Consider the following 57,671-nt stretch of genomic DNA (forward strand, 5'->3'; position numbering starts at 1 on the left):
CGCCTGACGGGTAATTTCATCGTCAAAACGGATGCTGTTATAACCTACCCCGCAGGTTCCCGGACGTGCCAGCTGTTCATGCACCTGTTGCATAAACTCTGCTTCACAATAACCTTCCCGCAGCGCCTGCTGAGGCGTAATACCGGTAATCAGGCAGGCCTCCGGATGCGGCAGCACATCTTCCGCCGGGCTGCAGTAAATCATCAGTGGCTCTTCAATGATATTCAGATCCATATCCGTACGGATACCGGCAAACTGTAATGGCCGGTCACGGCGGGTATCGGCACCACTGGTTTCGTAGTCATGCCAGTAAAAAGTTTGCTTAGCCATTGCTAGCCTCTAATGCTATCGGTCTATATGATTCACGCCACAGCGATCTATAATAAACGCCGACGAACTAAACCGTTTGAATTAAAACAGGAATTCCCATGCTGCATGATGCCAAAGATACCACAAAGCAATGCCCGTGCGGCTCCGGAAAACCGTTCAGCTTCTGCTGTGAACCGGCCATCAACGGCAACAAACCGGCAACCACCGCAGAAGCGCTTATGCGCTCCCGTTATACGGCCTTTGCGCTTGGCAGTGTGGACTACCTGATAGCCACCACTGCAGCAGAAAACCGGCAACCGGAAGACGCGCTCCTTATCGCCGAACAAATGCGTATGACAACCTGGACAGGATTAAAAATAATCAGCACCCATAACGGCGGGCGCGAGGATACCACAGGCACAGTTGAATTTATCGCCTATTTCGACAGTGAAGGACAGTCAGCGGCCTTACAGGAACGCTCCCGCTTCAGGCAGGAAGATCATCGCTGGTATTACATCGACGGTGATGTTGAAGTACGAAGAAGCTGACCTGCAGATTTTTAAAAAGTACATTTTACACTGGATTTCCCCGTATCAGGCATTACTGCTGGGTCCGGGGCATATCCGACAGTGCAGCTGCAACAAAACCCTGACTAAAAGGCGATTTTTCTAAGCTGTCAAGCCTTCCCCTGCCACCTTAAAGCCCGGTAGAATAGCCGCCCTTAGCCACAGTATCGTGTTTTTAGCTGGCTCATTCAGGATCGGGTTGTAAATGTTTGCGAAGTTCTTCAAGCCTAAATGGCAACATAGTAAAGCTGATGTACGTATCCGTGCGATCACTAAACTAAAAGCGAGTAATTCAGAACAGCATCAGATCCTTTCACAGCTAGCCCTGCAGGATCAGAACCCGGCTGTGCGCAGTGCCGCCGTGATTAAACTTGAAGAACCTGAACTGCTGTGCCGTATCTCAAATATAGACAGCGACCATCAGGTCCGACACCTGGCCGCTGACCGCGCCTGCCGCGTCATCATCAAAACAGAAAGCTGTGACCAGCAGCAAAGTATCAATAGTATCAGGCAGTTACAGGATAACGATATCCTGACGCATATTGCACTGCACATAGATGACAGCACTGTTCAGCAAGTTGCAATTGAGAAAATCAGCGACCAGACCTGCCTGAGCACCATCATACTTCAGGCCGGCCACTCACAAACCCGGCAAGCTGCAGCTGAAAAACTGCACGAAGCTGAAATCATTGAACAACTGTGTAAAAAAATCCGCAGCAAAGACAAAACCGTACACCGCATTATCCGTAACAAATTACGGGATATCCGCGAACAGCAGAAAGCCCGGGAACAGCTTCTGCAACAACAAACTGAACTGACATCCGCCCTGCAGCAATTATTCAATACGGGCATCTATCCTCAGTTTGAAGCCCGGCTGAATGCCTATCAGCAAAACGCTGAAAAACTGTTACAGAACAGCCTCTGCGACGATGCAGCCAATGCGTCACTGACAGAAGCCCTGAGTACCTGCCGGCAACTGCTCCAGCAGGAACAGCAAAAACAGGCTGAACAACAACAGCTCGAAGCTGAAGCTCAGCAGCGCCAACAACAACGCAACGCTCTGCTTAGCGCATTTGATGCATTACTGGAACAGATCCGGGCTTCCATTACAGAACCTCTGCCTGGCACATCAGAATTCGTCGCACAGCTGAATAACCTGCAAATGTCTCAGCAAACTCAATCGGCCGGCGATCCGGACTTTGCTCAGATAAGAGGGCAGCTGGACAACAGACATACTCAAATCCAGACCTTACTGGAAGCAGTTAACCGGGTTCAGGAAAACGGCGAACAGCTCGCTGAAATCCTTCAAAATGAAAGCGCTGACATCAATGCTCTTAAACAGGCTATACAGCTCATTAACTGGCCTGAAGACGAACAGCGACCAGAAATACTGCAAACGTTACAGAAACGTCTTGATCAACTGAATCAAATCAGACAGCAACATAAAGCTGAGCGTCAGCAGGCACAGCAACAGGACCAGCAGCAGATCGATAACTGCCTGGAACAGCTTGAGCAGGCCCTTAGCGAAGGCAATACTAAGAATGCTTACCGCCTCGATAAACAAGTATCAGAACTGCTTAGCCAACAGTCGAAAAACAGCGTTAAAAGCTGCCGGAACCGGTATGCCGGATTACAGAAACAGTTACAGCAACTGAAAGACTGGCAGGGCTTTGCCGTCACACCGAAAAAAGAATCACTGTGCGAAAAAATGGAAGCACTGATTGGCAGCGATATTGAAGCACCGGTACTGGCTGATCATATCCGTACCCTGCAGCAGGAATGGAAAGACCTGGATGCCACTGATCCATACCACAGCCATGATTTGTGGAAACGCTTTAAACACGCTTCAGATCAGGCATACGAGCCTTGCAGCCAGCATTATGCGGAACTGAAACAACAACGCGTTAACAACCTCCAGCAGCGCCTTTTACTTTGTGAGCAACTGGAAACCCTGATGGCCAATACTGACTGGGAACAGCCAGACTGGCAGGAAGTTGAGCAAATCAGCCGTACGGCAAAACAGGAATGGCGCCAGTACACACCGGTTGACCGCACTCCCGGCCGGGAAGCACAAAGCCGCTTTAACAGCACTCTGAAACAACTGGACGGTAAAATTAAGGCTTACCGTGAAGCCAATACCGAAGCCAAACAGGCCCTGGCAGATCAGGCTGAAGCCCTGAGCGTACAGGCAGAACAAGCAGTTGCCGACGGTCAGCAGGAATTGCTGAATGGCCTGTTACGTCAGGTTAAACAACTGCAGCAGCAATGGCGCCAAACCGGCAACAGCTTTCACAGTGTAGAACGTAAGTTATGGCCGGCATTCCGCCTGACCTGCAATAAAGTTTACGATCTGGAAAAGAGTAACCGTAAAGCGGTTAAGACGCAGCAAACAGAGCAGGAAAAAACCGAACAGCTATGTGAACAGCTGGAAGCATTACAGACCTCACCGGCATCGCCATCACAAATCAGCACCCTTCTGGAACAGGCAGATATTCTGTGCCAGAAAAACGATACCCCGGAACCGCTTCAGCAGCGACTGCATGCTGCCAAAAGCAACCTGCAGCGCCAACAGGCTGATCTGGACCGTCTGCTTGAAAGTGAAACCTACCAGGCCTGGCAACGTAAAGTTAACCTCTGTGAACAGCTGGAAGAAAAACTGCTGGCAGAAGAGCTGGACGACAATACGCTGGAACAGCTTAATCAGGCATGGGAGCAGGGCCTGAGTCCGGATGCACCCTTTGCAGAATTACTGCACAAGCGCTTTGTAACCGGCTGCAATATTCATCAGGGGCTACAAGAATTCGATCCGGTCATCTATGCATCAGATACCGCCCTTCGACAGCTATGCATCCAGCTGGAAATTGCTTTTAACCTCAGCTCTCCGGAAGAAGATCAGGCATTACGGCTTGAATATCAGATGCAGCGTTTACAACAGGCCCTGGAAGAAAAACACAGCGCCACCAGCCTGAAAGACCTGAAACACCTGGAAATGGAATGGCTCTGTCAGCCCTTCGCCAGACATCAGGAAGCCCTTTATCAGCGCTTTTACGGAATCCTGCAACAGGTACTGTAACAGACACAAAAAAACCCGCAGCTGCGGGTTTTTTTTAAGGCTATACAGCCTCTTCGGAAACAGACTCCTCAAGACATGTGCTGACCGCCGTTTATGGAGAAATCAGAGCCTGTCACGTAACCACAGTCATCGCTGGCCAGGTAGGACACTGCCTTGCCGATTTCTTCCGGCTGCCCCAGACGTCCAACCGGAATCTGCTTCACAATTTTGCCCAATACTTCCTCAGGAATTTTGGCAACCATGGGTGTCAGTACATACCCTGGGGAAACGGTGTTGACCGTCACACCTTTTGCCGCCACTTCCTGCGCCAGCGCTTTGGTGAAGCCATGAATACCGGCTTTTGCTGCAGAGTAGTTACACTGACCGAACTGGCCTTTCTGAGCGTTAACCGATGAAATGTTAATGACCCGGCCCCAGCCGTTCTCCAGCATAGGGTTAATGACCAGACGGGTCATATGGAACATACTGTCGAGGTTTGCAGACAGTACCTGATTCCACTGTTCCCAGCTCATTTTACGGAAAGTACCGTCACGGGTGATACCGGCATTATTTACCAGAATATCCACAGTGCCGCCGGCCACTTCTTCTACCGTTCGGATACATGCTGCACAGGATTCTTCATCTGTTACATCGCCGTATGCGACCAGAATATCGTAACCGTCCTGCTTTTGTTCTTCCTGCCAAGCCCTGGCCTTCTCGTGATTTCCGCCGGAATTGTAACCTGCAACCACCTTCACACCTGCATCCGCAAGCGCACGACAAATAGCTGTACCAATACCGCCCGTACCACCTGTAACCAGCGCAATCTTTTGTGTCATGCCCACATCCCCTTTGCATCTATATCAAGTACATTTGATCTACCGGGCCCAGTTAAGCCCCATATGATCATATTGCTTAATCAGCAAGCTGATAATATGACTTTGGTGGACATTCCCAGCAGTGGAATATATCTCGCAAAGTCACGAATAATCTAACTGCTGTGTGTTAAGCACGTATGACAACATACCCCCATTCCCTGAGAGTTAAAACCCCTTATAGCCTTTAGGGTGAATCCGGTACCGGCTGTTTTTGTAAGCCGGCAAGGTGATTGCGCACCCAGAAAAATGCCAGACCGGCGGTGAGCATATTGGCTAAAACAAAGCCGTAGAACATCCCTTCAAGGCCCAGCAAATAATTACCGGCACAACCTAAAGGCACATAGAGAATAAAGAGCCGGAAGACACTGATTCGCATCGCTTTAAACGGCTGGTGAAGCGCATTAAAACTGGACGCACTGAGAAAGGTAACTGCCTGAAAACCAAAGCCAATCGGAACGATCATGATCCACAGACCTATCAGTTCAACAACCTGTTCTTTATCGCTGAACAACTCGCCAATCCCACTGCCAAATTGCCACAAAAACAGGTACACAATGCCCTGCCAAACCAGCGCAAATTTCATAGCAGCAAGATAGGCCTGCGACACACGTTTAATGTTCCCACGACCAAAATTCTGACTTAAAAAAGGCGGCAGCGTCATGGACAAAGCCAGGTTAACAATCAGCGCCAGAGATTCCAGCCTGCTGCCCACACCGAAGGCAGCAACCGCTTCCGCCCCATGTTCAGCGACAACGGCTGTCATGATCGCAGCGGCTAACGGTGTCATCATATTGGAAAGCGCTGCAGGAAAACCGATACGCATCACCATCAGCCAGTGCGATACACAATTCGACCAGGAAACAATAGTCAGCAATAACAGGCGCTTACGCAGCAACAGGTTCAGCACGGCCAGCGTTGCAGTGATCCCCCAGGCCAGCAAGCTGGCAATGGCTGCTCCCTCAATACCATAAGCAGGCACCGGCCCCCAGCCAAAGATAAATAACGGATCAAGTAAACCGTTCAGAATGGCCGAGAACGCCATAATAACGCCCGGCGTAGTGGTATCACCGTAGGCTCGCAAAGAGCTGTTAGACACCATGATGATGACGTAGAAAACTGCACCGATGAACCACACCGACATATAAGCATCAATGAAGGGTAACAGCGAAGAATCGGCCCCTAACAGACGAAAAAGAGGCTCAATAAACTGAGTAACAATGCTGCTGACCAGCACCATTAAGAGGGTTGTCAGTAACAGATTGTCCGTCGTTAACTGCTTGGCCTGCTGATGTTCACCGGCACCAATCAGCTTACCAAGTGTTGCTGAGGTACCAACACTCAGCCCGATGGACAAACTGATAACGGCAAAAGAAACAGGAAACGTAAAACCAAGCGCAGCAAGCTGACCGGTACCTAACTGACTGACAAAATAACTGTCTACCAGATTGAACAGCATCAGGCTGACAATGCCGAACACCATTGGAACAGTCATTCTGACCAGTGTGCCGGTAATATTGCCTGTCAAAAGATTCGCGCGCACAAAATGGCCTTAACAAGAAAATTTTCGCTATTCTACAGAATCCACCGATGATATGTGGCTTTTCTCTGTGATTTATTGATACAGCTGCGGTGATACTGATTTACCGCAAGTACACTACACAAATGCGTAGCTTTGCCGCATACTCTGCGCCGCCTGACAAATCTCATCACACAGACCCCTGCACCATGAACCTGATACTGTTAACCTCCACAGACTTCAAAACAGAAAACACCGTCGTTCTTACAGACCGGCGCTTTCAGCACATCCTCAGTGTGCACCAGGCTCAGGAAGGCGACACACTTAAGGTGGGTAAACTAAACGGTGATCTGGGGACTGCAGTTGTAACAGCACTGACAGAAAACTCAGTCACACTGGAAGTCAGCTGCACTCAACCTCCACCACCGGCACTGCCCCTGACCCTCATCATGGCGTTACCACGGCCGAAAATGCTCAAACGCACATTACAAAGCGTTACCAGCATGGGGGTTAAGCAGATCTATCTGATAAACGCATACAGGGTGGACAAGAGTTACTGGTCATCTCCGGTGCTTGAAGCAGACAGCCTTAACGAACAACTGTTACTCGGACTTGAACAGTGCGTTGATACACAACTTCCGGAAATTCACCTGCGTAAGCGCTTCAAGCCTTTTGTCGAAGATGAACTTCCGGCCATCGCTGCCAACACCCGCGCTCTGGTTGCTCATCCTTATGATGCAGCCCCTTGCCCGACGGCTGATGAAACGCCAACGACTCTTGCGGTTGGTCCTGAAGGTGGATTCATTAAGTATGAGGTTGAAAAGTTGTGTGAAGCTGGGCTGCAGGCTATGCACATCGGCCCCAGAATACTGCGGGTTGAAAACGCCGTTCCTGTATTGCTCGCCCGACTGTTTCCCATCTGAACATGACATTCGTCAACCCCGCCAGCTCTCTTTCAGGATAAGCTGCTTATTCCTAATATGCATGACCCTCATCAAACACAATCTAAATGATAATAACTATTAATTGCCCCATGAATACTATTATGCTAACTTCCTGCCATCTCAAATAGGCGTGCCTGAAGTCTGACACGGACCTCATGCACTGGATACTCGCACCTGTTCAGTTAAAAGGTCTTATTACCGTGAAACTTAAATCTCTCGCATTAGCAGTTACTTTCGCTACCTCTGGCATGCTTGCCTCCCAGGCAACTCTGGCTGACAGCCACAAAGTTTATGCGGACTTCCCTGTAACCGTTAAAGATTATAACGGCGACAAAAAAAGCTCTGTTTCCTACGGCGGTCAGATTGCACGTCACGCACTGCATAACTCTCTGAAAAAACTGACAGGTAAAGGTAACGGTTCTGCCAACCCTGAGCTGGAAGCTCAGATGCTGGCTTACTTTGCAGGTAAAGATGCTGGCCGTGCCATCATTGATCCAGCTTCAAAAGAAGGCTTTAAAGTTAAGCAGTCTCAGATCGATGAGCTTTCTAAAAAGAAAAACCTGGCGGGTAAAACCTACAAGGGCGCTGTAAACGGCTGGCCTGGCAACATGACTGGTCCTGAAGTTATTGAGTTCATGATCAAGAAAGCTGCAGCGACCAATAAAGGCTTTGATCCGCTAACCGGTCTGGATTACACCCAGCTGATTTCTAAATTTGCCATGGGTGCAGTTTTCTATAACCAGGCAGTTGATAACTATCTGGATGAGAAGCTGGAAGCAGGTAACAAACCTAACGGTAAAGCCTACAAAGAAGGCACCGCTTACACCGGTAAAGAACACGTTTGGGATGAAGCTTTTGGCTACTTCGGTGTACCGGCACATGCCCTGACGATGGACGCTAAAACCGCTTACGCCATTGCTAAAGGTAAGAAAGACGCATTCAAAGCCGCTGATGCCAACAACGACGGCATGATCGACCTGAAAACAGAAATGACTTTTGCGCACGGTTACTATGCAGCTAATGCAGATAAAGGCGGCAAGTCTGACTACATGCATACCATCACCAAAGCATTCATTGATGGCCGTGAACTGATCACGTCTGCAAACGGCGAAGACCTGACTGCAGAACAGCGTGAAGCTCTTATGGGTTACGCTACCGTTATCAAGACTAACTGGGAAAAAGTCATCGCTGAAGCAGCGTTTAAATATGCTGGTTCTGTTTACAAAGACGCTATCGCCCTGCAGGCAGCTGTTGAAAGCAATGCGGATATCGAAAAACTGTACCGCAAGTACGCCAAGCACTGGGGTGAGCTGAAAGGCTTCGCTATGTCACTGCAAACTGGCGGTAAAGATCTGGGCGAAACAGCTGTACAGCTGAACCGTCTGATCGGCTTCAGTCCTGTCCTGCTGGGTAACACTCAGATTACAGGTATCGACGCTGAAGGTAACTATCAGCAGTCTAACTCCGTATCCCTGAACGAGTACGCCCTGAACATGCTGAAAGTACAGCAACTGCTGAAAGATAAGTTCAGCCTGGTAGCCAACAACAATGATCAGTTGGCTAACCTGTCTGATCTGGCTGATAAGCTGGGTTCTGCTGACAGCGCCGAAAACGACTGATTTAGTCGTTTTCTCTGAAACTGAAAAAAACCGCAGATATTCTCTGCGGTTTTTTTTCAGCGGTTATTCGTCACAGGCTGACATGGATCAAACAGACCTCAGCCGCTCAGAGCTGAAGCTACTGACAACATCAGAGCTTCAAAATATACTCTCTAAACCTAAACCGGTTGTTCGCAACCAGCCATTCGACCCCAGGCAGTAACGTGTTCGAAACTTTTATTTCTGAATTCAGCAGCGACATTTACGCAAACTTTTTCGATCCGCGTAAGCGTCTGTTTATCGGATATCTGGGCTGCGCGCTTCTCATCGCCCTTGCCTGGCTGACTTTGCTTAAGAAGCAACAGATTAAACATGCCTGGCGCACCTGCTTTGATAAACAGGTATGGTTTTCCAAATCCAGCCAGGCCGACGGTCTGATTTTTATCATTAACAGATTGTTATTTACCGTACTTGCACCCGCTTTACTGGCTAAGTTAACCATTGCCACTTTTATGTTCCAGTGGTTGCAAAGCACTGTGGGCTATCGCCCGCTTATTCTTCTTGAAGACTGGCAGATAGCTGCCTGTTTTACTCTCTGGCTGTTTATTCTGGATGACTTTGCACGCTTCTATCTTCATTATCTGATGCACCGATGGCCGGTACTCTGGGCATTTCATAAAGTACACCACAGCGCCCGCACAATGACACCTCTGACTGTCCTGAGAACGCACCCCGTTGAAGGCGTTTTATTTTCTCTGCGCAGCAGTCTTGTTCAGGGCATCAGCATCGCGTTATTTGTATTTCTGTTTGCCAATCAGGTAGATCTGATTACCGTACTGGGTGCAAACGTATTGGTATTTGCGTTTAACGTAACCGGCTCTAATCTGCGCCATAGCCATATCGCGATTCATTACTGGCAACCGTTAGAACGCTGGCTGATCTCTCCGGCACAGCATCAGATTCATCATTCCACAGCCACACGACATTTCGATAAAAACTTCGGAGCCACGCTGGCTGTCTGGGATCGCCTCTTCGGCTGCCTGCACTTATCGGAGCCTGATACCCAGCTTAGTTTTGGCATCAGCAAAACAGAAGAACCCGACGAACATACTTTGAAACAACTCTATCTGCAGCCATTTGCTGAAGCTGTACTCCTTGTCAAAAACGCCCTGCGAAAGCCCCGGATTTTTAAGATATTGATCCAGCGCAGATAAATCGTTCAGCACCCGTAACGATGCTATAAATACAAACCGTTATCATTTATAATCGATTTAACTATCCGTTGGTCTCCAAACAGATCAACCGCTAACCACCCACAGTAAGGTATCTTCGATGGCAAATCGTTTTGGTATTTTCGCCCTGGCAGCCGGCACTCTTTTTAGCTCATTCACCCTTCCGGTACTGGCAGATTCAGATCTGGTCAATGTTTATTCAGCCCGCAAAGAAGCACTGATTAAGCCCCTTCTGGATAAATTCGAAGCAGAAACCAACATTGTGGTAAATCTGGTCACCGGTAATGCGGATGCCCTGCTGAAACGTCTACAGATTGAAGGTTCAGCCAGCCCGGCAGATGTCTTTATCACTGTTGATGCCGGCCGTTTACAGCGGGCGAAAGACGCCAGCGTTTTACAGCCAATTACAAGTAAAACACTGGATGCAGCTATTCCGGCCCACCTGCGGGATACTGACCGCCAATGGTACGGTCTGTCTCAGCGCGCCCGGACTATCTTCTACGCTAAAGATAAAGTTGATCCGGCCCAGCTAAGCACTTACGAAGACCTGGCAGATCCTAAATGGAAAGGTAAAATCTGCTCCCGTTCTTCTAATAATGTTTATAACCAGTCGCTGGTAGCGGCCATGCTGGAAGCCAACGGCACTGAGCAAACTGAAAACTGGGCCAAAGGTTTTGTGAAAAACTTTGCCAAGCCACCTGCTGGCGGAGATACCGATCAACTGCGTGCAGTAAATGCAGGTGTTTGTGAGCTAACACTGGCCAATACCTATTACTTTGGCCGCTTGGCAAACAGCAGCAAAGATGCAGACAAGCAGCTGGTTAACAACGTTGGCGTTTTCTGGGCAAACCAGGATGACCGCGGCACCCACGTTAACGTGAGTGGTGCAGGCGTAACAAAGGCATCTAAAAATAAAGAAAACGCAATTAAGCTGATCGAGTTCCTGACCTCACCTGAATCACAGAAGTGGTACGCAGAGGTCAACAGTGAATACCCTGTTGTTGCAGGCAGTGATGTTTCCAGTGTACTCAGAGACTTTGGGGACTTTAAAGCGGATACTGTTGAACTCAGCAAACTGGGGGAAAACAACCGTGCAGCCGTTGAACTGATGGACCGCGCCGGCTGGAAATAAAGCCGCCGTCCCTTAAAAACGGCATATGCCTCCAAGCGTTGCCACTCATTTTCTGTTAAATGAGTGGCTGACGCTTTTTGTATTTTTGTAAGATTGATTTTTATGACGACGCAGACATTCAGCTCAACCGCCAGAAGCATTAACTGGTTATCCGGCTCAGCCGTACTGATTGCAAGCATACTTGCTCTGCCGGTACTGGTAATCTGCGCATTCCTGTTTGCCGGTTCAGTCGATGTCTGGAGTCACCTATTCAGCACCGTACTGGGAGACTATGTAGGCAACTCGCTGGCATTGCTGGTTGGCGTCAGCGTCGGAGTATTATTGCTTGGCGTTCCTCCCGCCTGGTTAACCAGTGTCTGCGAATTTCCCGGCCGTAAAATCTTTACCTGGGCGCTACTGCTACCACTGGCAGTGCCCGCTTATATTATTGCTTATACCTATACGGGCCTGCTCGATTTTGCCGGCCCCGTGCAGAGCCTGATTCGGGACATCACAGGGCTGGGCTACGGTGAATATTACTTTTTTGAAATCCGCTCCCTTGGCGGCGCCACCGTTATGCTCTCTCTGGTGTTGTATCCTTACGTCTATCTGCTCAGCAGAGCAGCCTTTCTGGAACAGTCCAGCAGTGCCCTTGAAGTCAGCAGAACTCTGGGATACAGCCGTCACAAGGCCTTCTTCAAACTGGCACTGCCACTTGCCCGCCCGGCCATTATTGCCGGCCTGACACTTGCTTTAATGGAGACTCTCGCCGATTACGGGACTGTACAGTATTTCGGTGTAGCCACCTTTACCACTGGTATTTTCCGCACATTCTATGGCCTGGGTGATTCCGCAGCGGCTGCACAGCTGGCCGCAATGCTACTGGGTTTTGTAGTGCTGCTCATTCTGCTGGAAAAATATTCCCGGCGGCAGATTAAGTACCATGCGAATAACGAACAGAGAAAACAGCCAAAACTGGTTAAGCTCTCAGGCATGCAGGCAACAGCTGCTTTCTTTACGTGCCTGCTTCCGGTTTTATTTGGCTTCCTGTTACCCGGTGGCGTACTGCTGAACTGGGCCATTACTCAGGCAAAATTTAATCCACAGGACTTTATCGAACTGGCCTGGAATTCATTCACGCTGGCATCAGCGGCAGCCGTTCTTGCGGTATGTCTGGCACTCATTCTGGCATACGCCAGACGCATGAATGATCATAAGCGCGTCCAGACATCAGTTATGGTCGCTGGCATGGGTTACGCACTGCCCGGTACCATTATCGCTATCGGTATCCTTATTCCTATGGCGTGGCTGGATCACCAACTGATCAACCTCTCTTCAGAATGGTTTGGCTTTAACCCCGGGCTGATATTTTCAGGCACTTTATTTGCCCTGCTGTTTGCATATATGGTTCGCTTTCTGGCAGTCTCTCTGGGCTCTATTCAGACCGGACTGGAAAAGATAAAACCCAGTGTTGACAGCGCAGGCCGCTCACTGGGCTGCACTCCTGTTCAGGTATTGAAGCGCATTCACGTACCGCTGATGCGCAGCTCGGTCTTAACTGCGTTGCTGATTGTGTTTGTTGATGTACTAAAAGAACTGCCAGCAACACTAATACTGCGGCCATTCAACTTTAATACACTGGCGGTCAGGGCTTTTGAACTGGCTTCTGATGAGCGCCTTATTGATGCCGCCCCGGCCTCACTGATGATTGTCGCCGTCGGACTGTTACCGGTAATATTACTGAGCCGCTCGATTGCCCGGGGAAAAGAATAATGCCTGCACTGAAAACCTCATCTGCTGTCATGCAGTCTGTTGTAAAGAGATGACTATGAACGCCCAGGGAACTTCGCTGACATATCAGCTTGAACTGAAAGATCTTGACCTTGCCTATGGCAACAAGACCGTAGTGCATAACGCCTGTTTACAGTTACCTGCCGGGCAGATTGGCTGTTTACTCGGCCCCAGTGGCTGTGGCAAGTCTACTCTTTTACGGGCGATAGCCGGCTTTGAAAAACCTGTTAAAGGCAGCATCAGTACTGTCAGTAATACTATTTCTGATGCGAATACTGTGTTGCCACCGGAACTTCGCAATATCGGCATGGTTTTTCAGGATGTTGCACTTTTCCCGCATCTGAGCGTTGCAGATAATATCCGTTTTGGTATTCGGGATCTGGACACCGTTCAACAACAGCAGCGAATCAGTGAACTGCTCGAACTCATTGGTTTGCCTGAGTATGCCACCCGCTATCCCCATGAATTATCCGGCGGTCAACAGCAACGCATCGCACTGGCACGGGCACTGGCTCCAAAACCAGATCTTCTGCTAATGGATGAGCCCTTTTCAGGGCTGGACGCAAAGCTTCGTGAAACCCTTGTCCCAGAGGTTCGGCGCATTCTCAAACAGGAAGGCATCAGCGCGCTGGTTGTCAGCCATGATCAGTCAGAAGCCTTTTCTATCGCCGACTTAATCGGCGTGATGAATGAAGGAGAAATTCACCAGTGGGACCTTGCTAAGAAAGTCTATCAGAGACCAGCAACGCCATTTGTCGCGCAGTTCGTTGGCCAGGGTAATCTGATTAATGCCACCGTTTCATGCGAACACTGTGTTGACACCGTACTAGGAAAAGTCCGTAGCCCTGCCCCCCATTCGCTGACTCCCGGAGAACAGGTGAAGTTGCTGGTGCGCCAGTATAACGTCCAGCAAAACCATGAAAGCCCATATACCGCCCAACTACTGAAAAAAACCTTCCGGGGCGCCTATCACCAGTATCAGCTAGAACTTGAATCAGGCGAGCATCTTATCTGCGCAGTACCCGCCAATGTTGAACACCAGCCTGGAGATAACGTCCACCTACAGCTGGATATCCATAATCCGGTTCTGTTCAAAACAGACTGAACCGCTGAGCTGGCTTATAACCCCTTAAAGTACTGCCAGTTAAATGCCGGACCGGGGTCTGTTTTTCGCCCCGGCGCAATATCCGAATGACCGGTAATCGCCTGCGCAGACAGGTTGGGATAATACACCTGTAGAGCCTTATGCACCTCCGACAGCATCTGATACTGCATCAGGGTATAAGGCACATCATCACAACCTTCCAGTTCAATCCCCACTGAAAAGTCATTACAGGCCTCACGCCCCTGATATGCAGAAATACCGGCATGCCAGGCGCGCTTATCGAATGAAACAAACTGCACCATTCTGCCCGAACGCTCAATCAGCATATGCGCCGATACCTTCAGGTGACAGATCTCAGCAAAGTAAGGATGATCTCCGGCATTCAGTTCATTACGAAAAAATGCTTCCACATTACCGCCACCAAACTGACCGGGAGGTAAACTGATGTTATGCACAACCAGTAAGTCCGGGGAAACATTTACAGGCCGGTCATTCTGATTCGGTGATTCACAGATATCAGCACCCACTAACCAGCCATCAACAATTTTCATAAACTACCGCCCTTCTTAACAAATCAAACGCCTTTGCATCGCACAAATGAAAACTCAGGGTGCATATATTAGCCGACTGAATTAGAATATCGCGCCATAAATTGCAGCCATTCTACCCTGCCAACGGCTTCTGAAGCTATCAGATAGAGAATGGCCGCACTGTTAAAAAACAGCTTAAAATGAGAGACGCATGACTCAATCGCCATTATTCGCAGACCTGCATTCAACTGTCGCAAATGCTCTGGCAGAGGATATTGGTGACGGAGATATTACCGCTCGCCTTATTCCTGAAAATCAGACAGCTAAAGCTCGTGTTATTTGCCGGGAAGAGGCTATTATCTGCGGTACGGCTTGGGTTACTGAAGTATACCGACAGGTTGATGACCGTATGCAACTGAACTGGAAAGTCGAAGATAGTGATCGTGTCAGTGCGGATCAGACACTATTTGAAATTGAAGGGCCTGCCCGCTCGATGCTAACAGCTGAACGAGCCGCACTTAACTTCCTTCAGACCCTTTCCGGTACAGCAACGATTAGTGCCAATTATGCCTCTCTGGTTGCCGAAACTGGCGTCAAACTGCTTGATACCCGCAAGACTATTCCCGGTCTGCGTAACGCCCAGAAGTACGCAGTAGCCTGTGGCGGCGGCTTCAACCACCGTATCGGTCTTTATGATGCTTTCCTGATTAAAGAAAACCACATCATGGCCTGTGGCTCTATCGCTAACGCCGTAGCTACCGCAAAAACCATTGAGCCGGAAAAACCGGTTGAAGTAGAAGTGGAAAATCTGGATGAATTTCAGCAAGCACTGGATGCCGGTGCTGATACTGTCATGCTGGACAACTTCAGCCTGGAAGACATGCGTACAGCGGTCGCAAAGAACACAGAACTGGGTAAACCTTTAAAGCTGGAAGCCTCCGGTGGCATTAACGATCAGACCTTACTGCCAATCGCTGAAACAGGTGTTGATTACATCTCTATCGGCTTACTGACAAAAGACTGCCGGGCAATTGATCTGTCTATGCGGTTTATTTCGAAATAAAGAAGAAATTTACGTGTTATCCAAGACTGGATAACACGTATTTTAAGCTCGGATTTCAGCCCCGAAGACAATCTCAGCGGCGACAATCAGCCCCACCGATCAGCTTCCAGTCATCACTCTGCTGAATTTTCTCAATATCGTAGACTTCAACTGCGGTGCGGTTTACATCAAACTTCCACAGTATTTTACAGATATCTTTCGCTCCTGCGGTAATAACAGCTTCATCAGCAGCCCGCATGCCCACAGCCAGAATATCCCCATCAGACCACCAGACAGGTGTTGCTGGATATCTTTCAGGCTCTAATGCTAACGCAGCTTCCACTGAAGCACGCTGCTGAGTAGTTACCTGAACCTTTTTAGTTTCAAGAAAGTAGCCCACACCAGCGGCTACAGCGATGACGATAATCAGAAGTGTTTTTTTCATAAGGTAACTAAAACAAAAACAGGTAGCAATTGCTACCTGTTTTAAAAAACTCGTGACTTATACTTTAGTTAGAACAAACTCCGTTGTTATCGCAATCACTAACTCCCTCGTCAAAAGTCCAAATAACCTGCCCGGTATTTAATCGATTACCATTTAGAACATAGGTAGAAGCCGCTGGTCCTGCACCACTGCCAGTTGCAGTAATTCTTACATCATTATTACCCTGATCTGAAGCAATAACTGATGCAACTACCCCAGACGCTCCTGTACTAGTTACTCCACCATTACCAGAAGAACAGCTCCCACCAAAATCAGCCCCGGCACCAGAGTCAGTTTGCGCACAAACTTCAACCTGTGACTTAAGGCTAGTTGCAGCCAATACAACCTCAGAAAACTCTGCCCGTTGCGTGTATTGCTGATATGCTGGTAATGCTACTGCTGCCAAAATACCAATGATCGCCACAACGATCATCAACTCGATAAGGGTAAAGCCCTGTTGTTTTTTCATGCTTTTCTCTCCACAGAGATTATTTTTAAAATCATCCTTGCTCCAGCAAACTTTCCCTTGCCGATAAGCCCTTCTTCCTTGCTCCCTACAAGCCTGTGGCTAATATTAACCCAACCTGCATGACAGTCCAGTAAAGGATATCGCAAAATGACAAGTCTTCTGAAACTAATATGTCTCTCTATACACCGGCAGGTCCTTTAATTTTTCAAACCGGCGTATAAATGTTACTTTAGAACCCAAGACGAATACAAGGCAGCAATACTGCTAAATTCAGCAGAGGAATCAATGAGTTTACAGCCTTTTCAACCCTTAAGCGGACTCGCCAGACGCCTGGTTAACGACGGTGTTTTTTCTTCAGATGTTGCCATGGAGGCACTAAAAACATCCCGTGAAGAACAAACCCCGTTTATCTCCCATATTATTGCTAACCGTCTGGTCAGTGCTTACCGGGCTGCCGCTGCAGCCGCGGATGAGTTTGGCATGCCGATTCTGGATCTGGATATGCTGGATCCGGAAAGCATGCCTAAAAGCCTGGTTGATGAAAAGCTCATCAGTAAACATCACGCCCTGCCGCTGATACAACGGGAGAATCGCTTATTTGTCGGCATCTCAGACCCGACCAATATACAGGCCCTAGATGAATTCAAGTTTAATACCGGCATCACAACGGAAGCAGTGATCGTTGAGGAAGATAAACTTAACCGCCTCATAGACAGTTTCCTTGATGAGCAAAACTCCGCTCTGGAAGGCCTTGATGATGCAGACCTAGATAATCTGGATGTTGAAGACCCAACAGAAAATCAACAGACAGAGCAAGACGACGATTCTACCAGCGATGCGCCAATTGTTCGTTTTGTAAACAAAATTCTTCTGGACGCAATTAAAAACGGTGCGTCTGATATTCACTTTGAACCCTATGAAAAGAGCTACCGAATTCGTAGTCGTGTCGACGGAATCTTACAGGAAGTAGCTAAACCACCAACAAATCTGGCCTTGCAACTATCAGCCCGTTTAAAAGTTATGTCTCAAATGGACATCTCAGAACGGCGTATGCCTCAGGATGGCCGCATTAAAATGCGCTTATCCAAAAAACGATCTATCGATTTCCGGGTAAATACTTTGCCCACTCTCTGGGGGGAAAAAATTGTATTACGTATCCTTGACCCTACCAGTGCTCAAATGGGAGTTGAAGCCCTTGGTTTTGAACCGGATCAAAAAAAATTATATCTGGATACTCTGGAAAAACCTCAAGGCATGATTCTGGTTACAGGTCCCACCGGTAGCGGTAAAACCGTTTCACTTTATACAGGCTTAAACATTCTAAACACAACAGAGCGGAATATCTCTACTGCGGAAGACCCTGTGGAAATTAACCTGGAAGGCATTAACCAGGTACACGTGAACACAAAAGTCGGACTAACATTTGCCGAAGCACTTAGAGCATTTCTACGTCAAGACCCTGATGTGGTAATGGTTGGTGAGATCCGGGACTTGGAAACAGCTGAAATAGGAATCAAGGCCGCGCAAACAGGCCATATGGTACTCTCTACACTTCACACCAACAGTGCACCAGAAACCTTAACCCGACTCAGAAACATGGGAGTTCCGGCATTTAACATTGCAACCTCCGTTAGCCTTATCATCGCTCAACGACTGGCAAGGCGACTTTGTACGCACTGTAAACAACCAGCAAATATCCCAAAAGAGGCATTGAGGGAAGCAGGTTATAGTGATGAACAGCTAACAAATCAGTTAAGCTTATTTGAAGCAAATCCGAAAGGCTGCAACAAGTGTAACAAAGGTTATAAAGGGCGCGTAGGTATCTACGAAATGTTATCCATGAGCCAAGAAATTGCCGAAAGTATTATGTCTAACGGCTCTTCACTGGACATTCAGGATGTAGCTGTTAAACAGGGATTTAAAACCTTACGTCACTCGGGTTTAAATAAAGTAAGCCAAGGCCTAACCAGCCTTGAAGAAATCAACCGAGTAATCAAGGTCTGACAGAACGGTAACAAAAACTGATGGCACTTAAAAAGAAAGAAAAGTTACCCACTACCTTTTTGTGGGAAGGCAAAGACAAAACAGGTAATCCCAGCAAAGGCACTATTAATGCTGAAAACCTGACCATAGCTAAAGCACAGTTACGACGTCAGGGAATTCTCCCCCGCAAAGTCCGCAAACAGACTAACAGTTTTTTTAGTAAAGCATCAAAACCAATCAAACCACTTGATATCGCTCTATTTACCAGACAAATGGCCACAATGCTGAAATCCGGTGTTCCTCTTTTACAAGGATTTGATATCGTTTCTAATGGCGTAGAAAAACTGCAATTAAAGAAAGTCATTAATGATCTTAAAAATGATGTCAACAGCGGTACCAGTTTTGCTAAGGCACTGGAAAAACACCCTAAATATTTTGATGAGCTCTTTTGTAATCTGGTACAGGCGGGCGAACAGTCAGGTTCACTTGAAACAATGCTTGACCGAATCGCCACTTACAAAGAGAAAATAGAATCACTCAAAGCCAAAATTAAAAAGGCGCTTACTTATCCAATAGCAGTCATTGTTATCGGAGTTATCGTTTCAGCTATTTTGCTTATAAAAGTTGTTCCACAGTTTGAAAGTGTTTTTCAATCTTTTGGTGCAGAACTGCCAGCATTTACACAATTTGTGGTTGGGCTTTCTGTCGTTGCCCGTGAGTGGTGGTTTATTGCCTTATTAGCCATCGTTGTCGTCGGCTTCTTATTTCAAAAAGCGATGCAAAGTTCTGCAAAACTCAGAGCGTCTGTTGATCGCGCAGTATTAAAACTCCCCATCATCGGTCAAATTCTTCATAATTCAGCAATAGCCAGATTTTCTCGTACCCTTTCCACCACATTTGCCGCAGGTGTCCCCTTAGTGAATGCTCTTGACTCAGCAGCTGGTGCTTCTGGCAACATTGTTTATTCAACTGCCATTTTGCAAATCAAAAATGGGGTCTCTACTGGCCAGTCTTTAAAAAATGCAGTAAATATGACTGGTTTATTCCCCCCGATGGCCACACAGATGATTGCTATTGGTGAAGAAGCAGGCTCACTGGATACAATGCTGGACAAAGTGGCTAATTTTTACGAAGAAGAAGTCGATAATGCTGTAGACAATCTATCCAGCTTGATTGAACCCATGATAATGGCTGTACTGGGTATTCTGGTTGGCGGGTTAGTTATCGCTATGTACTTACCAATCTTCCAGTTAGGTTCTGTTATCTAGTGAATTCTCTTTATATGATTTTAGATTACATTTCACTTACTCCTTGGCTAGCCATCAGCATCGCGTTTATTTTTTCACTGTTAGTAGGTAGCTTCCTAAACGTTGTGATCTACCGCCTACCAGTTATGATGGAGCGAGAATGGGAAGAACAAATTGCGGAATTAAATGGGAATACGGCTACGGCATCGGAAGATAGATTTAACCTCAGCGTTCCTGCATCTACTTGCCCTCACTGCCAACATAAGATTCGCTGGTATGAAAACATACCGGTGATCAGCTACCTGCTTCTTCGTGGTGCCTGCTCATCCTGTAAAGCAACGATATCAATCCGTTATCCTGTCATTGAGCTAGTCACAGCTTTAATGAGCAGTTATATCGTTTTCAGTTTCGGCTTCAACCTGATCAGCCTGTCATTAGTCTTTTTAACCTGGTGTCTGATCTGCCTTACCATGATTGATGTAGACCATCAGTTGCTGCCAGATAAAATCACCCTTCCACTAATCTGGCTGGGACTGATCATCAACAGCTTTGAATATTTTACCTCTCTGCCCCAGGCTCTTTGGGGCGCGGTACTTGGTTACTTGTCTCTGTGGAGTATCTACTGGTTATTCAAACTACTGACCGGCAAGGAAGGCATGGGCTACGGTGATTTTAAATTACTGTCAGCACTGGGTGCCTGGGCTGGTGCAAGCATGCTACCTCTGATCATTCTGCTCTCCTCACTTGTTGGAGCTATTCTTGGCATAACCATGATTCTGTTGCGCCGTCATGAGGCTCAAAACCCAATTCCTTTTGGACCTTACCTAGCATGTGCTGGGTGGATCGCAATGCTCTGGGGAAATGAAATAACCGGCTTTTATTTACACTTCCTTCAGGTATAACAATGCTGATTATTGGTATTACCGGCGGCATTGGCAGCGGAAAAACAGCAGTTTCTAACCTGTTCATGAACCATGGCATAACTGTTGTTGATGCTGATATTGTTGCCAGAGAAGTGGTAGAACCCGGCACTCCCGGATTATCAAAAATACATCAACACTTTGGCAATAATATTCTTAATGCTGACGGCACGCTTGACCGGGCCAGTCTGCGCACTCTGGTATTTTCATCCCCGACTGAAAGAAAATGGCTAGAAGAGTTACTGCACCCTATTATTCGTAAAAGCATCGTAAGCCAGTTAAACAGCGCAAACAGCGCTTACGCAATTCTGGCATCCCCTTTACTGCTGGAGACAGATCAGCATCAGCTGTGTAATGAAATTGTCGTTGTAGATGTACCGGAAAAACTACAGATTAAGCGCAGCTGCGCCAGAGATAACAACTCTGCTGAGCAAATCCGAAAAATCATCGCCGCTCAGATGTCCCGACATGAACGCTTAGACAAAGCCAGCCACATTATTGATAATAGTGGGCCACAAACAGCGCTGGACGCACAAGTAGAGCGCCTCCATGAACTATTTATTCAGCAAGCCAACACGCATAAAAGTACTGAGATCAGATAATGAGCAAACCAATAGTCGATTGCCCTCAGTGTGGCAAGAAAAGCGAATGGAACACCGATAACCTGTTCAGGCCATTCTGTAGTAAAAGATGCAGGACACTGGATTTAGGTGCCTGGGCCAGCGAAGAATATCAGATTGCCAGCGAACCGGAACTGGATGATTACAGTAGCAGCTTCGAAGATCCTGAAAGCCGGATCGACGAAGCTAAACCACGCTTACACTGAAAACTGCCTGCCTCACCTGATGAGGAGCTCTGCATGAGCTCCTTATATTACCAAAACTCCCGGATTGCACAGATTCCCTGACCACCACGCTCCCAGCATGTCTCCAGATTTTCTGCAGTCATGCCGCCCAGCGCATAAACCGGTAACGGATACGCATTCGCCAGCTGAGAAAACACATCCCAGCCGATTCCTTCCTGATCCGGGTGCGTTGCAGTCGGGTTAACCGGCGAAAGAGTAACAAAATCCAGCCCTAACGCCACTGCTTTTTGTAACTGCTCTTCATTATGGCAGGAGGCACTTAACCAGCGACCTTTAAACACAGAGCGATCCTGCATCTCCATCAGCTTGGAAGATGTAAGGTGCAACGCGTCAACGCCTGCTAAATTAGCCTCCTCAACGCTTCCGTTCAGGCATAAATCAGCTCCTTCACGGTCCATCAGAGTTCTGGCCAGCTCCACCCTTTCAGCAGACTCCAGCCCATGCGCCCGTAACATCAGCCACTGAGCACCTTTATTGAGAGCTCTGGAAGATTTCTCAATATACTGGGCATTACTTTCTGCAGTCCCTGTTATGGCTATTTTCTCCGGTAATAACAGCGCATTAACAATTGGAGTATTTGCAGCAGGGAAGTCATAACTATCCAAATCCGTAATATCTGCCCACTCCAGTGGCTGCCCTTCAGCGCCATGAGGTACACCGGAGAAACCGGATACCTTGAACACGTCCAGCAACACAGACTTATCAAGATAATGATAAGGCACTTGGATCAGTGGTCGGGTAGATGCCTGATCAATCCGGATACCCAACTCCTCTTCCAATTCTCTGGCGAGCGCATCACGCACAGACTCACCCGATTCTACTTTTCCGCCGGGAAACTCCCACAAGCCCCCTTGGTGCTGTTTTTTACTGCGCAGAGCAAGCAACACCTTCCCTTGCGGATTAAAGATAGCAGCCGCAGCAACGTGAATCAGTTCAGGCATCGGTAACAGTCCTGCTCAGGAGCGGTAATCGGCATTAATAGACACGTATTCTTTACTCAGATCTGTGGTCCATACAGTCTCCGACACGTCGCCACGGTTTAGCACGATACGAATGGTGATTTCTTCTTCATTCATTACCGCCTGACCAGCTTCTTCTGTATAGCTGGCAGCACGTCCACCATCTTCAACAATACAGACATCACCCAGATAGATCTGAAGGGCATCAACATCTAGACTCTCAATACCCGCATAACCGACAGCCGCCAGAATCCGCCCCCAGTTAGGATCGCTTGCAAACAGCGCCGTTTTTACCAATGGTGAATGTGAAACCGCATAAGCTGCCAGTAAGGCTTCTTCTGAACTGCCTGCCTGTTCAACTGAAACGGTAATAAATTTAGTTGCACCTTCACCATCGCGCACAATCGCCTGGGCCAGCTGCAACATAATGTCATCAAGGGCATTATTAAAGACAGCAAACAGTTCAGCATCAGTTTCGGTAACGTTCAGCCCACTGGCACCGGTTGCAATCAACATACAAGAGTCATTAGTAGAGGTATCACCATCAATGGTTACCCGGTTAAAGCTCTTATCAGCAGAACGCTTTAGCATCTGCTGTAACAGTTCAGCATCCACTGCGGCATCTGTCGCCACATACGCGAGCATCGTCGCCATATTTGGCTTAATCATGCCAGCACCTTTAGAAATTCCGCTAAAAGTAATAGTTTGCCCCTGATACTCAAACTGAGTCGAATAAGCCTTAGGACGGGTATCCGTGGTCATAATACCACTGGCGGCATCCAGCCAGCCATTATCTGAAAGCGCATCGAACGCAGCAGGCACCGCTGAAGTAATACGCTCAACCGGTAATTTCTCTCCGATAACACCGGTAGAAAACGGCAAGACTTCTTCCAGCTTTACACCAGCATGATCAGCCACCGCCTGACAGCACGTCAGCGCATCTTCATGGCCTTCTTTACCGGTACCCGCATTTGCATTGCCGGTATTGATAACCAGATAACGTGGCTTATCTGACTGCAGATTTGCTTTACAGATACGCACCGGTGCTGCACAGAACTGATTAAGAGTGAAAACCCCGGCAACTGTTGCCTGCTCACCCAGCTCCATAAGTACCAGATCAGGGCGGCCCGGCGTTTTCACACCCGCTGAAGTCGTACCTACACGAATACCTGCAACCGGATGAAGCTCAGGGATTACACCGCTACCTACTGCCATTTTCATATCCTCCAACAAAAAGAAAGCAGCCAGGCTGCTTTCTTAAGTTAAAAATGTTTTACCGAAGCTTCCTGATTCAGGAAGCTCCGAAATGTATCATCAGTTTAATTTACCGTGACACTGCTTATATTTCTTACCGGAACCGCACGGACAAGGCTCATTACGGCCAACCTTTTTTTCATCACGCACAAAGGTTTCAGCAACAGGTTCAGCAGTAGCTTCACCGTCAGCGCCATTACCCATAGCTGATTCTGCATCATGCTTAAAATCCATTTTCTGACGTTCAGCCTGCTCACGTCGCTGACGCTCCATCGCTTCAATTTCTTCAGGCTGGCGAATCTGTACGTTACTCAGAATCTTCACGACGTCAGTCTTAATATTTTCCAGCAACTGCTCAAACAGGATAAAGGATTCACGCTTGTATTCCTGCTTAGGGTTCTTTTGTGCATAACCCCGCAGATGAATACCCTGACGCAGAAGATCCATTGCCTGAAGGTGCTCTTTCCATAAAGTGTCCAGCACCTGCAGCATAACCTGCTTCTCAAAGGTACGCATATTGTCCAGCCCCACCATAGCTTCCTTCGCCTGGTAGTCTTCAACAATTTGCTGTTCGATTTTGGTACGCAGGGACTCTTCATGCAACGAATCATCTGTATCCAGCCACTGCTGAACCGGCAACTGCAGACCAAATTCACTTTCAAGATGTTTTTCCAGTCCCGGAATATCCCACTGCTCATCCAGGCTCTGAGGTGCAATAAAGTTATCGATACCTTTATTAATCACTTCGCTGCGAACGGCTGTTACAGTTTCAGATACATCGCTGCTGGCCATCAGCTCATTACGCTGCTCATACACCGCACGACGCTGATCATTGGCAACATCATCGTATTCAAGCAGCTGTTTACGAATATCGTAGTTACGGCCTTCTACTTTGCGCTGCGCTTTTTCAATCGCATTGGAAACCATCTTATGTTCGATAGCTTCACCTTTTTCCATCCCCAGCGCCTGCATGAACTGACGTACCCGCTCAGAAGCAAAGATACGCATCAGGTCATCTTCGAGAGACAGGAAGAAACGGGAAGAACCGTTATCACCCTGACGACCCGCACGACCACGCAGCTGATTATCAATTCGGCGAGACTCATGACGTTCAGTACCGATAATATGCAAACCACCGGCGGCCAGCACCGCATCATGGCGCTGCTGCCATTCTGCCGTTTCTTTAGCGATTTCTTCTTCAGAAGGGTTTTCCAGCTTGGCAAGTGCTGCATCGAGCTTACCGCCCAATACAATATCCGTACCACGGCCCGCCATGTTGGTTGCGATGGTAATCGCACTTGGGCGACCCGCTTCAGCGATAATACCCGCCTCGCGACCATGATTCTTAGCGTTCAGAACATTATGTGGCACATTCTTCTTAGTCAGGAAGGCAGAAATCAGTTCTGAAGATTCAACTGACGCTGTACCGACCAGTACCGGACGCTCCTGTTTCACACACTCTTCAATTTCCTTCACAATGGCTTCGTACTTTTCCGCCACTGTCAGGAATACCAGATCGTTATAATCAATTCGAGCAACCGGTACGTTGGTCGGAATAACCACAACATCCAACGCATAAATCTGACGTAATTCGAATGCTTCTGTATCCGCTGTACCGGTCATACCGGCCAGGGTTTCATACAGGCGAAAATAGTTCTGGAAAGTAGTAGAAGCCAGAGTCTGACTTTCCTGATTAATGTGTACACCTTCTTTTGCTTCAACTGCCTGGTGCAAACCCTCAGACCAGCGACGGCCAGGCATGATCCGGCCGGTATGCTCATCAACGATGACCACCTGACCATCCTGAACAATATAATCAATATCCCGCTGGAAAAGGTTGTGCGCACGAAGAGCAGCCAGCACGTGGTGTAACAGGCTTAGGTTATGTGGGGCGTACAGGCTCTCACCTTCGCCCAGAATGCCTTTTTCAACCAGAACTTCTTCAATCTTCTGGTGACCCTGTTCAGTCAGTTCAACACTCTTGTTCTTCTCATCAACAGCAAAGTCACCGTCAACTTCTTCTTCACTCTTTGGATCAATCTCACCTTCAAAACGGCGTAAGCCCGGAATCAGCGTATTCATCTGGCGGTAAAGCTCAGAACTGTCTTCAGCCGGACCTGAAATGATCAGTGGGGTACGGGCTTCATCGATAAGAATGGAGTCAACTTCATCCACAACGGCGTAATGGAAGTCTCGCTGTACTTTCTCTTCTACGCTGAACGCCATGTTGTCGCGCAGGTAATCAAAACCAAACTCATTGTTCGTACCGTAGGTGATATCCGCCTGATAGGCTGCACGCTTACTTTCAGGGTCCTGGCCAGACAGAATCACACCGACACTCAAGCCCAGCGATTCATATAGCGGACGCATCCACTCGGCATCACGGCTGGCCAGATAATCGTTTACCGTTACAACATGAACGCCTTTACCTGTAAGAGCCCGCAGATAAACAGGTGCAGTTGCTACCAGGGTTTTACCTTCACCGGTACGCATCTCTGCAACCTTGCCTTCGTGCAGGGTAATACCACCGATAAACTGCACGTCAAAGTGACGCATTCCCATCACACGCTTAGACGCTTCACGGACTGTTGCGAACGCTTCAGGGAGAATCTGTTCAAGCGACTGTCCTTCAGACAGTCTTTGTTTGAATTCTTCAGTCTTCAGCTTCAGCTGTTCATCACTGAGAGACTCAAGGTCAGCTTCAAGGGCATTGATCTGTTTAACGATCTTTCCCATCCGCTTGAGTTCACGATCATTCTTACTACCAAAAACTTTCTTTAACATCGAGGTGAGCATAATGTGACTTTTAACCCTTGAGACACGTGAGCGGCTGAAACCTATGCCGCTGTTCTAAACTATTATTGGCCAAGCATTCTACCTCTATTGGGGCAATAAGTTGAATCTCAACCGTGAATATTTTCAAAGACATAAAAAAACCGGGCCTAAACCCGGTTTTAATCAATATTTTGTGCTGCCCGCAGGCAATTTTACCTTATGCCAGAATAGGCTTCAGGTATGAAATTGGCACCGCTGAGTCCTGATCTTCAAAAGTAACCACTTCCCAAGCTTCTTCATTTTCCAGCAACTTACGTAACAGCAGGTTGTTTAAATAATGTCCGGACTTAAAGCCATGGAATTCACCGATCAGGCTCTTACCCAGCAGGTACAGATCACCTACCGCATCGAGAACCTTGTGCTTCACAAACTCATCATCATAACGCAGACCATCTTCGTTAAGGATGCGGTAATCATCCACAACAATAGCGTTATCCATGCTGCCACCCAGCGCCAGATTCTGTGCACGAAGGTACTCAATATCACGCATAAAACCAAAAGTACGTGCGCGACTTACTTCTTTAACAAAAGAGGTACTTGAGAAATCAAGGCTGGCTTCCATATTGCGACCGGCAAACGCAGGATGATCAAAATCAATTGTGAAGCCTACTTTAAAGCCATCAAAAGGCTTAAAGGTTGCAACCTTGTCATCCATAGAAACAGATACTTCCTGTTTAATACGGATAAACTGCTTTGGCTCACTCTGTTCTTCAATACCGGCAGACTGAATCAGGAAAACAAACGGCGCAGCGCTGCCATCCATAATCGGCACTTCTTCAGCACTCAGCTCAACATAGGCATTATCAATCCCCAGACCCGCCATCGCAGACAACAAATGCTCAACCGTAGAAACACGTACGTCTCCTTTCTGCAGATTCGTAGACAGCGTTGTATCGCCTACGTTATTCGCACTGGCCTGAATTTCTACCGCAGGTTCGATATCAACCCGACGAAACACAATGCCCGTATTAACCGGCGCAGGCTTCAGCGTCAGGTAAACTTTCTGTCCTGTGTGCAGCCCCACTCCGGTAGCTTTAATACTGTTTCTTAGCGTGCGTTGTCCGATCATATTCTCTGCCAAATTTTGAGTCGCATATTAACCCGACATTGTAACAAAACTTGCTGCAATACAGCAATCCCGGTTACAGCGCATTTTTCGCCGTCAATCCTGATCAAATCTGCAGTACAGAGCTGTCTGTTTAATCTGCCTGACGGCGTAAAAACGTAGGAATATCAAGATATTCGCTATCGGTCTCTCCATCACTTTCTTTGGACACAGCTGGTGCGGATAGTTCCGCAGCCTCTAAATTATTTTCTGCCCGTAAATCTTCTCCCTTACGGCGCAGTACTGCAGGCATTTCCAGTTGCTTCAGATCAAGGCTGCCATCCGGCTTTCGGTTCTGGCTGACAACCTTCACGGTTTCTTCAGCAGCGCTGCCACCATCAATACCCGTAGCAACAACCGTAACCTTGATTTCATCCTCAAGAGTCGGATCGATTACCGTACCAATTACAACAGTTGCCTGCTCAGAAGCAATTTCTTCTACCACCTGACCGACTTCTGAAAACTCCCCCAGTCCCAAGTCAGGACCAGCGGTAATATTAACCAGGATACCCCGCGCGCCGTGCAGGTCGATATCTTCCAGCAGCGGGCTGCTGATCGCCGCGTTCGCCGCCTCCGTACCCCGGTTTTCTCCGCGGGCAGTACCGGACCCCATCATGGCCGTCCCCATTTCAGACATCACAGTACGCACGTCCGCAAAGTCGACGTTGATCATACCCGGACGGATAATCAGATCGGCAATCCCCTGCACCGCACCTTTCAGTACATCATTAGCGGCATTGAAAGCATTGATCAGTGTGCACTGGCGTCCCAGAGCCTGCATCAGCTTTTCATTCGGTACGATTATCAGTGAATCAACATTTTCCCGTAATTCACGGATACCGTCTTCGGCATACTGAACCCGCTTCTTGCCTTCGAACGGGAACGGCTTAGTGACCACAGCAACCGTCAGAATACCCAGCTCTTTTGCCACTTCTGCAACAATTGGCGCAGCGCCTGTACCTGTGCCTCCGCCCATGCCTGCAGTAATGAATACCATATCCGCACCGTGCAGCATCTCTGCAATTTTTTCACGGTCATCAACCGCTGCTTTACGGCCAATATTCGGATCCGCGCCGGCCCCCAGGCCTTTCGTCATTTGCGCACCGATCTGCAACAGGGTTTTCGCCTGCATACGGTCCAGTGCCTGTGCATCGGTATTCGCACAAATGAAATCAACCCCATCAACATCTGTTGATACCATATGCTGAACCGCGTTACCGCCACCGCCGCCAACGCCTACTACTTTAATCACCGCGTTCTGCGCGAGATCATTTACTAATTCAAACATATCCCTTTCCTCCAGATTCAGTGCCTGACCCACACCGGCTTCTGTAAACTCTTTGTATCTTATAATTTCGTTTTGCCCCTACGGGGCAGTGCCTGTAATTACCAAACAAACACTTAAAAATTTCTCGCAAACCATGCTTTCATACGGTTAAGCAGCGGCTCTGCAGGTTCACGTGGCTCGCTAACAGGATGCTCTGCTTTAAAACTGTGTTGCGCAGCACCCGCAGGTAACTCCCGCTGAGCATGCTGTAACAACCCGATACCTGTGGCATAAATCGGGCTGGCAAGAATATCTTCCATGCCCCGTACCCCCTTCGGCAATGCCAGACGAACCGGCATATGGAACACTTCTTCAGCAAGCTCTACAGCACCTTCCATCTTGGCTGTCCCACCGGTAAGTACAATGCCGGCAGCGATCATGTCTTCAAAACCGCTACGGCGCAGCTCCGCCTGAATCAGAGTAAACAACTCGTCATATCGCGGCTCTACTACCTCAGCGAGCGCCTGACGGGATAAATCCCGTGCCGGACGATCTCCCACACTCGCAACCTTGATCATTTCTTCCGGACCGGTTAACTGAGCCAGACAGCAGGCATATTTCTTCTTTACGTCTTCCGCATGCTGCGTCGGCGTCCGTAATGCCATGGCAATATCATTGGTAACCTGATCACCGGCAATCGGAATAACAGCTGTATGACGGATAGCACCGGCAGTAAACACAGCAATATCAGTCGTACCTCCGCCCATATCCACCATACAGACACCGAGCTCTTTCTCGTCTTCAGTAAGAACCGAATAGCTGGAAGCCAACTGCTCCAGCACACTGTTATCAACTTCCAGGCCGCAGCGCTGAACACACTTCTCAATATTTTGCACCGCATTCACGGCACCGGTTACCAGATGCACCTTGGCTTCCAGGCGCACTCCTGACATACCCAGCGGCTCACGAATACCTTCCTGATTATCAATCACATACTCCTGAGGCAGGATATGCAGAATCTTTTCATCTGCAGGAATTGCCACCGCCTGAGCAGCATCCAGCACCCGCTCAAGATCATAATCCATCACTTCCCGGTCACGTACAGCAACGATGCCATGGGAGTTCATACTCTTAATATGGCTTCCCGCCACACCCACTGTGACCGAGTGAATTTTACAGCCAGCCATTAGCTCAGCTTCTTCAACTGCACGCTGAATGGACTGCACTGTCGACTCTATATTTACAACAACACCACGTTTCAGACCGCGGGATACATGCGAGCCAATACCAACAATATCAATCCCTCCATCAGGACTGATTTCTGCAACCAGACAGACCACCTTGGACGTACCGATATCCAGGGCGACAATCATATTATTTCCAGGCTCATTCACGAACTACCTACCCACTTGTCTCTAATCTGCTTTAACCTAAATCAGCAGTGTTTTCCGGATGTGGCCGCCATTTAACTGCCACACCATTTTCATAGCGAACGTCGATTCGGTCGATTCGACCAGCCTCAACATCATCCTTTAATCTCAACTGATACAGGCTGACAAACCGCTCCAGCCTGCCTACTAAATCTTCACGTCCGAGCACCAGAGTCACACCGTTTTTCAGTTTCAGTGACCAGGCTCCCCGCGCTTCCATCTGCAAAGAATCCACCTGTAACGACAAATGCCGCAAGCGCTGGCTCAATTCGTAATACTGCGCCATCATTTGAGCAGTATTACTGGAAGGGCCTTCAAGCAGAGGTAACTGCTGGTACTCATCTGAGCCTTCCGGCCAGAAAATATCCCCTTCATGGTTCAGCAGGCCATTGCCTCCCCAGCGCGCCACCGGTACTTCTTCCTTTACTTCAAGTACCAGACTTGCCGGCCACTGACGCTCCACATTGACCTGATATACCCAGGGATGCGCCTGCGCTTCAGCTTTAACCCGATCTATATCCGCCGACATCAGACCGCCGTTTACGGCCGCCAGACTTTTATTCGCCAAATCCGTTTTATCCAGAAAGCGTGTCTGACCTTTGACGGTCAGATGCGTCACCGGCTGATCAAGCCAGACATACAACTTATCTGTCGCACTCCCGGCCAAAGCAACAAACACCAGCACCGCAGTCAGCAAAGTAACAGGCTTTAACCACCAGTCAGTTTGCCAGGATACAGAGAAACGCCAGGTATGCTTTTCAGCAGCCACAGACTCAGGCTCAGCCTTAACCCGGGTGCGTGACGCCCCTCTGGGTGCCTGGCTGGCGATATCCTGCTGTTCTGTAGCCGTCATACTTACAATGTTCCCCGCAAGATCTTAACCACCAGCTCTTCAAAGCTGATACCGGCTTTACGGCCCGCCATCGGCACCAGACTATGATCAGTCATCCCCGGCAGCGTATTCACTTCCAACAATTGGAATCCAACACCGGGTAGCTGCATCACATCGACCCGCCCCCAGTCTTTACAGCCCACCATATTGAACGCATTCACTGCCAGAGCCTGAAGTTCAGCTACCTCAGCATTACTCAGCTCGTTATCAAAATGATACTGCGTGTCATCAGACTGATACTTAGCTTCGAAATCATAAAAATCATTCGGTGTTTCCAGCCGGATAACCGGCAACGCCTCACCGTTGATTACCGTAACAGTAAACTCAGGCCCTTCGATCCACTGTTCAGCCAATACTGCCCGGTCATATTTGGCCGCCTCAGCGTAAGCTGTTTCCAGCCCTGTAATGTCCGTAACTTTACTCATGCCGATACTGGAGCCTTCGTGAGCAGGTTTAACGATGACCGGAAAGCTAAGGCGCTCAGCCACAGCAGAAAAATCACTGCCAGCAGTCAGCAACTCATAAGCAGGAGTAGGCATGCCAGCACCCTGCCAGATTTGCTTGCACTTCACCTTATCCATCCCCAGAGAGGATGCCATTACACCGCTGCCGGTATAGGGCTTACCCATAATCTCCAGCAGCCCCTGCAGGGTGCCATCTTCACCGCCACGGCCGTGCAGAATCAGAAATGCCCGATCAAAGTCCGCATCCATTAACTGCTGGACCGGTGATAAACCATCAACCAGGTTTTCGCCGTCACCGCATAAATCCAGACCGAACGCGTTCACACCGGCACTCTGCAGCGCTTTCAGTACCTCTGCTCCGCTCTTCAGCGATACCGAACGCTCTGCCGAGTTCCCGCCATAAATAACAGCAACCCGACCAAAACGGTCCTGTAACTGCGCATCAATACGATATTCAGCCATATCAACTCTCCTGTGCGGTGCTCAGATCAAGTGAGGCTAACCGGTGTGCCAGCGCTGTGATATCACCGGCTCCCTGAGTCAGTAATAAATCACCCGGTTGCAACAGGTTTTTAAGAATTTCAGGCACGGCATCCAGTGACTCAACAAACACCGGATCAATGCTGCCCCGCTGACGAATACTGCGGCAAAGACTACGGCTGTCTGCCCCTGCAACCGGCTCCTCGCCGGCAGCGTAGACCTCCATCAATAACAACACATCAACATCAGACAAGACCTGAACAAAGTCTTCATACAGATCACGGGTACGGCTGTACCGGTGTGGCTGGTTAATCATGACCAGACGGCGATCTGGCCAGCCATCTTTAACTGCTTTAACCGTTGCCTGAACCTCACGTGGGTGGTGACCATAATCATCTACCAGCATAACGTCACCGCCTTCAACCGGAATATCACCCAATACCTGAAAACGGCGTCCGACGCCCTGGAAATTTTCCAGCGCCTTACTGATAGCCGCATCGTCAATGCCTTCATCACTGGCCACTGCAATGGTTGCCAGGGCATTCAAGACATTGTGGTACCCCGGCATATTCAGAGTCACCTGCAGATCAGGACGACCATCCGGACGGGTGACTGTAAAGTGCGTATGCATACCGTGCTGGCTGATATTGACCGCGCGATAATCTGCACCTTCCTCAATACCATATGTCACCATCGGGCGGCCGATTTCCGGCATAATCTCCCGGACAACTGGATCATCATTGCAAAGTACCGCCAGCCCGTAGAAAGGCAGGTTGTGCAAAAAATCCACAAAGGTTTTTTTCAGCTTGCCGAAATCACCACCATAGGTATCCATATGGTCGGCATCTATATTAGTAACAATCGCCACCATAGGCTGAAGGTGCAGGAAGGAAGCATCACTTTCATCGGCTTCTGCGACCAGATAACGGCTCCCCCCCAGCTTGGCGTTGGTACCGGCACTGTTCAGCCGGCCACCGATGACAAAAGTCGGATCAAGCTTGCCTTCGGCCATTACCGAAGCAATCAGGCTCGTGGTCGTAGTCTTACCGTGAGTGCCAGCCACCGCAACACCGTGACGGTAACGCATCAGCTCCGCCAGCATTTCTGCCCGGCGCACGACCGGTATACGGCGTTCACGTGCTGCCTTAACTTCAGGGTTTTCTTCGTTTACAGCAGTAGAAGTAACCACAACATTGGCGGCGGTAATATTGTCTTCACTGTGGCCAATGAAAATTTCAGCGCCCATTGAGGCCAGATGCTCAGTCGTGGCAGACACTTTAATATCTGAACCACTGATCTGATATCCCTGGTTCAGCAAGACTTCGGCAATGCCGCACATACCCACGCCGCCGATACCGACAAAATGTATCCGCCGGATCCGGCGCATTTCAGGTACATCGTGTCTTGTCACTGTTGACTGTGTCATTATTTCATTTCCTCCAGGCATGCATTGGCAACAATTTCAGTTGCCTCAGGCCGACCCAAGCTTTTGGCCGCCTGCGCCATCTCTAATAATTTATCCCGCTGCGACAGTTCATCTGTCAGCAGTGTCTTTAACCGCGCTTTATCCAGATCTCTCTGCTGCACTAAAATCGCTGCGCCCTGCTCAGACAGATAACGCGCATTACCGGTCTGATGGTCATCAACTGCATGAGGAAATGGCACAAGAATAGCCGCTGCCCCTGCAATACTAAGTTCACTGACGGTTAGCGCACCCGCCCGGCATAAAACAATATCTGCCCAGCCATAGGCCTCATCCATCCGGTCGATAAAGTCCACCACCCGGATATTTTCCCGACCGTTTAAACCGGCCGTTTCATAAGCCAGTTCAGTGGCTTCAATGTTGCGTCTTCCTGCCTGATGCAATACTTCAAACTGTGATTCCGGCAGATCTTTCAGGACTTCAGGCAGCAGGGTATTAATCGCCTGCGCACCTAAACTTCCACCCACAACAAGTAAACGTATCGCGCCGCTTCGCTGTGCAAAACGAACGCCAGGCTCAGGTAATTGCAGGATATTTCCTCTTACCGGGTTACCGACAACCTGAGTCTTCAGATTACTGTTAAACGCCCCACCAAAAGCCTCCATTACCACACTGGCGACTTTAGACAGCAGCTTATTCGTCATTCCGGCAGCAGCATTCTGCTCATGCACGATGACAGGCACCCCGGTCAGATAAGCAGCGGCACCTCCCGGTCCGGAAGCAAAACCGCCCATACCCAGCACAGCGTCCGGCTTTACCCGACGTAACACCTTCAATGCCTGATAGCAGGCCTTCATTAATTTAAAAGGTGCCAGTAACAGGCTCAGTTTGCCTTTGCCCCTTAACCCAGTTACATCAATACAATGCAGTTTTATGTCTGCATCCGGTACAACCCGGGCTTCAATACCCGCAGCCGTGCCCAGCCATTCAACATTTATCCCCTGCTCCCGCAGAACATCCGCACAGGCAAGCGCCGGAAACACGTGACCGCCTGTCCCGCCAGCCATCACCAATAATGTTTTATGCGCTGCCGACATTCATCGCCTCCGGGGATTTTCCGTATTCTGATGACACATCAGTTGCCGCTTTCTTTTTACTGATCTTCTGTTTAGCTGTGGCTTCTTCGCCGCTGTCTTTCTTTAACCGCAATATCTTTAACTCATAATCAATTCGTAACACCATGGCCAGCATGGCTGCACATACCAACAAACTACTGCCCCCGTAACTCAGCAATGGCAGCGTTAAACCTTTTGTCGGTAGCGCACCAACATTTACCCCAATGTTAATCAGCGCCTGGGCCGCCAGCATGATGCCAAAGCCATAGGCCACGTAACTCATAAAAAACTGTTCCTGCTTTTCAGCCTGGCGTCCGATACTGAAAATCCGTAACACCAGAATCACATACAGCACGACCACGAACAGTGCACCAACACCGCCCATTTCTTCCGCCAATACAGAAAACACAAAATCCGTATGCGCCTCCGGCAGATAAAACAGCTTCTGTACGCTGTTCCCCAGCCCGGTTCCAAACCAGTCTCCGCGACCAAATGCGATCTGAGCCTGCGCTAACTGATATCCACTGCCGTAAGGATCAGCCCAGGGGTCAAGAAATGTCTGTAACCGCTGCATCCGATAAGGCTGTACAACAGCCAATGTGGCAATGACTGATAAACACCCGGTTACCACCAACAGAAACTGACCAAACTTCATGCCACCGAGAAAAATCATTCCCATTACGGTGCCCATCAATACAACCGCCGCACCAAAGTCCGGTTCCAGAATCAGCAACAACACAAAAAACGCCAGTGGCAACGCCGGCTTGGCAACGCCCTTCCAGCTGGAACGCACTTCAGATAAACGCCGTACCAGATAGCCTGCCAGATAAATCACCATGCTGAACTTGGCAATTTCTGAGGCTTGCAGGTTAATCGGACCGAAGCCAATCCAGCGGGTACTGCCGTTTACCTCCCGGCCAATCAGCAATACCAATACCAGCAACGCCAACCCAAGGAACAATAACCACGGACCGCTTCGCTGCCACATTGCCATAGGAATTTTCGATACAATCACCGCACCGGTCAGCCCCATCACAATAAAAATCCCATGTCGGATCATATAAAAGAAGGGGTTATCATTTTTTACTGAAGCCACTTCAATTGATGCCGAGCTGATCATCACAAAACCAATTAACATCAGGCTCAGTGCCGCCGCCAACAACCAGGCATCAAACGGTAACACCTGATTCACAGGTACTAACGGCTGTGAAGCACCAGCGACGCCCCGTCCGGTTAAGCGGCTAAACATACTCACAGCGCCAACACCTCATCGCAAAAGGCATCACCGCGGGCGGTAAAGCTGGCGAACATATCAAAGCTGGCACAGGCAGGAGAGAGCAATACGATATCCCCTGGCTCTGCTAATGCCTGTGCCTGCTTAACTGCTGCTGACATACTGTCAGCAAAATACTTATCCAGATCAGTAACGGCAGCCAGTTTATCTGCATCTTCACCAATCAAAACCAGCGCGCGGCTGTGCTTCGCCAACGGAGCAGTCAGTGCACCGAATTCAGCACCTTTCCCCTGCCCACCGGCAATCAGAATAATCTTTTGATTATTTTCCAGCGTTGCACCCAAACCATTCAGGGCAGCTTCCGTTGCTCCGACATTTGTCCCCTTCGAATCGTTGAAATAGCTGACACCATCCAGCTCTCTGACCCACTGACAACGGTGACGTAACCCGGCAAAGGTCTGAAGCGTTTTCAGCATAACGGCCATCGGCAGATCAACCGCATCGCCAAGTGCCAGTGCTGCCAAAGCATTGGCAACGTTATGATCACCCTTCAGCTTCATAGCACTTAACGGCATCAGCCCCTGCAGCCCTTTAGCCAGCCATGCTTCACCGTTTTGCTCTATAACGCCGAAGTCTTTCAAATCTGGCTTATCCAGTCCAAAACTGAAACGCTTAACCTGTTCAGGCAATAACGGACTGGTCAGGGCATCATCACGGTTTGTAACCACCTGCTGTGCCCCACGGAAAATCCGGTGCTTCGCCTGATAATACAGCTGCATATCGTTGTTATAGCGATCCAGATGATCCGGGCTGATATTCAGTACTGTCGCAACAGCCGGACGCAGGTCGTGTGTGGTTTCCAGCTGAAAGCTGGACAACTCCAGGACATACAGCGCCTGCTCACCTGCAGCCAGCATATCCAGTACGGGGGTACCGAGATTTCCGCCAATTCCGGTATCGATACCGGCATCCTGTGCCATCTGACCAACCAGACTGGTCACAGTACTCTTAGCATTTGAACCGGTAATGGCAATCACAGGCGCACTGATCTGCCTGCAAAACAAATCAATATCACCGGATAACTTAACCCCGGCATCAACCGCCTGCTGAATGGCAGGCTGATCTTTTGCTACTCCCGGGCTCAGTAATAACTCATCCGCCGCACAAAGCACATCTGCATTCAGCGGACCGCAATACAGTTCAGCTTGCGGAAACTCAGCTTTTATCGCCTCCAGATTCGGTGGTACGTCTCTGGTATCCATCAGCGCAAACGGCAACCCTTCACAAGCCAGAAACCGAGCGCATGAAAGCCCGGTTTGTCCTAACCCGATGACGATACGGCGGTTATCAGATGCAATCAGCGTCACAGCGATTTATTCCTCTGATTCTCAGCGAATCTTCAGTGTTGCCAGACCGATCAGTACCAGTACAACTGTAATGATCCAGAAACGAACAATGACCCGCGGTTCAGGCCAGCCCTTAAGTTCAAAGTGGTGATGCAGCGGTGCCATACGGAAAATACGCCGGCCGGTCAGCTTGAATGAAGCCACCTGCAAGATCACCGATACGGTTTCGATCACAAACACACCGCCCATGATCAGCAATACCAGTTCCTGACGGACAATTACGGCAATCACACCCAGCGCTGCCCCCAGTGCCAACGCGCCCACATCCCCCATGAATACCTGCGCCGGATATGCGTTAAACCACAGAAAACCAAGCCCGGCACCAACAATCGAACCACAGATAATAATCAGCTCACCGGAGCCCGGCAGATATGGAATGTTCAGGTAGTTTGCGAACTGCACGTGGCCGCTCAGATAAGCAAAAATCGCCAGCGCACCCGCTACCAGCACAGTCGGTAAGATGGCAAGACCGTCCAAACCATCCGTCAGGTTTACTGCATTGGAGCTCCCGACGATGACAAAATAGGTGAATACGATATAGAAGATGCCCATCTCGATCGCGACATCTTTAAATACCGGGATAATCAGCTGAGTTTCAATTGGGGAGTTGGCCGTCATGTACAGGAACACCGCCGCGCCGATACCACCAACCGACTGCCAGAAATATTTCCAGCGGGCAGGCAGACCGCGGGAATTTTTCTCAATCACCATGCGGTAATCATCTACCCAGCCAACCGCACCGAATATAAAGGTCACAATCAGTACCACCCATACATAACGGTTGGTCAGATCACCCCACAATAAACTGCTAATCATAATTGCCAGCAGAATAAGTGCACCACCCATGGTCGGCGTGCCGGCTTTGCTCAGATGTGACTGCGGACCGTCATCACGTACAGACTGGCCAATCTGTTTCATTTTCAGGGTGCGGATCAGTAACGGCCCGAGCATCAGAGAAATCGCAAGCGCAGTCAGTACTCCCAAAATCCCCCGTAACGTCAGATAACTGAATACGGTAAAGCTGGAAAAGTGTTGTGCTAACCAATCGGTTAGAAGGAGTAACATTGATTTAACCTCTCTCTTGCAGGCCTTTAATGACCTGTTCCATTCTTGCGCTTCGCGACCCCTTCGCCAGCGTCACCCTGTTAGTTGTTAATTGCTGAATAGCCTGCACCACATCCCCGTGTTGCAAAAAATTCGCCGACTGTTTTCCGCCAGCCGCCTGATAAGCCGCAACAGTATGCGCGCCTAACGGGCCACAGGTATAAAGCACATCGACCCCTGCCTGAGCGGCATAACGGCCGATATCCGCATGAATCTCAACCTCATCCGGTCCCAGCTCTCCCATATCACCCAGGGCCAGCACACTCAAAGATGCCTCAGGGGTCAGGTCCAGTAATGCATCCACCGCCGCTTTCATCGAGCCCGGATTAGCGTTATAGGTATCATCAATCAGTAAACCGCTGTCGGACTCAATCGGACACATCCGCCCGGCAACCGCTTTACAGGCACGCAAACCTTCAGCAATATCCGCCAGCGGGCAGTTATCCGCCAACGCAGCTGCCGCAGCCGCCAGCGCATTATTAACGTTGTGACGCCCCAGCATCGCTAACTGAACTTCCTGCTGCTGACCTTTAAACTGCAGCATGAACCGGTAACAACCGTTCAGTTGCCGGGTAATATCCGTGGCGGTTACATCCGCTTCAGGATGCAAACCGAAGCAAAGATGAGGCTGTTCCTTAAGCATGCTGTTCCAGACGCTAAAATGCGGATCATCCCGGTTAATAATGCCAACGCCGTCAGCATCTAATCCGTTAAAAATCTCCGCTTTGGCATGTACCACACCTTCAAGGCTGCCAAACCCTTCAAGATGAGCCGCCAGTGCATTATTCAGCAGCGCCACACGGGGCTTGGTCAGGCCGACACTGTAATTAATCTCGTGCGGACCGCTGGCTCCCATTTCAATCACGGCAAACTCATCTTCAGCGCCCAGACGTAACAGTGTCAGCGGCACCCCAATTTCATTATTCAGGTTGCCACGGGTCGCCAGAGTCTGGCCCCGCTGGCTGTTAATAGCCGCGAGCATTTCTTTAACAGTGGTTTTCCCACTGCTGCCAGTTATCGCAAAGACACTTCCCGAGAAGAAACTGCGGTTAAATGCCCCCAGATCGCCCAGTGCCAGACGGCTGTCCTTAACAATCAGCTGAGGTAAAGAAGAATCCACTGAATGCTCTACCACCAGTGCCACAGCACCTTTTTCTTCTGCCTGAGCAACCAGGCTGTGGGCATCGAAATTAGGCCCCTTTATTGCCAGAAACAGATCACCCTCCTGTAACTGGCGGGTATCCGTGCTTACACCGCTGACCTTCACATCAGCGGCGTTAATAACCTCTGCACACAAAGCCTGCTGAAGCTGATCCAGTGAAAAAGGGCCATTCATAATGTTTCTCTCAGACTCAGTGCGTGACGGGCAACTTTCACATCATCAAAAGGTAAACGCACGCCATTTACTTCCTGATAATCTTCATGACCTTTACCGGCGATCAGCAAAATATCATCCTGCTTAAGGGATGCAACAGCATGCTCGATTGCCTCCCGGCGATCCGCAATACGGGTAAAGACTGTTTCCGGCTGCAAACCGGCAACGACCATATCGATAATACTTTCCGGCTCTTCTGTACGCGGGTTATCACTGGTAACCACCAGTTTATCCGCAAGTGATTCAGCCACTTTTGCCATCTGCGGCCGCTTACCGTTATCCCGGTCACCGCCACAGCCAAACACACACACCAGATCTCCCCGGCAGTAATCCACAACCGCCTGCAATGCTTTTTCCAGTGCATCCGGCGTATGGGCATAATCTACCAGCACCAGTGGTTGCTCATTCTGTACCGCTTGCATCCGGCCCGGCACAGCATAAATACCGGCTACAGCGGTTTCTATCTGACTGGCAGTAAAGTTCAGCTCACCCAGTACCCCAATGGTCAATAACAGGTTACTGAGATTAAACCGCCCCAACAGTGGTGATTTAACCGATACGTCGCCCCAGGGTGTTTTGAGCTCGGCAGCAATCCCGTGACTGCTGAGTACAACATCGGAAGCAATCACTGCAGCATCAGAACTTTCACCAAAGGTGGTGACTGACTTCCCTTTGGCCAGTGCCTTCAGCTGACGACCATAATCATCATCCAGATTAATGACCTGAGCAGGCACATTCAGTTCAGTAAACAACCGGGCTTTAGCAGTAAAATACCCCTGCATATCACCGTGATAATCCAGATGATCGCGGGATAAGTTTGTAAACGCCGCCACATCAAACGACAGCCCTGCAACCCGTTGCTGATCAAGCGCATGACTGGATACTTCCATCACGACCGCAGTCGCACCGGCGGCAACAAACCCGGCCAGTAAAGCATGCAGGCTGATCGCATCCGGCGTGGTATGTGTGGCAGGCGCTAAATCATCGAGCAAACCATTGCCAACAGTGCCGATCAGAGCAGTCTTTTCTCCTAAGGCATTCATCCCCTGCGCAATATAATGGGCACAGGATGTTTTACCATTTGTACCGGTCACACCAATAACTTTTAAATGCTCACCTGGCTGACCATAAAATGCCGCAGCTAGCGCACCGGTTGCGGCATCAATATTATCTGCCTGAATGACAGGAACGGTAACCTGTTCCTGCCCCGCGAACCCTGCCTGCCAGTCGGTGGCAGACACAACCACAGCCGCTGCACCTTTAGCCTGCGCATCAAGAATAAAATCACAGCCACGGTGGGCAACGCCGGAGCGGGCAATAAACAACATGCCCGGCTTTACGGTACGACTATCCAGCGTCAAAGCACTGATCTGCACATCATTCAGATCATCGCTATTAATAAGTGGGGCTAACTGATTGCCGGCAGCCCCTACTGCCAACAGATCAGCTAGTTGTTTCCCCGTTCCCAAACCTGTCATTTCATTACCACCTGGGTCTCGCCCTCGGCTAACTTATCCGGAGCAACATTCAAACTACGCAGCGCGCCACCCACAACCCGGGCAAAGACGGGAGCAGCAACCTCGCCACCGTAATACTCCTGCCCTTTAGGGTTATCAATCATAACCACTGTAATAATCCGCGGATCACTGACCGGTGCGATGCCTGCAAATACCGAAATATACTGATCTTCCTTGTAACCGCCACTGGCAGCCTTATGGGCTGTTCCGGTTTTACCGGCCACCCGGTAGCCGTCAACCGCCGCCTGAGTACCGGTGCCGCCCTTGTTTGTTACCGTTTCCATCATGCCAAGAACAGTGTCCGCAATGTCTTCAGGCATCACCCGTACCGTACTGTCCGGCTTATCAATTTTCAGTAAAGAGACCGTTGGCATAACACCTTTATTGGCAAACGGCAGATACGCCTGCGCAACCTGCAAAGGCGTGGCTGATAAACCGTAGCCATATGACATGGTGGCCCGTTCAACCACACGCTTCTTCTCTACGTAAGGTAAAACCCCGGTCTGTTCCCCTGGAAACCCACTGTTGGTGGATTGCCCCAGACCAAGGTTGTAAAACACATTCCGAACAGCATCTTCATGCATACTCAGCGCCAGCTTAGTCACGCCCACATTGCTGGATTTAGTTATGATCTTGGTCATATCCAGCTCACCATAATTACGGTGATCCCTGATGGTACGACCTCTTACCCGGATAAAACCCGGCGCGGTATCTACCACACTGTCAGTGGTGTACTGACCGCTCATCAGCGCTGCGGCAACCGTCAGGGGCTTCATGGTTGAACCTGGCTCGAAAATATCGGTAATCGCCCGGTTACGGAGCATGGCCGGAATCAGGTTCGAGCGGTCATTCGGGTTGAATGACGGCTGATTCACCATTGCCAGAACCTCACCTGTATTAGCATCCAGCATCACCAGTGCACCGGAATCCGCTTTATGCGCACTCACTGCCGCTTTCAGTTCACGGTAAGCCAGATACTGCAGGCGTAAATCGATACTCAGCTGCAGGTCTTTACCCTGCACAACATCCTCAACCTGACGGATATGCTTAATAGTCCGCCCCAGAAGGTCCCGCATAACCAGCTTTTTACCCGGCACGCCTTTAAGCCAGTCTTCAAATGCCAGTTCAAGCCCTTCCTGACCCACGCCGTCTAAATTAGTAAAACCCACCAGGTGGGCAGTCACTTCAGAAGCCGGATAGTAACGTTTATACTCCCGGTCTACGTGCAGCCCTTTAATGCGTAGTGCCTCAACACTTTCAGCAAGATCCGGTGTAATCTGCCGCTTCAGATACAAAAACTGTTTGTTCCGGTACCGGGCAATTTTTTCCTTCACTTCATCCGGCTTAAATCCAAGCAGGCCGGCAAGCTTACCCACTGCAGGATTCTCTGCTTCAAACTCTTTCGGGTTGACCCAAACAGTGGCAACCGGCGCACTGACTGACAACGGCTCACCATTACGATCGGTAATAACGCCACGGTGTGCCGGTATTGCCGTCGTGCGCAGCACCCGGGAATCCCCCTGCTTCTGTAAAAAAGCCTGGTCCTGCACATTCAGCGAAACCATCTTGCCGACAATAAAACCTGCGATCAGTAATAACAGCAGCAAAACCAGCCACAAACGCCATCCCCGTGCCGCACGCGTCTGGATGCCGGCGACATCCTGAGATGCCTCCTGCTTATCCTGACTGTCCGCTACGGTTTTAGCGCTCATCACGTATAACCTCTATTCTTGCGGGTATCTGCATTGCCAGTTTTTTGGTTGCCAGATTTTCAACCCGGCTGTTCGCAGCCAACGCACCCTGTTCGAGCAATAACTGCCCCCACTCCACCTGCAACTCATCCCACTGCTGTACTAACTGTTGCTGGTGATTAAAATTGAGCCGGTACTGATAAGCGGTGTAAATCACCACCAGCGCCGATACCACAATGCTGCTCACCAGCACCAGCAATACGACCGCTTTCACATACAGATCGCTGGCCTTCAGCATCACTGCAGGGCGAACATCTTCACCCTCCGCTTCATGCGCTGCTGCAACCCCTAACTGCAGCCAGGCAGGCCAGCTCACTTTCACTTCAGTTTCACCGCCGCACGCATAACAGCACTGCGTGAACGCGGGTTATCATCAACTTCTTTACGGCTTGCCTTCACCGCTTTAGTAACGGCTTTCAGGCGTTTATTCAGCATGTCATCTGTGAAAGGGATTCCCGGCGGTAAATGCTCATCACCTTTCACATGGTGACGGATAAAACGCTTCACAATCCGGTCTTCAAGCGAATGGAAGCTGATCACCACCAGACGACCGCCAACCTTAAGCATTTCCAGCGCCTGCTCCAGACAGGTTTCCAGATCTTCAAGCTCACGGTTGATATAAATACGGATTCCCTGAAATGCCCGGGTTGCGGGATTCTTTCCCTTCTCCCAGGAAGGATTCGCTTCAGCAATGATTTTGGCCAGACGGCCGGTCGTGGTAATCGGTTCTTCAGCCTGAGCGGCAAGAATCGCACGTGCCATCCGGCGACCATGACGTTCTTCACCGTAGGTATAAAGCACATCGGCAATTTCAGCTTCAGTTGCATGGCTCAGCCATTCAGCCGCGCTCTCACCGACATCCGGATTCATCCGCATATCCAGCGGGCCATCCGCCATAAAGCTGAAACCACGGCTCGGGTCATCCAGCTGCGGAGAAGACACCCCCAGATCCAGCAATACGCCGTCCAGCTGACCGGATAATCCCCGGGCTTCAACAAACTCCTGTAGCTGAGCGAAAGAACCGCGCTCGATATCGAAGCGCGGTTCTGTTGCAAATCGCTGTTCTGCACAGGCAATTGCTTCAGGATCTTTATCTATCGCCAGCAACCTGCCCTGCGGCGTCAGCCGTTCAAGCACCAGTGCCGAATGCCCGCCCCGTCCAAAGGTGCCGTCAATATAGAAACCGTCTCCGTCACCAACCAGAGTGTCGACAGCTTCATTCAGCAATACTGTAATGTGTTGAAATTCTGCACTCATGTGCACGGCCCCTAATGGTTTAAATCAGCCCTGAAGGCTTAAAGCGATAAATTCTGTAAATCGTCCGGCAGTTCCATACTGCCGTCATCATCATTCAGGTAGTCATCCCGGGTACTGTTCCAGCGATCTTCACTCCAGATCTCGAACTTATTCCCCTGCCCTAACAGAATGATTTTCTTTTCCAGTTCAGCGTAATCACGTAACGGCGCCGGTAGCAGCAGACGGCCATTACCGTCCATTTCAAGATCAGTCGCATGACCGATCAGCAAACGCTGAATACGGCGGGCCTGTTTATTAAAACTGGGAAGGGACTCAATCTTTTCCTGGATTTCTTCCCATTCGGAAAGCGGATAAAGCAGCAGACAACGGTCTTCGGTATCGATAGTGGCCACCAGCTGGCCAGCACAGAACCCTGAGATTGCCTCACGGTAGCGTGCCGGTATGGCCATTCGGCCCTTGGCATCAAGATTTATCGGGTTTACACCCCGAAACATACCCTGACTTCCACTTTAGTTCCCCTTTGCTCCACTTTTACCCACATTTACCCACTTAGCCACACTATAGAAATTAACCCCGGCTTTTGCAAGGCCATAAAACAGATTTTGGGCAATCGTCAAGACCAGATATCCGAAGGGCTTGCAGCCAGTCAGACATACTGAAAACAGAGCAATAAAACAGAAGAGATAAAACTGAATCAGGGCTTTATAAGCAGCCTGAAAAGAGAAAAAATCTGCAACTACAAAATCAAACCGCTATTGAAGCACACACTGCTAAGGACGCAGAATTTTACCACAGTACGTCACGACAAATGACACCCGCCAACCGGTATGCACTTGAATTTTTTTGATAATGCCTGCGCCACTTAAACAAAAAAACGGAGGCATCTGCCTCCGTTTTTTTGGTAAAAGTAGATATTAGTGGATATACAGAGAGCCACGCTTATCCGTAATCCAGTAATGCCCTTCCAAGACATCAGTATTTTGCGGACCGATATACCCGGCAACCCCCACGGCCACCGCACCCGCCCGATATAACACCTGAGCCAGCTCCACTGCCGACCCACCGCTACGGACGACCGCCGCCTGATCCAGGCTAAGCACAGCCGGCACTCCGGCCTCAGAAGCAGCTTTTAAAAACGCTAACGCCGCATCTTTACTTTGCAGATAACTCTGGATAACAAAATCCGCCCCCTCTGCAGCAACCTGCGCCAGAACATCTGAGTAATCACACTCAGCAACCGCATTCAGCTCTGCCGATACCAGCAAAGGCTCCGGTGTTTCATTGGCCACTCTGCGGGCCGCCCGCAATGAAGCGATTGCAAGGTCATTTTTTGCCGAGCTGAAAGGGTGGCCACTCTCAACCACATCGCCCTGCAAATCTACCTGTTCAGAATACTCTGCCACTAAATGATCTAATTTCTCACCAGGATTCATCAGCGCGGCCGCTTGCACATCGCTGCAAGCGACACGGGATGCAGTTAATACTCCCTGGGATGCTAAACGGGTTTGAAGATCGCGTGATACAAGACTCATGATGTCTCTCCTCCGGTAATCAGGCTGTACTGCAAAATGCTGTACAGCGTTTAAGGTGGAGACATCATAAAAACAGTTAGTAAATTAGTAAAACTCAATATTTTCAGATTTTATTGAGTAAAATTAATATTCGACTAATTCTAACAATGCAAATAACCGCGCAAGGCGGTCAGACTGCATCATCTACATGCAAGTCAAAGCAACAATCCACATAGCGGCTACCGCTGCCACACAGACACGGCTGAGTTTTATCCGGTTGGGGCTGACTGTTCTCCATCACATAATGAGATGCATGTTCGCGCTTCGTCCAGAGCTGCTCATTCTTATTCAGAAAATCACTCTTAATTAAGGGCTTAGTCACATCCAGATATTCACTGTATTTAGCAACAGCCTGCGCCTGTTGATCTATAGAAGCATGCAGAGTCGCGACCGAGAACAAAGATTCTGTTGTCACCAGACTCAGCCGGTAACGGTTGCCGAAGCCATGCTTATACATTTCGAAGGCCTGCGCGAAACACTCAATAGCAGACGGCTCCAGTTCAAGATAACTCAGCGCAACACCGATATCTTCAACCACAGATGCGCGGCACGCACTGAAGCCAAACAACGTCGACATCTCATAGGTATTACTGCTCAGTGAAAGCTCCAGACAGGCCATCAGCGTTAACGCAGCCTGACGGTAATGATCAAATGCAAGCTGTAACCGTGACACATACACCAGCAAAGCCGCCAGATCTGCCTCATCAACCCCAAGCGATCGACAGGCTGCAATTTCTGAATAAAACAACTCAAGCAACAAAGTATTTGCTGCTTCTGATATGTAAGACTGCCCCACCAGCGTACTGTCATTAATCAACCGGGTGGCTATCCCTGCGATGTACAGCGACAAATTCAGCCGCGCAGCGCCGGACATATCATCAATTTCACGAAAAAGCTCCAGACCGCTCTTTTCCTTACCCCGGGAATGCTGCCAGGCATAAATAAGAGCTTCCAAACCTTTTTCCGGTGAAATACCGTTACTGAGAAACAGTGCATCCAGCTTTTCGCGCAACGCCTCAAACGCCGGCACGTCTTCTTTTTCACGGTATTCATAGACACTTTCATGAGGACCTGCTGCAATCAGAGCAGCCATTACAGAAGACAAGCGTTCTTGCAGATACCCGTCAGAAACAGCAACATCCAGCACTGATTCGGAACGTTCAGGTTTACGCGGTAACGCAGCAACATTCAGGGGGATATCAGATGTGGTTGCCCGGGCAAAAGCCGCCAGTTTATTTTGCTGTACGCTCACATTCACTCCTCAGAAGAGTCGGTATTTCTATTCAGGCCAGCTCACAGCCACTGCCGTTCAGCCTGCTTCAGTTTCAGCACCTTAGAACCGTTAACTGAAACAAAGCTGAACGTATAAAAGAACACCCTCAGCGACGGATAATATCTGCCGAATCAAAGCGAGAGGCATTTAAAGGGCTGTTTTCCTGAATATAAGCCCGCAATACTTCTGCATCCACAAATCCGGTGTTCACGTAGCCCGGGTGACCATCCATTTTCGGATAGCCGTCACCGCCCGATGCAATATAACTGTTAATCGCCATCCGGTATGTGCCGGCCGGATCGACAGGTTGGCCAGCCACCAATACCTTATCCAATTTGCCAGCAACCACTTCCAGCTGAACTCCGGCAAACTGTGCAAATGCACCACTGTCCACCGGTTTCTCGGCTACAACAGCCAGGTACTCAAGCAGCTCTGCCCCACTCAGTTCAACAAAGGCAACCGCATTGGCAAATGGCTGTACTTTCAACACATCTTTGTAGGTAATATCACCGGCGGCAATGCTGTCCCGCACACCGCCGGAGTTCATTACCGCCAGGTCTGACTGGGTTTTATCCATCTGCGCCTGCGCAATCAACACCCCCAGATTAGTCGGCTGAAAACGGATCACATCACGGTCACCTTCTAGTTTAGCGTCTACTTCGCCAATCTTAACTTGCAGTTGTGCTTGCCCCTGTTCCTGATAAGGCTGCAGGAATGCCTTTAGCTCAGCATCTTCGGCAATCGCATCAGCAACCAGTACCCTGACTTTTTTGCCGTCTGCACCCTTCACTTTTTTCTTAAGGTTCACGGGAATCAGCTGATAACTTTCCAGACGTAACTCACCATCTTTAAATACCAGATCGGCCCGCCCCACATATTTACCCCATTCATGGGCCTGCATAATCAGAGTACCGTTCTGCACATCCGGCATACAGACATCACCCGGCTGATAACCGGTCACAGTTGTTCCGTCCGCCGCCATACACACAGGGTCCTGTGAATGGCCACCGATAATCATATCCAGCCCATTAACCTGGCGGGCCATGGTCACATCTCCCGGGGCATTAATGCCATAAGCCGCATCCACATAGTGCCCCATATGCGTGGCGGCAATGACGACATCAGCCTGCTCCCGCAATTCTGGTACCAGAGATGCCGCTTCAGCTACCGGATCAGTAAAACGAATATCACTGATAAACTCCGGATTTCCCAGCTTGGCTGTATCCTTTGTCGTCAGGCCGAGCACCGCTATCTTCAGGTCACCCCGGTTAAAAATACGGTAGGGTTCAAATAATCGCTCGCCGCTGTTCTGCCCGTAGATATTTGCCGCAAGAAAAGGAAAGTCAGCCCAGGCCTGCTGCTCCCGCAACACACCCAGAGGATTATCAAACTCATGGTTACCCACGGCCATCGCATCATAACCAATCCGGCTCATGCCTTTGAAATCCGGCTCTGCGTCCTGAAGATCAGATTCGGGGACGCCAGTGTTAATATCCCCCCCTGACAGCAATAGCAGCTCACCGCCTTGCGCGGCAACTTCAGCACGAATACCATCAATCAGGGTTTTCCGGGCCGCCATGCCGTATTCACCATGCCGGTTCGACCAGAAACGGCCGTGATGATCATTGGTATGTAAAACCGTCAGCCGGTATTCTTTACCCGCCTGCCAGAGTGGCTCATCCTGCGCCCCGATTAACGAACACCCGGACACCGCCACTGAAACCAGCGCACCTGCAATCGCAGCTTTTAATCTGAACATCGGAAAACTCCTGTACTTTTATCCTGACACACATTCGGAAACCATAAGCCCGTAACAGCTTATAGCAGGGAAACAAACAAAGAGGAAACGGTGGCCGCTAGGCCGGGCCACCGGATTCGATTACATAATCAATATAATCTTCTTCAGCAAGCTGATCATCGGTCACTTCAAACCAACTGACCACAGACGCTCCAGCCTGCTTGACGGATTCCCGGCGCCCGGTAATCAGCGGATGCCAGTCAGGGATATCCTTGCCTTCATGAATTAAACGGTAGGTACAGGTACGGGGCAGCCAGTGGAACTCTTCCACGTCTTCCGGCCTGAGTTTTACACACTGAGGTACCAGAGAACAGCGTTTCTCGTACTCTGTACAAAACATGTTTTCCAGATCAAGCAGATGACAGACCACGCTGGTGTAATACACCTGCTCAGTCTCTTCATCTTCAACCTTATGCAGGCAGCATAAAGCACAACCGTCACACAGAGATTCCCACTGGGTTTCAGACATCTCTTCCAGCGGTGTGGAACGCCAGAAGACCTCAGCAGCCATCAGCGCACTCCGGTTTCCGGCCGGTCAACATGCAAATCCAGCATGTAATCTTCTTTCGCCGGAGGCATTTGCAGGAAAAAACCTTTTTCCTGAATATCACTCAGTACCTTATCTGCTTCCACACGGGCCATTTTCTTTTCCGGTGTGATCAGCATATCGAATACATGCAACGGGGTGCCAAACATGGTTTTCAGTGCATCCGGCACACGGGCAAGCTGTTCCTGCTTATCAACATACAGGTACATTTCGTCCTTTTTCGAGCTTTTAAAAACACTACAGATCTTTTTCATAGGGATTCCGGAACAGCCAGTAAACAGGCTGCTTTATGCAATTTCTTTCAGTTTAGCAACCAGCGCATCGCCAATTACCGATTTTCGCCAACCGCTTAAACTTTCTGGCAAGCTGTACTCACCCTGCTCACCTGTTCGGATCAGCGCATCCAGATCCTTCTTGCGCAACAGCACCTCAGGTGCCATATCCAGCTCAGCAGCTTTTTCACGGGCCATTGCCTTTAGCTGCTTTAACGGCTTATTCCAGTCATAGCTAAGCGGCTGCACAATGGATTCCGGCGGACTGGCCGCAGCAGAATCTTTTGCCATTTTCAGATAGCTCAGTATAGTCGCGCCGTCCTGCCGCACCGCCCGGGGATGAATATCATCAATCTGAGACAGCGCATATTCGGAAGTGGGCCACTTATAAACAATGTCAATCAGTGCCTGATTTCTCAGTACCCGGTTCCGGGGCACATCGCGCTGACGACATATACGTTCGCGCCAGGCGGTCAGGTCACGCAGTGCCGCCAGCTTTTCAGCCGGCAACTTCCAGGCCTGACTGAAACGCTTATAATAATGCACTCCGTCAGGATCCTGATCAGGAATACTGGCCAGCAAGACCTGTAACTCATCTTCCAGCCAACTTGTCATATCGCGGGCATCCAGCGCGTCTTTCTGCTTGAGATACAGTGCAGGCAGATACGCCACATCCAGCGTAGCATAATGTTCTTGCGCCGCGGTCAGAGGCCGTTGCAGCCAGTCAGAACGGGTTTCCCCTTTACCGATCGCCACGCCCAGGGCATGCTCTACAATTCGCTGATATCCCATTGAAAAGCCCCAGCCTAAAAAGCCAGCTGCGACCTGCGTATCAAAGACAGGTGAAGGCATTTCACCCAGCATGTAGAGAAACAACTCTAAATCTTCATTACAGGCGTGCAGAACTTTCAGCACAGACTCCGCACGGAATACCTCAACAAGAGGCCCGTAGTTTTCCAGCGTCAGCGGATCCAGCAAATAACAATGACGGTCATCCGCTACCTGGATTAACCCCGGCAGAGGATAGAAGGTATCGACCCGGATAAACTCGGTATCCAGCGCGATTAATGGCAATGTCAGCCAGTGCTGACAGCACTCAGCCAACGCTTCATCTGTACGGATCCAGACCGGGGTTTTGGCAGCCTCTTCCAACGCTAAATAATCATAAGACGCTGCACTTCCAGCATTCATAAACAGTTCCTGCAAAAGGCTTCTCAGAGAAGTGAACGGCGACCTGCCAACGCATGCGCCAGAGTACCACCATCAACAAATTCAAGTTCACCACCCACCGGCACTCCGTGAGCAATACGGGTGACTTTGATCCCCATATCCTTAACCTGCTCAGCGATATAGTGAGCGGTCGCTTCCCCTTCGACCGTCGGATTGGTTGCCAGAATAATTTCTTCAATTCCGGCACCGTCAATCTGCTCAAGCAAAACATCGAGCCCCAGATCCTGAGGGCCAATTCCGTCAATCGGGGACAAATGCCCCATCAGCACGAAGTAGTGACCATTGAAACCGCCGGTCTGCTCCACCGCCAGCACATCCACCGGCGTTTCAAGGATACAGAGTTTGGTGCTGTCACGGCTGCTGTCATCACAGATTTCACACAACTCATGCTCTGATAACGTCCGGCAGCGGCTGCAGCGACCCACATTTTCGATAGCTTGCTGTAACGTTTCAGACAGTTTAATACCACCTTCCCGGTCACGCTCAAGCATATGAAACGCCATACGCTGGGCGGTTTTCGGCCCGACACCCGGCAAGCAACGAAATGCTTCAACCAGCGACTGAATCAACGGACTGAATGACATAAACGCCCCTTAGAACGGCATATTGAAGCCTGGTGGCATACCCATACCACCGGTTACTTTGGCCATACGCTCCTGGTTGGCAGACTCAACTTTACGTACCGCATCATTCACCGCAGCCGCAATCAGGTCTTCCAGAATTTCTTTATCTTCTTCCATCAGGCTGTCACCAATTTCAACCCGTTTTACATCATGACGACCATTCATAACGATCTTCACCATGCCGGCACCTGACTCACCGTTAACTTCCGCTTTGGCGACTTCTTCCTGGGCTTTTTGCAGTTCTTCCTGCATTTTCTGGGCCTGTTTCATCAGGTTGCCCATTCCACCTTTCATCATAATAAACCTCGATATTTGTCTATCTGTCGTCGGCAGCACAGGTGCCAACTAAGTAAAAACTGTGATTTTTTAATTAATGCAGAGTTACCGGTGCATCAATGGGGGCAACGGAGGAAATATCAATCCGCCCGCCAAAACGCTCAATAATTGCCTGAACCGTCGCATCGGTTTCGATCGCAGTAACGGCCTGCGCCAGTCGCTCTGACTTTTTGCGCGAACGATACAGACTCGGCGTTTCCCGGCTAAAGATTCCCAGTTCGAATTCTACCTGAAGTGGTTGCTGAAAATAATCGCTCAGCGCTGCAGAAATACGGTCAGTATGAACTTCATTGAGAATATTTCTCTGTTCATCAGCATAGTGGAATCTGAACACACCTTCACTGACAGCTTCCAGCGAGGTATTCGCAGCAATCATATAGGTCATGCCCGACAAGCCAAGTTCATCCACCAGCAGTACCCACTGAGACACATCCAGCTCAGCCAGTTGCTGCGAGATTTTTTCCGCGACAGGCTCGGCAATATAACCGTCCGCTACGTTCGTCGGAGCAGCAGTCACTGCAGGTGCCGGCTGTTCAGCCACAGCAGCACTCTGAGCCACCGCTGCCGATGGCTGATTCATCTCTTCAGGCTTTTTTGACGGTTCAGACGCCTCCTGCGGTGCACCTGAGAAATAAGACTCATCATATGCCGGCGGCTCTTCCCACGGCGGTACATCATGAACAGGCGCCGATTGCTGAGGCTGTACTGCCACAGGCTCCTGAGCAACTGGAACGGTCTCAGTAACAGGCTGCTGGACTGGCTCAGCTGCAACTGGCGGCTCAGCTTCCTGAACCTGCTCCTGTACAAGGGATGTTACAGGGGGTTCTGTAACCGGCTGAGGTCTCTGAACAGGAACCTCTGGTTGTGCAGCAACTGCAGGAGCTTCAGCAGGCCCAGCAGCCGGAATAACAGGTGGAGCTGGCACGGCTTCAGCAGTTTGTTCCACGGCCGGTGCTGCCACATTTTCAACCACTGGAGAAGCAGCCGGAGCAGTGGACTGTGAACTGTTCTGAGTATCTGCCGCCGGTTCGGCCTCACCATCAGAAACAGCAGAGGCTGACTGCGGCTTATCGCCACTTCGCGGTGGCGCAGACGCCGGACGGAATGCCAGCATCCGCAACATAACCATTTCCAGACCTTCACGGGCATCCGGCACATAGGGCAGATCTTTACGGCCCAACAAAGCAACCTGGTAATACAGCTGTACATCTTCAGCAGACAACTGCCGTGCCAGTTCAAGCACCTGATCCCGATCACCCATTCCATTATCAACGGCATCCGGCATCACCTGCCCCAGTGCTATCCGGTGCAGCAGGCTGATCAGATCCCCTAACACGGTATTGTAATCCGGTGAAAACTGCGCCAGATCGCTCACCGTCGCCAGCATATCCTTTGCATTCTGCGCCACCAGGCTATCGAGCAAACGGTATACCAGACGCTGATCAATGGTGCCCAGCATTGAGCGGGCATCTGCTTCATTAATTTCACCAGCACCAAAAGCAATCGCCTGATCCGTCAGACTCATTGCATCCCGCATAGAGCCGTCAGCAGAGCGAGCAAGCAACCACAGCGCAGGCTCTTCAAACTTAATGGATTCCTGGGTTAAAACATGCCGAAGATGATCAACGATCCGCTCAGGAATCATGTTCTTCAGATTAAACTGTAAACAACGGGACAGGATTGTCACCGGCAGTTTCTGCGGATCCGTGGTAGCCAGCAGAAACTTAACATGTGGAGGAGGCTCTTCCAGTGTCTTTAACAACGCATTGAAAGAGTGCGTCGACAGCATGTGCACCTCATCGATGAGGTAAACCTTATAACGACCGTGGGTCGGCGCATACTGAACGTTTTCCAGCAACTCACGGGTATCTTCAACCTTGGTACGTGACGCCGCATCCACCTCAATCAGGTCAACAAAACGTCCTTCGCTGATTTCCTGACAGGGCGCACACACTCCACAAGGAGAAGAAGACACACCATTGGCACAGTTCAGCGATTTGGCAAACAGGCGCGCGATAGAGGTTTTACCCACCCCGCGGGTGCCTGTGAACAGATAAGCATGGTGCAACCGGTCATCGTCGAGCGCGTTTACCAGTGCTTTAAGCACGTGCTCCTGGCCAACCATTTCCTGGAATGTAGCAGGGCGCCATTTTCGCGCCAGAACCTGATAGCTCATGATGTGAAGATTCTTATCCGGTAAGCCCGTTTCAGGCCTAAGTTAAAGCGGTAACTGTAAATTAGCTCACATGCTAACGATAACAGCTCAACAGTGCCAGCTTAAGCCCGGGAATATTCAGCAAAAATTTACCGACAAATTATTATCCGGAGTTCCGGGGAGGAAAACTGATACCGAAAACCGCTTATACCTTTGTGGCAGGCTCAGCAGGTTGTTCACTGACGCCGGCATCCGGTAAGACAGCGACTTCCGCACGGTCACGACCGTTTTGCTTGGCAGCATAAAGCGCCTCATCCGCAACCCGGATAACATCATCCATTGCTGCACCGTGCTGTGGATAAACCGCTATACCTATCGACGTCGTCACCGTACCTAAAGAAAGCTGATTCATACTCAACTCCAGCTTGCGGATACTCTTACAGATACGCTCGGCAATCTGTCTTGCCTGAACCTCACTTGTCGACGGACAAACGACACAAAACTCTTCACCCCCGTACCGGCACGCAATATCTTCCTGCCGTAACGAATCCTTCAGCGCCTGAGAAACAGCTTTCAAAACATGATCCCCTGCATCATGCCCGAAGTTATCGTTAAAGAGCTTAAAGTGATCCAGATCGATCATCATTACAGCAATATCAGTGCCCGTGCGCTCTGCACGGCTATGGGCCTGATCAAGTGCTTCCAGCATATAACGGCGGTTAAACAAGCCGGTGAGAGGATCGCGGATAGCCTGCTCACGCAGACTGTCCCTCAGCTGAATATTCGCCAGCGTCAATCCAATCTGTTCTGAGACTGCACTCCACATTCCCTGAAAACGGTCAGCCTCAGTTTCCGGAGGAAGAACAAAATGCAGAATACCGATCGTCTCTCCCTGGGCTAAAAGCGGAATACAGAGCGTCTGTTGCTTTTCAGGTATTTCCAGCCAGTGACGACAATAGGTTTCAATTCCATGCTCTACCGCAAGATGCTGATGCCCTTTACGCAGCGCCCAGCATTCACCGGGAGAAAACCGGTCAGCACCCGGCCATTCACCACCCCACTCAGTAATCCGGTCCAGCCGGTTTCGCGAAGATTTAATGATCGAAATGCTGCCCCTGAATTCAGGTAACAGTTTAGGAATCACACTGTTCATTACCTCACCGGCTTCTTCCAGCGTAGAACATGCATTGAGCAATCCGCCGAGGGTTTGCAACATCTGAATCTCTGTCGTTCGATCCTGAACCCGCCTTTCCAGTAACTGGTGTTCAGTATTCACAGCCTTATTCAGCACTCTGGCACCTAATATCCCCAGGAACAATACAACCACAAGGCTAATAACACCGGTAAACACAAGCGCTTCGCGAAGTTCATGCAATGCTTCACTGACCGAATCCTGCGAACGGGCCACACGGGCAATGATTGGATGAACCACATAGGAATGCTCATCCGTATAATTTGCTTCATTAGCACGAACAGCGACAAACATCATATTCGTTTCCAGCATATCGCTGTAACGTTCAGACATTCCCATTCCAACTTTAAGTGCCGCCTTCACCTCCGGTCTGTCAGCATGGTTTTCTACATACTTCAGCTGATCAAGAGTACTGTCAGAATCGCCCAGCACCTTCCCGGCTGCATCAAAATATGTCACCCGAAAATCACCAGCATGGGCAAAATTTTCCGCCAGTCGCTGAAACGCCATAATAATGTGGTCTTCACTGTGCCCGCCAGCATGAGTCTCCGTCTGCGGCATTCGGGTATCCGGATGCCCATCCAACACAGACTCAAGCGCCTCCACTGTCCTTACTGACTCCAGTGACGCTGTCGCCAGCAGCCTCAGTTCCTTAATATTACGTTCCATCAGATGGGACTGGAGATACTGTTCAATGGTAAAAATTGTAAAGGTACTGACCAACAGCATAACCGCTAAAGGGATTACCACGATCTTTTGCTGTATTTTCATAGTCTTCCTGTGACTCCACACACAAAACCTGCGACGGCTAAGGGGGGAACTCTCCTAAAAAATAAAGAAAATCATAATGATAGAAAAATCATTATAGGCACAAAAAACGTACTACAAGGGCTGCTGAAAGCACTTCAAAACCTAAAATGGTGACATTCTGACCGACAGACAGGCCGCTCAGCAACGAAAGGAAGATCTAACAGAGAATGTTATTACTTACATGGCAGACTGTTAAACAAACAGTAAAAAAACATCTGAATGATGGGGAATATGGCACATACGGCTACAGGTAAGAGTTTTCCTATACGCTTTAGCAGGCATGTAAACCCACTAAAAGCATATGGAAATAAAATGAGAGCTCACCGATAAGCCGGGTTCTGTCGTGGACAATCATTCATCTAGGACCTGCGTCACCACAGGCCTCAAGCGACCTACCCGAATCCAGTGCGGATCACACCTTAAAGGATTCCTATTTGGTCTTGCTCCGAGTGGGGTTTACCATGCCGTGATGTGTTACCACCCACGCGGTGCGCTCTTACCGCACCCTTTCACCCTTACCGGCTCATTGCTGAGCTTAGGCGGTCTGCTCTCTGCTGCACTTTCCGTAGGCTTTCGCCCCCCAGGCGTTACCTGGCACCCTATCCTATGGAGCCCGGACTTTCCTCCCCTGGCTAACGCCAGCGACGATTGTCTGGTGAACTCTCGGCGGCAAGGATACCAAGAAAACCGGCAGATACAAGAAAATTACAAACTTTGTCAGTCCACCTGTATGAAACAGTTTTACTGCCCTGCGGAAAACTGATAATTACGAGCCACAAACAACCATCGAATTGCTAAGACTATTAGCAAAGTTATACGTATTCAGCCTGCTTTCTTTTCCAGCGCAGCCTGATAGAGCACCTTCTTCTTCACACCTGTAATCTTGGCAGCCAGAGCCGAGGCCTGCTTTACAGACAGGTCTTCAAGAAGAATATCCAGCACCCGTGTTGCCTCAGCATCCAGCAAACCGGCGTCGGCCTGGGGCGCCCCCTGAACAATAACTACAAACTCACCTTTACGCTGGTTATGATCTGCCTGAACTTGCTGTAGTACCTCCTCTGCTGAACCGGACAGAAAGGTCTCAAACGTTTTTGTCAGCTCACGGGCAATCACTACCGGCCGCTCTGCACCGAAAGCGCTCACAATCGCTTCAAGACTGGCCTCAATGCGATGGGGGGACTCATAAAAAATCAGACTTCGGGATTCAGAAGACAGATTTTCGTAAAAACTCAAACGCTGCTGCGACTTGGCTGGCACAAATCCTTCAAAGGCAAAACGGTCTGATGCGATTCCTGCTGCACTCAGCGCCGCAACCATGGCACAACAGCCCGGCACGGGAACAACCTTATATCCG

The 57,671-nt window shown here is 49.7% G+C and carries 50 protein-coding genes and 1 other RNA gene (2 of these 51 running past the window's edge); 14 read left to right on the forward strand and 37 right to left on the reverse strand.

The genetic code is table 11. The features are described from left to right. Nucleotides 1-330, reverse strand: partial view of an exodeoxyribonuclease I gene (gene sbcB, locus JYB63_RS14520; protein ID WP_205658612.1) — the start only. It extends 1,122 nt beyond the left edge of the window; only the first 330 of its 1,452 coding nucleotides appear in the window; its start codon is at nt 328-330; its stop codon lies beyond the left edge, outside the window. 98 nt (nt 331-428) lie between these two features. Here sbcB and JYB63_RS14525 point away from each other — a divergent pair, with 98 nt between their 5' ends. Both JYB63_RS14525 and JYB63_RS14530 read left to right on the forward strand, forming a co-directional pair. Next, a complete protein-coding gene (locus tag JYB63_RS14525) occupies nt 429-857 on the forward strand; it encodes a YchJ family protein (RefSeq protein WP_205658613.1) in 429 nt (142 codons plus the stop codon). A gap of 223 nt (nt 858-1,080) precedes the next feature. Then, the gene (locus JYB63_RS14530) at nt 1,081-3,948 is read left to right on the forward strand and encodes a DUF349 domain-containing protein (protein WP_205658614.1); all 2,868 of its coding nucleotides are present in this window, start codon (nt 1,081-1,083) and stop codon (nt 3,946-3,948) included. A gap of 68 nt (nt 3,949-4,016) precedes the next feature. Here the strand turns inward: JYB63_RS14530 and phbB are convergent, their stop codons facing one another. After that, a complete protein-coding gene (gene phbB, locus JYB63_RS14535; RefSeq protein WP_205658615.1) occupies nt 4,017-4,766 on the reverse strand; it encodes an acetoacetyl-CoA reductase in 750 nt (249 codons plus the stop codon). 223 nt (nt 4,767-4,989) lie between these two features. Beyond that, complete coding sequence (locus tag JYB63_RS14540; protein ID WP_336510890.1) at nt 4,990-6,345, reverse strand: MATE family efflux transporter; 1,356 nt, start codon at nt 6,343-6,345, stop codon at nt 4,990-4,992. Nucleotides 6,346-6,530: 185 nt separating this feature from the next. Here JYB63_RS14540 and JYB63_RS14545 point away from each other — a divergent pair, with 185 nt between their 5' ends. The 6 genes from JYB63_RS14545 (at nt 6,531) to JYB63_RS14570 (ending at nt 14,102) form a co-directional block, all read left to right on the forward strand. Continuing rightward, nucleotides 6,531-7,244 carry a 16S rRNA (uracil(1498)-N(3))-methyltransferase gene (locus JYB63_RS14545; RefSeq protein ID WP_205658616.1) on the forward strand — a complete coding sequence of 238 codons (714 nt, stop codon included), beginning with the start codon at nt 6,531-6,533 and terminating at the stop codon, nt 7,242-7,244. 221 nt (nt 7,245-7,465) lie between these two features. Beyond that, nucleotides 7,466-8,884, forward strand: coding sequence for a DUF4856 domain-containing protein (locus JYB63_RS14550; RefSeq protein WP_336510891.1), 1,419 nt, complete (start codon nt 7,466-7,468; stop codon nt 8,882-8,884). Between the two features lie 203 nt (nt 8,885-9,087). After that, a complete protein-coding gene (locus JYB63_RS23395) occupies nt 9,088-10,077 on the forward strand; it encodes a sterol desaturase family protein (RefSeq protein ID WP_205658617.1) in 990 nt (329 codons plus the stop codon). A gap of 118 nt (nt 10,078-10,195) precedes the next feature. Then, nucleotides 10,196-11,227 (forward strand): Fe(3+) ABC transporter substrate-binding protein, encoded by a 1,032-nt coding sequence (locus tag JYB63_RS14560; protein ID WP_205658618.1) that lies wholly within the window; start codon nt 10,196-10,198, stop codon nt 11,225-11,227. Nucleotides 11,228-11,329: 102 nt separating this feature from the next. Continuing rightward, a complete protein-coding gene (locus tag JYB63_RS14565) occupies nt 11,330-12,979 on the forward strand; it encodes an ABC transporter permease (RefSeq protein ID WP_205658619.1) in 1,650 nt (549 codons plus the stop codon). Between the two features lie 55 nt (nt 12,980-13,034). Next, nucleotides 13,035-14,102 carry an ABC transporter ATP-binding protein gene (locus tag JYB63_RS14570; RefSeq protein ID WP_205658620.1) on the forward strand — a complete coding sequence of 356 codons (1,068 nt, stop codon included), beginning with the start codon at nt 13,035-13,037 and terminating at the stop codon, nt 14,100-14,102. A 14-nt stretch (nt 14,103-14,116) separates the two neighbouring features. Here the strand turns inward: JYB63_RS14570 and ampD are convergent, their stop codons facing one another. Continuing rightward, nucleotides 14,117-14,653 carry a 1,6-anhydro-N-acetylmuramyl-L-alanine amidase AmpD gene (gene ampD, locus JYB63_RS14575; RefSeq protein WP_205658621.1) on the reverse strand — a complete coding sequence of 179 codons (537 nt, stop codon included), beginning with the start codon at nt 14,651-14,653 and terminating at the stop codon, nt 14,117-14,119. 190 nt (nt 14,654-14,843) lie between these two features. Here ampD and nadC point away from each other — a divergent pair, with 190 nt between their 5' ends. Then, nucleotides 14,844-15,695, forward strand: coding sequence for a carboxylating nicotinate-nucleotide diphosphorylase (gene nadC / locus JYB63_RS14580; RefSeq protein ID WP_205658622.1), 852 nt, complete (start codon nt 14,844-14,846; stop codon nt 15,693-15,695). A gap of 73 nt (nt 15,696-15,768) precedes the next feature. Here nadC and JYB63_RS14585 read toward each other — a convergent pair whose 3' ends face one another. Together JYB63_RS14585 and JYB63_RS14590 are read right to left on the reverse strand one after the other, a co-directional pair. Continuing rightward, entirely contained in the window at nt 15,769-16,119 is a 351-nt protein-coding gene (locus JYB63_RS14585) for a hypothetical protein (RefSeq protein ID WP_205658623.1), read from the reverse strand. Nucleotides 16,120-16,183: 64 nt separating this feature from the next. Further along, nucleotides 16,184-16,627 carry a pilin gene (locus tag JYB63_RS14590; protein WP_205658624.1) on the reverse strand — a complete coding sequence of 148 codons (444 nt, stop codon included), beginning with the start codon at nt 16,625-16,627 and terminating at the stop codon, nt 16,184-16,186. Nucleotides 16,628-16,912: 285 nt separating this feature from the next. On the opposite strand from JYB63_RS14590, the gene pilB reads away from it, so the two are divergent. From pilB to JYB63_RS14615, 5 genes are read left to right on the forward strand one after another with little or no spacing between them, the layout of a single operon-like run. Further along, nucleotides 16,913-18,631 (forward strand): type IV-A pilus assembly ATPase PilB, encoded by a 1,719-nt coding sequence (gene pilB / locus JYB63_RS14595; RefSeq protein WP_205658625.1) that lies wholly within the window; start codon nt 16,913-16,915, stop codon nt 18,629-18,631. 20 nt (nt 18,632-18,651) lie between these two features. Continuing rightward, nucleotides 18,652-19,878 carry a type II secretion system F family protein gene (locus tag JYB63_RS14600; RefSeq protein ID WP_205658626.1) on the forward strand — a complete coding sequence of 409 codons (1,227 nt, stop codon included), beginning with the start codon at nt 18,652-18,654 and terminating at the stop codon, nt 19,876-19,878. A gap of 14 nt (nt 19,879-19,892) precedes the next feature. Then, nucleotides 19,893-20,759, forward strand: a complete 867-nt coding sequence (locus JYB63_RS14605) for a prepilin peptidase (protein ID WP_205658627.1) — start codon at nt 19,893-19,895, stop codon at nt 20,757-20,759. Nucleotides 20,760-20,761: 2 nt separating this feature from the next. Continuing rightward, entirely contained in the window at nt 20,762-21,379 is a 618-nt protein-coding gene (gene coaE / locus JYB63_RS14610; protein ID WP_205658628.1) for a dephospho-CoA kinase, read from the forward strand. Beyond that, a complete protein-coding gene (locus JYB63_RS14615) occupies nt 21,379-21,603 on the forward strand; it encodes a DNA gyrase inhibitor YacG (RefSeq protein WP_205658629.1) in 225 nt (74 codons plus the stop codon). Before coaE ends, JYB63_RS14615 begins: the two co-directional genes overlap by 1 nt. Before the next feature lie 47 nt (nt 21,604-21,650). Here the strand turns inward: JYB63_RS14615 and JYB63_RS14620 are convergent, their stop codons facing one another. From JYB63_RS14620 to rsmI, 31 genes are all read right to left on the reverse strand, one after another. Continuing rightward, the gene (locus JYB63_RS14620) at nt 21,651-22,583 is read right to left on the reverse strand and encodes a Nudix family hydrolase (protein WP_205658630.1); all 933 of its coding nucleotides are present in this window, start codon (nt 22,581-22,583) and stop codon (nt 21,651-21,653) included. 15 nt (nt 22,584-22,598) lie between these two features. Then, nucleotides 22,599-23,816: a bifunctional glutamate N-acetyltransferase/amino-acid acetyltransferase ArgJ gene (argJ, locus tag JYB63_RS14625; RefSeq protein WP_205658631.1), complete on the reverse strand. Its 1,218-nt coding sequence runs from the start codon at nt 23,814-23,816 to the stop codon at nt 22,599-22,601. 99 nt (nt 23,817-23,915) lie between these two features. Then, nucleotides 23,916-26,651 carry a preprotein translocase subunit SecA gene (gene secA / locus JYB63_RS14630; RefSeq protein WP_205658632.1) on the reverse strand — a complete coding sequence of 912 codons (2,736 nt, stop codon included), beginning with the start codon at nt 26,649-26,651 and terminating at the stop codon, nt 23,916-23,918. A gap of 196 nt (nt 26,652-26,847) precedes the next feature. Further along, the gene (gene lpxC, locus JYB63_RS14635; protein ID WP_205658633.1) at nt 26,848-27,759 is read right to left on the reverse strand and encodes a UDP-3-O-acyl-N-acetylglucosamine deacetylase; all 912 of its coding nucleotides are present in this window, start codon (nt 27,757-27,759) and stop codon (nt 26,848-26,850) included. Nucleotides 27,760-27,889: 130 nt separating this feature from the next. Beyond that, entirely contained in the window at nt 27,890-29,083 is a 1,194-nt protein-coding gene (ftsZ, locus tag JYB63_RS14640; protein ID WP_205658634.1) for a cell division protein FtsZ, read from the reverse strand. Nucleotides 29,084-29,196: 113 nt separating this feature from the next. Further along, a complete protein-coding gene (ftsA, locus tag JYB63_RS14645) occupies nt 29,197-30,435 on the reverse strand; it encodes a cell division protein FtsA (RefSeq protein WP_205658635.1) in 1,239 nt (412 codons plus the stop codon). Between the two features lie 52 nt (nt 30,436-30,487). Next, on the reverse strand, nt 30,488-31,345 hold the full coding sequence (locus JYB63_RS14650) for a cell division protein FtsQ/DivIB (RefSeq protein ID WP_205658636.1): 858 nt from the start codon (nt 31,343-31,345) through the stop codon (nt 30,488-30,490). Between the two features lie 2 nt (nt 31,346-31,347). Further along, nucleotides 31,348-32,310, reverse strand: coding sequence for a D-alanine--D-alanine ligase (locus tag JYB63_RS14655; protein ID WP_205658637.1), 963 nt, complete (start codon nt 32,308-32,310; stop codon nt 31,348-31,350). A gap of 1 nt (nt 32,311) precedes the next feature. Next, nucleotides 32,312-33,754: a UDP-N-acetylmuramate--L-alanine ligase gene (murC, locus tag JYB63_RS14660; RefSeq protein WP_205658638.1), complete on the reverse strand. Its 1,443-nt coding sequence runs from the start codon at nt 33,752-33,754 to the stop codon at nt 32,312-32,314. Then, on the reverse strand, nt 33,754-34,848 hold the full coding sequence (murG, locus tag JYB63_RS14665) for an undecaprenyldiphospho-muramoylpentapeptide beta-N-acetylglucosaminyltransferase (RefSeq protein WP_205658639.1): 1,095 nt from the start codon (nt 34,846-34,848) through the stop codon (nt 33,754-33,756). The genes murC and murG overlap by 1 nt, the downstream gene beginning before the upstream one ends. After that, nucleotides 34,832-36,115, reverse strand: a complete 1,284-nt coding sequence (gene ftsW / locus JYB63_RS14670; protein ID WP_205658701.1) for a putative lipid II flippase FtsW — start codon at nt 36,113-36,115, stop codon at nt 34,832-34,834. The genes murG and ftsW overlap by 17 nt, the downstream gene beginning before the upstream one ends. Before the next feature lie 2 nt (nt 36,116-36,117). Next, complete coding sequence (murD, locus tag JYB63_RS14675) at nt 36,118-37,467, reverse strand: UDP-N-acetylmuramoyl-L-alanine--D-glutamate ligase (protein WP_205658640.1); 1,350 nt, start codon at nt 37,465-37,467, stop codon at nt 36,118-36,120. Between the two features lie 21 nt (nt 37,468-37,488). Next, nucleotides 37,489-38,571, reverse strand: a complete 1,083-nt coding sequence (gene mraY, locus JYB63_RS14680) for a phospho-N-acetylmuramoyl-pentapeptide-transferase (RefSeq protein ID WP_205658641.1) — start codon at nt 38,569-38,571, stop codon at nt 37,489-37,491. 4 nt (nt 38,572-38,575) lie between these two features. Next, the gene (locus JYB63_RS14685) at nt 38,576-39,946 is read right to left on the reverse strand and encodes a UDP-N-acetylmuramoyl-tripeptide--D-alanyl-D-alanine ligase (protein WP_205658642.1); all 1,371 of its coding nucleotides are present in this window, start codon (nt 39,944-39,946) and stop codon (nt 38,576-38,578) included. Continuing rightward, on the reverse strand, nt 39,943-41,463 hold the full coding sequence (locus JYB63_RS14690) for a UDP-N-acetylmuramoyl-L-alanyl-D-glutamate--2,6-diaminopimelate ligase (protein ID WP_205658643.1): 1,521 nt from the start codon (nt 41,461-41,463) through the stop codon (nt 39,943-39,945). Before JYB63_RS14690 ends, JYB63_RS14685 begins: the two co-directional genes overlap by 4 nt. Beyond that, the gene (locus JYB63_RS14695) at nt 41,460-43,214 is read right to left on the reverse strand and encodes a peptidoglycan D,D-transpeptidase FtsI family protein (protein WP_205658644.1); all 1,755 of its coding nucleotides are present in this window, start codon (nt 43,212-43,214) and stop codon (nt 41,460-41,462) included. Before JYB63_RS14695 ends, JYB63_RS14690 begins: the two co-directional genes overlap by 4 nt. Beyond that, nucleotides 43,204-43,569, reverse strand: a complete 366-nt coding sequence (gene ftsL, locus JYB63_RS14700) for a cell division protein FtsL (RefSeq protein ID WP_336510892.1) — start codon at nt 43,567-43,569, stop codon at nt 43,204-43,206. Before ftsL ends, JYB63_RS14695 begins: the two co-directional genes overlap by 11 nt. A gap of 2 nt (nt 43,570-43,571) precedes the next feature. Next, nucleotides 43,572-44,510: a 16S rRNA (cytosine(1402)-N(4))-methyltransferase RsmH gene (gene rsmH / locus JYB63_RS14705; RefSeq protein WP_205658645.1), complete on the reverse strand. Its 939-nt coding sequence runs from the start codon at nt 44,508-44,510 to the stop codon at nt 43,572-43,574. A gap of 38 nt (nt 44,511-44,548) precedes the next feature. Continuing rightward, a complete protein-coding gene (mraZ, locus tag JYB63_RS14710; RefSeq protein ID WP_205658646.1) occupies nt 44,549-45,004 on the reverse strand; it encodes a division/cell wall cluster transcriptional repressor MraZ in 456 nt (151 codons plus the stop codon). Nucleotides 45,005-45,424: 420 nt separating this feature from the next. Continuing rightward, complete coding sequence (locus tag JYB63_RS14715) at nt 45,425-46,042, reverse strand: hypothetical protein (protein ID WP_205658647.1); 618 nt, start codon at nt 46,040-46,042, stop codon at nt 45,425-45,427. 169 nt (nt 46,043-46,211) lie between these two features. Further along, on the reverse strand, nt 46,212-47,333 hold the full coding sequence (locus JYB63_RS14720) for a YchJ family protein (protein ID WP_205658648.1): 1,122 nt from the start codon (nt 47,331-47,333) through the stop codon (nt 46,212-46,214). Nucleotides 47,334-47,460: 127 nt separating this feature from the next. Continuing rightward, a complete protein-coding gene (gene ushA, locus JYB63_RS14725; RefSeq protein ID WP_205658649.1) occupies nt 47,461-49,113 on the reverse strand; it encodes a bifunctional UDP-sugar hydrolase/5'-nucleotidase UshA in 1,653 nt (550 codons plus the stop codon). Nucleotides 49,114-49,210: 97 nt separating this feature from the next. Continuing rightward, nucleotides 49,211-49,663 (reverse strand): YcgN family cysteine cluster protein, encoded by a 453-nt coding sequence (locus tag JYB63_RS14730; protein ID WP_205658650.1) that lies wholly within the window; start codon nt 49,661-49,663, stop codon nt 49,211-49,213. Next, nucleotides 49,663-49,953 (reverse strand): YcgL domain-containing protein, encoded by a 291-nt coding sequence (locus JYB63_RS14735; RefSeq protein WP_205658651.1) that lies wholly within the window; start codon nt 49,951-49,953, stop codon nt 49,663-49,665. The genes JYB63_RS14730 and JYB63_RS14735 overlap by 1 nt, the downstream gene beginning before the upstream one ends. Before the next feature lie 33 nt (nt 49,954-49,986). Beyond that, the gene (gene rnd, locus JYB63_RS14740) at nt 49,987-51,162 is read right to left on the reverse strand and encodes a ribonuclease D (RefSeq protein WP_205658652.1); all 1,176 of its coding nucleotides are present in this window, start codon (nt 51,160-51,162) and stop codon (nt 49,987-49,989) included. 23 nt (nt 51,163-51,185) lie between these two features. Continuing rightward, nucleotides 51,186-51,785 (reverse strand): recombination mediator RecR, encoded by a 600-nt coding sequence (recR, locus tag JYB63_RS14745; protein WP_205658653.1) that lies wholly within the window; start codon nt 51,783-51,785, stop codon nt 51,186-51,188. Between the two features lie 9 nt (nt 51,786-51,794). Further along, a complete protein-coding gene (locus JYB63_RS14750; protein ID WP_205658654.1) occupies nt 51,795-52,121 on the reverse strand; it encodes a YbaB/EbfC family nucleoid-associated protein in 327 nt (108 codons plus the stop codon). A 73-nt stretch (nt 52,122-52,194) separates the two neighbouring features. Next, the gene (gene dnaX, locus JYB63_RS14755; protein WP_205658655.1) at nt 52,195-54,336 is read right to left on the reverse strand and encodes a DNA polymerase III subunit gamma/tau; all 2,142 of its coding nucleotides are present in this window, start codon (nt 54,334-54,336) and stop codon (nt 52,195-52,197) included. 184 nt (nt 54,337-54,520) lie between these two features. Further along, nucleotides 54,521-56,278 carry a sensor domain-containing diguanylate cyclase gene (locus JYB63_RS14760; protein WP_205658656.1) on the reverse strand — a complete coding sequence of 586 codons (1,758 nt, stop codon included), beginning with the start codon at nt 56,276-56,278 and terminating at the stop codon, nt 54,521-54,523. Between the two features lie 350 nt (nt 56,279-56,628). Continuing rightward, nucleotides 56,629-56,981: RNase P RNA component class A (gene rnpB / locus JYB63_RS14765), an RNA gene on the reverse strand. Nucleotides 56,982-57,139: 158 nt separating this feature from the next. Then, nucleotides 57,140-57,671, reverse strand: the 3' portion of a protein-coding gene (rsmI, locus tag JYB63_RS14770) for a 16S rRNA (cytidine(1402)-2'-O)-methyltransferase (RefSeq protein WP_205658657.1). It continues 311 nt past the right edge of the window; only the last 532 of its 843 coding nucleotides appear in the window; its start codon lies off the right edge, out of view; its stop codon occupies nt 57,140-57,142.

It is taken from the genome of Aliamphritea spongicola (assembly GCF_017051665.1).
GTDB lineage: Bacteria > Pseudomonadota > Gammaproteobacteria > Pseudomonadales > Balneatricaceae > Amphritea > Amphritea spongicola.

What these genes read in the sequence shown, in the direction of transcription:
- JYB63_RS14525 (WP_205658613.1), top strand. Translation starts at nt 429, where the DNA reads ATGCTGCATGATGCCAAAGATACCACAAAGCAATGCCCGTGCGGCTCC.
- JYB63_RS14530 (WP_205658614.1), top strand. Translation starts at nt 1,081, where the DNA reads ATGTTTGCGAAGTTCTTCAAGCCTAAATGGCAACATAGTAAAGCTGAT.
- phbB (WP_205658615.1), bottom strand. Translation starts at nt 4,766, where the DNA reads ATGACACAAAAGATTGCGCTGGTTACAGGTGGTACGGGCGGTATTGGT.
- JYB63_RS14545 (WP_205658616.1), top strand. Translation starts at nt 6,531, where the DNA reads ATGAACCTGATACTGTTAACCTCCACAGACTTCAAAACAGAAAACACC.
- JYB63_RS14560 (WP_205658618.1), top strand. Translation starts at nt 10,196, where the DNA reads ATGGCAAATCGTTTTGGTATTTTCGCCCTGGCAGCCGGCACTCTTTTT.
- JYB63_RS14565 (WP_205658619.1), top strand. Translation starts at nt 11,330, where the DNA reads ATGACGACGCAGACATTCAGCTCAACCGCCAGAAGCATTAACTGGTTA.
- JYB63_RS14570 (WP_205658620.1), top strand. Translation starts at nt 13,035, where the DNA reads ATGAACGCCCAGGGAACTTCGCTGACATATCAGCTTGAACTGAAAGAT.
- ampD (WP_205658621.1), bottom strand. Translation starts at nt 14,653, where the DNA reads ATGAAAATTGTTGATGGCTGGTTAGTGGGTGCTGATATCTGTGAATCA.
- nadC (WP_205658622.1), top strand. Translation starts at nt 14,844, where the DNA reads ATGACTCAATCGCCATTATTCGCAGACCTGCATTCAACTGTCGCAAAT.
- JYB63_RS14585 (WP_205658623.1), bottom strand. Translation starts at nt 16,119, where the DNA reads ATGAAAAAAACACTTCTGATTATCGTCATCGCTGTAGCCGCTGGTGTG.
- JYB63_RS14590 (WP_205658624.1), bottom strand. Translation starts at nt 16,627, where the DNA reads ATGAAAAAACAACAGGGCTTTACCCTTATCGAGTTGATGATCGTTGTG.
- pilB (WP_205658625.1), top strand. Translation starts at nt 16,913, where the DNA reads ATGAGTTTACAGCCTTTTCAACCCTTAAGCGGACTCGCCAGACGCCTG.
- JYB63_RS14600 (WP_205658626.1), top strand. Translation starts at nt 18,652, where the DNA reads ATGGCACTTAAAAAGAAAGAAAAGTTACCCACTACCTTTTTGTGGGAA.
- JYB63_RS14605 (WP_205658627.1), top strand. Translation starts at nt 19,893, where the DNA reads ATGATTTTAGATTACATTTCACTTACTCCTTGGCTAGCCATCAGCATC.
- coaE (WP_205658628.1), top strand. Translation starts at nt 20,762, where the DNA reads ATGCTGATTATTGGTATTACCGGCGGCATTGGCAGCGGAAAAACAGCA.
- JYB63_RS14615 (WP_205658629.1), top strand. Translation starts at nt 21,379, where the DNA reads ATGAGCAAACCAATAGTCGATTGCCCTCAGTGTGGCAAGAAAAGCGAA.
- JYB63_RS14620 (WP_205658630.1), bottom strand. Translation starts at nt 22,583, where the DNA reads ATGCCTGAACTGATTCACGTTGCTGCGGCTGCTATCTTTAATCCGCAA.
- argJ (WP_205658631.1), bottom strand. Translation starts at nt 23,816, where the DNA reads ATGGCAGTAGGTAGCGGTGTAATCCCTGAGCTTCATCCGGTTGCAGGT.
- secA (WP_205658632.1), bottom strand. Translation starts at nt 26,651, where the DNA reads ATGCTCACCTCGATGTTAAAGAAAGTTTTTGGTAGTAAGAATGATCGT.
- lpxC (WP_205658633.1), bottom strand. Translation starts at nt 27,759, where the DNA reads ATGATCGGACAACGCACGCTAAGAAACAGTATTAAAGCTACCGGAGTG.
- ftsZ (WP_205658634.1), bottom strand. Translation starts at nt 29,083, where the DNA reads ATGTTTGAATTAGTAAATGATCTCGCGCAGAACGCGGTGATTAAAGTA.
- ftsA (WP_205658635.1), bottom strand. Translation starts at nt 30,435, where the DNA reads ATGATTGTCGCCCTGGATATCGGTACGTCCAAGGTGGTCTGTCTGGTT.
- JYB63_RS14650 (WP_205658636.1), bottom strand. Translation starts at nt 31,345, where the DNA reads ATGACGGCTACAGAACAGCAGGATATCGCCAGCCAGGCACCCAGAGGG.
- JYB63_RS14655 (WP_205658637.1), bottom strand. Translation starts at nt 32,310, where the DNA reads ATGGCTGAATATCGTATTGATGCGCAGTTACAGGACCGTTTTGGTCGG.
- murC (WP_205658638.1), bottom strand. Translation starts at nt 33,754, where the DNA reads ATGACACAGTCAACAGTGACAAGACACGATGTACCTGAAATGCGCCGG.
- murG (WP_205658639.1), bottom strand. Translation starts at nt 34,848, where the DNA reads ATGTCGGCAGCGCATAAAACATTATTGGTGATGGCTGGCGGGACAGGC.
- ftsW (WP_205658701.1), bottom strand. Translation starts at nt 36,115, where the DNA reads ATGTTTAGCCGCTTAACCGGACGGGGCGTCGCTGGTGCTTCACAGCCG.
- mraY (WP_205658641.1), bottom strand. Translation starts at nt 38,571, where the DNA reads ATGTTACTCCTTCTAACCGATTGGTTAGCACAACACTTTTCCAGCTTT.
- JYB63_RS14685 (WP_205658642.1), bottom strand. Translation starts at nt 39,946, where the DNA reads ATGAATGGCCCTTTTTCACTGGATCAGCTTCAGCAGGCTTTGTGTGCA.
- JYB63_RS14690 (WP_205658643.1), bottom strand. Translation starts at nt 41,463, where the DNA reads ATGACAGGTTTGGGAACGGGGAAACAACTAGCTGATCTGTTGGCAGTA.
- JYB63_RS14695 (WP_205658644.1), bottom strand. Translation starts at nt 43,214, where the DNA reads ATGAGCGCTAAAACCGTAGCGGACAGTCAGGATAAGCAGGAGGCATCT.
- rsmH (WP_205658645.1), bottom strand. Translation starts at nt 44,510, where the DNA reads ATGAGTGCAGAATTTCAACACATTACAGTATTGCTGAATGAAGCTGTC.
- mraZ (WP_205658646.1), bottom strand. Translation starts at nt 45,004, where the DNA reads ATGTTTCGGGGTGTAAACCCGATAAATCTTGATGCCAAGGGCCGAATG.
- JYB63_RS14715 (WP_205658647.1), bottom strand. Translation starts at nt 46,042, where the DNA reads ATGAGTCTTGTATCACGCGATCTTCAAACCCGTTTAGCATCCCAGGGA.
- ushA (WP_205658649.1), bottom strand. Translation starts at nt 49,113, where the DNA reads ATGTTCAGATTAAAAGCTGCGATTGCAGGTGCGCTGGTTTCAGTGGCG.
- JYB63_RS14730 (WP_205658650.1), bottom strand. Translation starts at nt 49,663, where the DNA reads ATGGCTGCTGAGGTCTTCTGGCGTTCCACACCGCTGGAAGAGATGTCT.
- JYB63_RS14735 (WP_205658651.1), bottom strand. Translation starts at nt 49,953, where the DNA reads ATGAAAAAGATCTGTAGTGTTTTTAAAAGCTCGAAAAAGGACGAAATG.
- rnd (WP_205658652.1), bottom strand. Translation starts at nt 51,162, where the DNA reads ATGAATGCTGGAAGTGCAGCGTCTTATGATTATTTAGCGTTGGAAGAG.
- recR (WP_205658653.1), bottom strand. Translation starts at nt 51,785, where the DNA reads ATGTCATTCAGTCCGTTGATTCAGTCGCTGGTTGAAGCATTTCGTTGC.
- JYB63_RS14750 (WP_205658654.1), bottom strand. Translation starts at nt 52,121, where the DNA reads ATGATGAAAGGTGGAATGGGCAACCTGATGAAACAGGCCCAGAAAATG.
- dnaX (WP_205658655.1), bottom strand. Translation starts at nt 54,336, where the DNA reads ATGAGCTATCAGGTTCTGGCGCGAAAATGGCGCCCTGCTACATTCCAG.
- JYB63_RS14760 (WP_205658656.1), bottom strand. Translation starts at nt 56,278, where the DNA reads ATGAAAATACAGCAAAAGATCGTGGTAATCCCTTTAGCGGTTATGCTG.